The sequence below is a fragment of the Flavobacterium hibisci genome, assembly GCF_020026925.1.
GTDB classification, from domain to species: domain Bacteria; phylum Bacteroidota; class Bacteroidia; order Flavobacteriales; family Flavobacteriaceae; genus Flavobacterium; species Flavobacterium hibisci.
Window position 1 is genome coordinate 288,357 of record NZ_JAIQDW010000002.1, and the last position, 57,671, is coordinate 346,027.

At 34.2% G+C, this 57,671-nt stretch carries 53 protein-coding genes and 2 tRNA genes (2 of these 55 cut by a window edge); 22 read left to right on the top strand and 33 right to left on the bottom strand.

The window, feature by feature from the left end; all coding sequences use genetic code 11:
* The 8 genes from K8B81_RS03625 to mraZ form a co-directional block, all read right to left on the bottom strand.
* Nucleotides 1–1,048, bottom strand: partial view of an FtsW/RodA/SpoVE family cell cycle protein gene (locus K8B81_RS03625; RefSeq protein ID WP_223678907.1) — the 5' portion only. Its footprint begins 263 nt before the window's first position; 1,048 of the gene's 1,311 nt are visible here — the first part of the coding sequence; its start codon is at nucleotides 1,046–1,048; the stop codon falls past the left edge of the window.
* 76 nt (nucleotides 1,049–1,124) lie between these two features.
* Entirely contained in the window at nucleotides 1,125–2,456 is a 1,332-nt protein-coding gene (murD, locus tag K8B81_RS03630; RefSeq protein ID WP_223678909.1) for a UDP-N-acetylmuramoyl-L-alanine--D-glutamate ligase, read from the bottom strand.
* Nucleotides 2,457–3,689, bottom strand: a complete 1,233-nt coding sequence (mraY, locus tag K8B81_RS03635) for a phospho-N-acetylmuramoyl-pentapeptide-transferase (protein WP_223678911.1) — start codon at nucleotides 3,687–3,689, stop codon at nucleotides 2,457–2,459.
* 110 nt (nucleotides 3,690–3,799) lie between these two features.
* Nucleotides 3,800–5,263, bottom strand: coding sequence for a UDP-N-acetylmuramoyl-L-alanyl-D-glutamate--2,6-diaminopimelate ligase (locus K8B81_RS03640; protein ID WP_223678913.1), 1,464 nt, complete (start codon nucleotides 5,261–5,263; stop codon nucleotides 3,800–3,802).
* On the bottom strand, nucleotides 5,260–7,269 hold the full coding sequence (locus tag K8B81_RS03645) for a penicillin-binding protein (RefSeq protein WP_223678915.1): 2,010 nt from the start codon (nucleotides 7,267–7,269) through the stop codon (nucleotides 5,260–5,262). The genes K8B81_RS03640 and K8B81_RS03645 overlap by 4 nt, the downstream gene beginning before the upstream one ends.
* Entirely contained in the window at nucleotides 7,260–7,607 is a 348-nt protein-coding gene (locus tag K8B81_RS03650; protein WP_223678917.1) for an FtsL-like putative cell division protein, read from the bottom strand. Before K8B81_RS03650 ends, K8B81_RS03645 begins: the two co-directional genes overlap by 10 nt.
* Nucleotides 7,608–7,619: 12 nt before the next feature.
* Complete coding sequence (gene rsmH / locus K8B81_RS03655; RefSeq protein WP_223678925.1) at nucleotides 7,620–8,528, bottom strand: 16S rRNA (cytosine(1402)-N(4))-methyltransferase RsmH; 909 nt, start codon at nucleotides 8,526–8,528, stop codon at nucleotides 7,620–7,622.
* A complete protein-coding gene (gene mraZ, locus K8B81_RS03660; protein WP_223678928.1) occupies nucleotides 8,503–8,976 on the bottom strand; it encodes a division/cell wall cluster transcriptional repressor MraZ in 474 nt (157 codons plus the stop codon). Before mraZ ends, rsmH begins: the two co-directional genes overlap by 26 nt.
* Nucleotides 8,977–9,354: 378 nt before the next feature.
* Between mraZ and K8B81_RS03665 the strand changes: the two genes are divergently transcribed.
* The 3 genes from K8B81_RS03665 to K8B81_RS03675 all read left to right on the top strand — a co-directional run bounded on the left by K8B81_RS03665 (nucleotide 9,355) and on the right by K8B81_RS03675 (nucleotide 11,580).
* The gene (locus tag K8B81_RS03665; protein ID WP_223678930.1) at nucleotides 9,355–10,119 is read left to right on the top strand and encodes an alpha/beta fold hydrolase; all 765 of its coding nucleotides are present in this window, start codon (nucleotides 9,355–9,357) and stop codon (nucleotides 10,117–10,119) included.
* A 42-nt stretch (nucleotides 10,120–10,161) separates the two neighbouring features.
* On the top strand, nucleotides 10,162–10,782 hold the full coding sequence (yihA, locus tag K8B81_RS03670) for a ribosome biogenesis GTP-binding protein YihA/YsxC (RefSeq protein WP_223678939.1): 621 nt from the start codon (nucleotides 10,162–10,164) through the stop codon (nucleotides 10,780–10,782).
* A 171-nt stretch (nucleotides 10,783–10,953) separates the two neighbouring features.
* Nucleotides 10,954–11,580: a hypothetical protein gene (locus K8B81_RS03675; RefSeq protein WP_025572558.1), complete on the top strand. Its 627-nt coding sequence runs from the start codon at nucleotides 10,954–10,956 to the stop codon at nucleotides 11,578–11,580.
* A gap of 47 nt (nucleotides 11,581–11,627) precedes the next feature.
* Here K8B81_RS03675 and gldC read toward each other — a convergent pair whose 3' ends face one another.
* Nucleotides 11,628–11,963, bottom strand: coding sequence for a gliding motility protein GldC (gene gldC, locus K8B81_RS03680; RefSeq protein ID WP_025572557.1), 336 nt, complete (start codon nucleotides 11,961–11,963; stop codon nucleotides 11,628–11,630).
* Nucleotides 11,963–12,919 carry a gliding motility lipoprotein GldB gene (gene gldB / locus K8B81_RS03685; RefSeq protein WP_223678941.1) on the bottom strand — a complete coding sequence of 319 codons (957 nt, stop codon included), beginning with the start codon at nucleotides 12,917–12,919 and terminating at the stop codon, nucleotides 11,963–11,965. Before gldB ends, gldC begins: the two co-directional genes overlap by 1 nt.
* Nucleotides 12,920–13,017: 98 nt before the next feature.
* Here gldB and nadE point away from each other — a divergent pair, with 98 nt between their 5' ends.
* The gene (gene nadE, locus K8B81_RS03690) at nucleotides 13,018–13,824 is read left to right on the top strand and encodes an NAD(+) synthase (protein WP_223678943.1); all 807 of its coding nucleotides are present in this window, start codon (nucleotides 13,018–13,020) and stop codon (nucleotides 13,822–13,824) included.
* Between the two features lie 91 nt (nucleotides 13,825–13,915).
* On the top strand, nucleotides 13,916–14,545 hold the full coding sequence (locus K8B81_RS03695; RefSeq protein ID WP_007810686.1) for a response regulator transcription factor: 630 nt from the start codon (nucleotides 13,916–13,918) through the stop codon (nucleotides 14,543–14,545).
* On the opposite strand, the gene dnaG is transcribed toward K8B81_RS03695, so the two are convergent.
* The 6 genes from dnaG to rlmN all read right to left on the bottom strand — a co-directional run bounded on the left by dnaG (nucleotide 14,542) and on the right by rlmN (nucleotide 21,792).
* Nucleotides 14,542–16,605 carry a DNA primase gene (gene dnaG / locus K8B81_RS03700; protein WP_223678946.1) on the bottom strand — a complete coding sequence of 688 codons (2,064 nt, stop codon included), beginning with the start codon at nucleotides 16,603–16,605 and terminating at the stop codon, nucleotides 14,542–14,544. The genes K8B81_RS03695 and dnaG overlap by 4 nt on opposite strands.
* Nucleotides 16,606–16,734: 129 nt before the next feature.
* Nucleotides 16,735–17,790: a hypothetical protein gene (locus K8B81_RS03705; protein ID WP_223678948.1), complete on the bottom strand. Its 1,056-nt coding sequence runs from the start codon at nucleotides 17,788–17,790 to the stop codon at nucleotides 16,735–16,737.
* A gap of 106 nt (nucleotides 17,791–17,896) precedes the next feature.
* On the bottom strand, nucleotides 17,897–18,613 hold the full coding sequence (locus K8B81_RS03710) for a hypothetical protein (RefSeq protein WP_223678956.1): 717 nt from the start codon (nucleotides 18,611–18,613) through the stop codon (nucleotides 17,897–17,899).
* The gene (locus K8B81_RS03715; protein WP_025572547.1) at nucleotides 18,600–19,160 is read right to left on the bottom strand and encodes an RNA polymerase sigma factor; all 561 of its coding nucleotides are present in this window, start codon (nucleotides 19,158–19,160) and stop codon (nucleotides 18,600–18,602) included. The genes K8B81_RS03710 and K8B81_RS03715 overlap by 14 nt, the downstream gene beginning before the upstream one ends.
* Before the next feature lie 199 nt (nucleotides 19,161–19,359).
* Complete coding sequence (locus K8B81_RS03720; RefSeq protein WP_223678958.1) at nucleotides 19,360–20,340, bottom strand: polyprenyl synthetase family protein; 981 nt, start codon at nucleotides 20,338–20,340, stop codon at nucleotides 19,360–19,362.
* A gap of 408 nt (nucleotides 20,341–20,748) precedes the next feature.
* A complete protein-coding gene (rlmN, locus tag K8B81_RS03725) occupies nucleotides 20,749–21,792 on the bottom strand; it encodes a 23S rRNA (adenine(2503)-C(2))-methyltransferase RlmN (RefSeq protein WP_223678967.1) in 1,044 nt (347 codons plus the stop codon).
* Between the two features lie 405 nt (nucleotides 21,793–22,197).
* On the opposite strand from rlmN, the gene K8B81_RS03730 reads away from it, so the two are divergent.
* From K8B81_RS03730 to K8B81_RS03745, 4 genes are all read left to right on the top strand, one after another.
* Complete coding sequence (locus tag K8B81_RS03730; RefSeq protein ID WP_223678969.1) at nucleotides 22,198–22,794, top strand: YceI family protein; 597 nt, start codon at nucleotides 22,198–22,200, stop codon at nucleotides 22,792–22,794.
* Between the two features lie 302 nt (nucleotides 22,795–23,096).
* A complete protein-coding gene (locus tag K8B81_RS03735; protein ID WP_223678971.1) occupies nucleotides 23,097–23,450 on the top strand; it encodes a hypothetical protein in 354 nt (117 codons plus the stop codon).
* Between the two features lie 108 nt (nucleotides 23,451–23,558).
* A complete protein-coding gene (locus tag K8B81_RS03740; protein WP_223678973.1) occupies nucleotides 23,559–24,200 on the top strand; it encodes an O-methyltransferase in 642 nt (213 codons plus the stop codon).
* A 70-nt stretch (nucleotides 24,201–24,270) separates the two neighbouring features.
* Nucleotides 24,271–24,993 carry a phytanoyl-CoA dioxygenase family protein gene (locus K8B81_RS03745; protein ID WP_223678975.1) on the top strand — a complete coding sequence of 241 codons (723 nt, stop codon included), beginning with the start codon at nucleotides 24,271–24,273 and terminating at the stop codon, nucleotides 24,991–24,993.
* Nucleotides 24,994–25,097: 104 nt separating this feature from the next.
* Here K8B81_RS03745 and K8B81_RS03750 read toward each other — a convergent pair whose 3' ends face one another.
* The 7 genes from K8B81_RS03750 to K8B81_RS03780 form a co-directional block, all read right to left on the bottom strand.
* Nucleotides 25,098–25,661, bottom strand: a complete 564-nt coding sequence (locus tag K8B81_RS03750) for a phosphatase PAP2 family protein (RefSeq protein ID WP_025572872.1) — start codon at nucleotides 25,659–25,661, stop codon at nucleotides 25,098–25,100.
* A 1-nt stretch (nucleotide 25,662) separates the two neighbouring features.
* Nucleotides 25,663–26,010, bottom strand: coding sequence for a Sec-independent protein translocase subunit TatA/TatB (locus K8B81_RS03755; RefSeq protein ID WP_025572873.1), 348 nt, complete (start codon nucleotides 26,008–26,010; stop codon nucleotides 25,663–25,665).
* Nucleotides 26,011–26,113: 103 nt separating this feature from the next.
* Nucleotides 26,114–28,357, bottom strand: a complete 2,244-nt coding sequence (locus K8B81_RS03760; RefSeq protein WP_223678977.1) for a M1 family metallopeptidase — start codon at nucleotides 28,355–28,357, stop codon at nucleotides 26,114–26,116.
* A 154-nt stretch (nucleotides 28,358–28,511) separates the two neighbouring features.
* Nucleotides 28,512–29,018 carry a DUF6702 family protein gene (locus tag K8B81_RS03765; RefSeq protein WP_223678979.1) on the bottom strand — a complete coding sequence of 169 codons (507 nt, stop codon included), beginning with the start codon at nucleotides 29,016–29,018 and terminating at the stop codon, nucleotides 28,512–28,514.
* The gene (locus K8B81_RS03770) at nucleotides 29,015–29,770 is read right to left on the bottom strand and encodes a hypothetical protein (protein ID WP_223678981.1); all 756 of its coding nucleotides are present in this window, start codon (nucleotides 29,768–29,770) and stop codon (nucleotides 29,015–29,017) included. The genes K8B81_RS03765 and K8B81_RS03770 overlap by 4 nt, the downstream gene beginning before the upstream one ends.
* Nucleotides 29,760–30,485: a carboxypeptidase-like regulatory domain-containing protein gene (locus K8B81_RS03775; protein WP_223678984.1), complete on the bottom strand. Its 726-nt coding sequence runs from the start codon at nucleotides 30,483–30,485 to the stop codon at nucleotides 29,760–29,762. The genes K8B81_RS03770 and K8B81_RS03775 overlap by 11 nt, the downstream gene beginning before the upstream one ends.
* The gene (locus tag K8B81_RS03780; protein ID WP_223678986.1) at nucleotides 30,472–31,239 is read right to left on the bottom strand and encodes a peptidase associated/transthyretin-like domain-containing protein; all 768 of its coding nucleotides are present in this window, start codon (nucleotides 31,237–31,239) and stop codon (nucleotides 30,472–30,474) included. Before K8B81_RS03780 ends, K8B81_RS03775 begins: the two co-directional genes overlap by 14 nt.
* Nucleotides 31,240–31,398: 159 nt before the next feature.
* On the opposite strand from K8B81_RS03780, the gene pepE reads away from it, so the two are divergent.
* Nucleotides 31,399–32,106 carry a dipeptidase PepE gene (gene pepE, locus K8B81_RS03785; RefSeq protein WP_223678988.1) on the top strand — a complete coding sequence of 236 codons (708 nt, stop codon included), beginning with the start codon at nucleotides 31,399–31,401 and terminating at the stop codon, nucleotides 32,104–32,106.
* Nucleotides 32,107–32,154: 48 nt separating this feature from the next.
* Here pepE and K8B81_RS03790 read toward each other — a convergent pair.
* Together K8B81_RS03790 and K8B81_RS03795 are read right to left on the bottom strand one after the other, a co-directional pair.
* Nucleotides 32,155–32,227, bottom strand: a tRNA-Gly gene (locus tag K8B81_RS03790).
* A 93-nt stretch (nucleotides 32,228–32,320) separates the two neighbouring features.
* Nucleotides 32,321–32,393 (bottom strand) — tRNA-Gly (locus K8B81_RS03795).
* A 135-nt stretch (nucleotides 32,394–32,528) separates the two neighbouring features.
* Between K8B81_RS03795 and K8B81_RS03800 the strand changes: the two genes are divergently transcribed.
* Nucleotides 32,529–32,966 carry a GNAT family N-acetyltransferase gene (locus K8B81_RS03800; protein WP_223678990.1) on the top strand — a complete coding sequence of 146 codons (438 nt, stop codon included), beginning with the start codon at nucleotides 32,529–32,531 and terminating at the stop codon, nucleotides 32,964–32,966.
* Between the two features lies 1 nt (nucleotide 32,967).
* Nucleotides 32,968–34,548 carry a L,D-transpeptidase family protein gene (locus tag K8B81_RS03805; protein ID WP_223678992.1) on the top strand — a complete coding sequence of 527 codons (1,581 nt, stop codon included), beginning with the start codon at nucleotides 32,968–32,970 and terminating at the stop codon, nucleotides 34,546–34,548.
* On the opposite strand, the gene K8B81_RS03810 is transcribed toward K8B81_RS03805, so the two are convergent.
* The gene (locus K8B81_RS03810) at nucleotides 34,537–35,262 is read right to left on the bottom strand and encodes a murein L,D-transpeptidase catalytic domain family protein (protein WP_025571822.1); all 726 of its coding nucleotides are present in this window, start codon (nucleotides 35,260–35,262) and stop codon (nucleotides 34,537–34,539) included. The two genes, K8B81_RS03805 and K8B81_RS03810, sit on opposite strands and share 12 nt — an antisense overlap.
* A gap of 452 nt (nucleotides 35,263–35,714) precedes the next feature.
* Between K8B81_RS03810 and gpmI the strand changes: the two genes are divergently transcribed.
* Nucleotides 35,715–37,232 (top strand): 2,3-bisphosphoglycerate-independent phosphoglycerate mutase, encoded by a 1,518-nt coding sequence (gpmI, locus tag K8B81_RS03815; protein ID WP_025571821.1) that lies wholly within the window; start codon nucleotides 35,715–35,717, stop codon nucleotides 37,230–37,232.
* 66 nt (nucleotides 37,233–37,298) lie between these two features.
* Here gpmI and K8B81_RS03820 read toward each other — a convergent pair whose 3' ends face one another.
* Nucleotides 37,299–38,552 (bottom strand): DUF445 domain-containing protein, encoded by a 1,254-nt coding sequence (locus tag K8B81_RS03820; RefSeq protein WP_223678994.1) that lies wholly within the window; start codon nucleotides 38,550–38,552, stop codon nucleotides 37,299–37,301.
* Between the two features lie 189 nt (nucleotides 38,553–38,741).
* Between K8B81_RS03820 and map the strand changes: the two genes are divergently transcribed.
* From map to apaG, 7 genes are all read left to right on the top strand, one after another.
* Entirely contained in the window at nucleotides 38,742–39,560 is an 819-nt protein-coding gene (gene map / locus K8B81_RS03825; protein ID WP_031454550.1) for a type I methionyl aminopeptidase, read from the top strand.
* A gap of 121 nt (nucleotides 39,561–39,681) precedes the next feature.
* Complete coding sequence (locus K8B81_RS03830) at nucleotides 39,682–40,977, top strand: AAA family ATPase (protein WP_223678996.1); 1,296 nt, start codon at nucleotides 39,682–39,684, stop codon at nucleotides 40,975–40,977.
* Nucleotides 40,967–41,485: a hypothetical protein gene (locus tag K8B81_RS03835; protein WP_223678999.1), complete on the top strand. Its 519-nt coding sequence runs from the start codon at nucleotides 40,967–40,969 to the stop codon at nucleotides 41,483–41,485. The genes K8B81_RS03830 and K8B81_RS03835 overlap by 11 nt, the downstream gene beginning before the upstream one ends.
* Nucleotides 41,486–42,259 (top strand): class I SAM-dependent methyltransferase, encoded by a 774-nt coding sequence (locus K8B81_RS03840; protein ID WP_025571812.1) that lies wholly within the window; start codon nucleotides 41,486–41,488, stop codon nucleotides 42,257–42,259. It abuts the gene before it with no gap.
* Nucleotides 42,260–42,372: 113 nt separating this feature from the next.
* Nucleotides 42,373–45,273 (top strand): DEAD/DEAH box helicase, encoded by a 2,901-nt coding sequence (locus K8B81_RS03845; protein ID WP_223679000.1) that lies wholly within the window; start codon nucleotides 42,373–42,375, stop codon nucleotides 45,271–45,273.
* A 75-nt stretch (nucleotides 45,274–45,348) separates the two neighbouring features.
* On the top strand, nucleotides 45,349–46,602 hold the full coding sequence (locus tag K8B81_RS03850) for a type IX secretion system plug protein (RefSeq protein WP_223679003.1): 1,254 nt from the start codon (nucleotides 45,349–45,351) through the stop codon (nucleotides 46,600–46,602).
* 82 nt (nucleotides 46,603–46,684) lie between these two features.
* Nucleotides 46,685–47,071, top strand: a complete 387-nt coding sequence (gene apaG, locus K8B81_RS03855; protein WP_110348906.1) for a Co2+/Mg2+ efflux protein ApaG — start codon at nucleotides 46,685–46,687, stop codon at nucleotides 47,069–47,071.
* Here apaG and pdeM read toward each other — a convergent pair.
* The 4 genes from pdeM to K8B81_RS03875 all read right to left on the bottom strand — a co-directional run bounded on the left by pdeM (nucleotide 47,068) and on the right by K8B81_RS03875 (nucleotide 52,970).
* Nucleotides 47,068–47,706 carry a ligase-associated DNA damage response endonuclease PdeM gene (pdeM, locus tag K8B81_RS03860; protein ID WP_317196947.1) on the bottom strand — a complete coding sequence of 213 codons (639 nt, stop codon included), beginning with the start codon at nucleotides 47,704–47,706 and terminating at the stop codon, nucleotides 47,068–47,070. The two genes, apaG and pdeM, sit on opposite strands and share 4 nt — an antisense overlap.
* A 5-nt stretch (nucleotides 47,707–47,711) precedes the next feature.
* Nucleotides 47,712–50,171: a ligase-associated DNA damage response DEXH box helicase gene (locus K8B81_RS03865; RefSeq protein ID WP_223679007.1), complete on the bottom strand. Its 2,460-nt coding sequence runs from the start codon at nucleotides 50,169–50,171 to the stop codon at nucleotides 47,712–47,714.
* Nucleotides 50,172–50,306: 135 nt separating this feature from the next.
* Nucleotides 50,307–51,908, bottom strand: a complete 1,602-nt coding sequence (locus tag K8B81_RS03870) for an ATP-dependent DNA ligase (RefSeq protein ID WP_223679010.1) — start codon at nucleotides 51,906–51,908, stop codon at nucleotides 50,307–50,309.
* Nucleotides 51,909–52,970: a ligase-associated DNA damage response exonuclease gene (locus K8B81_RS03875; RefSeq protein ID WP_223679011.1), complete on the bottom strand. Its 1,062-nt coding sequence runs from the start codon at nucleotides 52,968–52,970 to the stop codon at nucleotides 51,909–51,911.
* Nucleotides 52,971–53,148: 178 nt separating this feature from the next.
* Here K8B81_RS03875 and pruA point away from each other — a divergent pair, with 178 nt between their 5' ends.
* On the top strand, nucleotides 53,149–54,777 hold the full coding sequence (pruA, locus tag K8B81_RS03880) for an L-glutamate gamma-semialdehyde dehydrogenase (protein ID WP_223679014.1): 1,629 nt from the start codon (nucleotides 53,149–53,151) through the stop codon (nucleotides 54,775–54,777).
* A 119-nt stretch (nucleotides 54,778–54,896) separates the two neighbouring features.
* Here the strand turns inward: pruA and K8B81_RS03885 are convergent, their stop codons facing one another.
* Nucleotides 54,897–56,312 (bottom strand): alkaline phosphatase, encoded by a 1,416-nt coding sequence (locus K8B81_RS03885; RefSeq protein WP_223679016.1) that lies wholly within the window; start codon nucleotides 56,310–56,312, stop codon nucleotides 54,897–54,899.
* Nucleotides 56,313–56,457: 145 nt separating this feature from the next.
* On the bottom strand, nucleotides 56,458–57,087 hold the full coding sequence (gene rsmG, locus K8B81_RS03890; RefSeq protein ID WP_223679018.1) for a 16S rRNA (guanine(527)-N(7))-methyltransferase RsmG: 630 nt from the start codon (nucleotides 57,085–57,087) through the stop codon (nucleotides 56,458–56,460).
* A gap of 107 nt (nucleotides 57,088–57,194) precedes the next feature.
* On the opposite strand from rsmG, the gene K8B81_RS03895 reads away from it, so the two are divergent.
* Nucleotides 57,195–57,671 carry the 5' portion of a fatty acid desaturase family protein gene (locus K8B81_RS03895; protein WP_223679019.1) on the top strand. Its footprint extends 621 nt past the window's final position, so only the first 477 of its 1,098 coding nucleotides appear in the window; its start codon is at nucleotides 57,195–57,197; its stop codon lies beyond the right edge, outside the window.

The window sequence follows — 57,671 nt, forward strand, 5'->3', positions numbered from 1 at the left end:
TCTGTCCTGTTACCGGCAATAATTCAACTGCAACAGCCATATTAATCATTGCCTGAAATATCATTGGAAAACCGAGTCCAACTACAACCAATTTCCCAAAAAGTGTATTTGCTTTATGTGATGCAATTACAAATCTAAACAGCAATAATAAATATAAAAGCAGGATAGAAACTCCTCCTACCAATCCATATTCTTCTACTACAATTGCATAAATAAAATCAGAAGATGATTGTGGCAAAAAGTTTTTCTGCACACTTTTACCTGGACCCAAACCACCCAATCTTCCTGATGCAATAGCTATTTTTGCCTTTTCAATCTGATAATCATCTTCGTCAGGTTTGTCTGTGGTGAAGTTTTCAATACGGCTTCCCCAAGTTCCAACTCTGCTAAAAAATCTTGAATCCGGAAATGCTTTTGCTACCAATAAAAAAAACATCAGCATTGCAATACCAGAACCAATAATAAAACCAATATATTTTAATGGATATTTCCCAATAAAAGTTAGCATTATTACCATACAAAAAATCAATGCTGTTGTAGAGAAGTTTGCTGGTAAAATAAGTGCCAGGGTAATAAACACCGGAATCCAAAGCTGTACTAATGAAACCTGAAAAGGTTCATTTTCTTCTTTAGTTTTAGATAAATAACGTGCTACAAAAATAAAAAGAACGATAGATGCCAAAGTTGATGTTTGAAATGTGATTCCAATAAAAGGAACCTGAATCCAACGACTTGCATTAGCTCCCGCAATTACAGTTCCCTTTAACAATGTATAAACGAGTAAAAACCAAACAACAGGTAGCGCTATTTTTGATATAGCCCTGAAATAATGATATGGCACTTTATGCACCCAGTAAATAATTAAAAATCCAATGCAAATATGAGCCAAATGTTTAATCAAATAACCCAGTGTATTTCCTGTACCGTGCCCGATATAAGCCAGATTACTACTTGCACTAAAAACAGGCATAAACGAAAACAGTGCTAATAAAGCCACGAATGACCATATTACCCTGTCTCCTTTTAATTTGTTAACTAACTCCTTCATTATTTTTAGTTTCAAGTTTTTTTGTTTCAAGTTTCAGGTTTCACACAACGTTAAACCTGAAACTTGAAACTTTTTTCTACAAGTTATGTACCGCTTGCTTAAATTGTTTTCCTCTGTCTTCGTAGTTTTCGAATAAATCGAAACTTGCGCAGGCTGGAGACAATAAAACTGCATCCCCTTTTTCTGTTAATCTTTGCGCTGTTTTTACAGCATCATTCATATTATTCACTTCCACCATTATGTCCACAACATTTCCAAAAGATTCTATAATTTTACGATTATCGATTCCCAGGCAGATAATTGCTTTTACTTTTTCGCGTACCAATGACATTAATTCGTTGTAATCATTCCCTTTATCAACTCCTCCTACAATCCAAACAGTTGGAACATTCATACTATCTAAAGCAAAAAAAGTGGCGTTTACATTTGTTGCTTTAGAATCATTGATATACTGTACATTCTGGATTTTTAATACTTTTTCTAAACGATGTTCAACACCTTGAAAATTTGATAAACTTTCGCGAATTGTTGCATTTCTAATTTGCATCAATTTTGCTACAGAGCTTGCTGCCATTGCATTTTTCATATTATGTTTTCCTTCTAACGCAATGTATTCTGTTTCCATTGTAAACTCTTCCTGGTTGATCTTTATTTCCATTTTGTTGTTATTTATAGAAGCCCCTTCATCGAATGATTTGGTCAATGAAAAAGGAATTAATTTTGCTTTTGTTTTATTATTCTTTAACCATTCTGTACTTGCTTCATCATCTGCATCGTAAATCAGATAATCAGTTTCGGTCTGGTTCATTGTTATCCGGAACTTTGAATTGATATAATTCTCATATTTATATTCGTACCTGTCTAAATGATCCGGACTAATATTGGTTATGATGGCGATATCAGGTCTGTAATCTATTATTCCGTCTAACTGAAAACTGCTTAATTCAAGAACGTACGCATCAAATTTATTTTCGGCTACCTGCCAGGCGAAACTCTTCCCGATGTTGCCTCCTAAACCTACATTCAAACCTGCTGATTTTAATAAATGATAGGTCAGCATTGTTGTTGTTGTTTTACCATTGCTACCGGTAATTCCAATAGTGAGAGCTTCAGTAAAAGGTTTCGCAAACTCAATTTCAGAAATCACCTTAACCCCTGCAGCAATAAGCTTTTTTACTATCGGGGATTTGTCCGGAATTCCGGGGCTTTTCATCACCACATCTGCATTCAGAATTAAATCTTCAGTATGCTGTTCTTCTTCCCAGGCAATTTTATTAATGATAAGAACTTCTTTATAACTCTCTTTAATCTTTCCAAAATCAGATACAAAAACCTCGTATCCTTTTTTCTTACCGAGGATAGCAGTTCCAACGCCGCTTTCTCCTCCTCCTAAAACAACCAATCTCATCTATCTTAGTTTTAAAGTAACGATTGATAATATGGCTAACATTACAGCAACAATCCAGAAACGGGTTACGATTTTACTTTCATGGTATCCCTTTTTCTGATAATGATGATGCAGCGGTGACATCAGGAATATTCTGCGGCCTTCTCCGAAACGCTTTTTGGTGTATTTAAAATAAGTTACCTGTATAATTACTGAAGCACTTTCGGCAAGGAAAATTCCGCAGAATAAAACAATTAATATTTCTTTACGGACTGCAATGGCTAAAACTGCAATGATCCCTCCAATTGTTAAACTTCCTGTATCTCCCATAAATACTGATGCAGGAAATGAATTATACCAGAGAAAACCAATTAAAGCCCCGACAAACGCAGATATAAAAACGGTCATTTCTCCTGAATTGGGTATGTACATTATATTCAGATAATTGGAAAAAATGATGTTTCCTGAAACGAATGTAAATATTCCGAGGGCGAGTACAGAAATTGCAGAGGTTCCGGCAGCGAGACCATCAATTCCATCCGTTAAATTGGCTCCGTTTGAAACTGCTGTAATAATGAAAATCACAACCGGAATAAACACTAACCAAGCCCATTTTTCGTATCCGTCTCCCATAAACGATAAAACTTCAGCATAATCAAATTCGTTGTTTTTTACGAAAGGGATTGTTGTTGCTGTAGATTTTTCTTCAACAGGCGCAGGAAGTACAACGGTTGTATTTGCTGCTGTTCTAAAAACATCTGTTTTTCCTGTATCTGTTCTTACTGTAACAGCAGGATTAAAATATAAAACCGCTCCTACAATAATACCAAGACCAACCTGACCAATAACTTTAAAAATTCCTTTTAGCCCTTGCTTATCTTTTTTGAATATTTTGATATAATCGTCAACAAAACCAATAGTTCCCATCCATAAGGTAGTTACAATAAGCAATACAATATAAATGTTATGCAGACGAGCAAACAGCAAAACCGGAATCAAGGTTGCAAAAATAATAATCAAACCTCCCATTGTAGGTGTACCTGCTTTTTCGTTTTGACCTGCAAGACCCAATTCACGCACTGTTTCCCCAACCTGCTGGCGGCGTAAAAAATTGATCACTCTTTTACCATAAATAGTTGACAAAAGCAGTGATAGCATAAATGCCAAAGCCGATCTGAAAGTAATGTACTGAAAAACCCCTGTTCCAGGCACATCAAGTGTTTTGTCAAAATATTCAAATAAATAGTATAGCATATTTTCTATTTTTTAAATTCCAATTCGAATTAAATTTCATTTTAAAATCCCAAATTCAAAAGTTACATTGGGCTTTGCCTCAAGGTTACGGGATTTGAATTTTAATTTTGTTATTTATTTAGCTGTTCTAAAATTTCTTTTACTGTTTCCATATCATCAAAATGATGACGTACACCATTTATTTCCTGATAGGTTTCATGTCCTTTCCCTGCAATTAGGATAATATCATTAGGCTGAGCCAATTGACAAGCTGTTTTTATGGCTTGTTTTCTATCCGTAATTCTCAATATCTTTTTGTAATTATGAGCCGCTACACCTTGTTCCATTTCATCTAAAATCATTTCAGGATCTTCGTTTCTTGGATTATCTGATGTTAAAATTGCTTTATCACTTAAATCTGAAGCAATTTTTGCCATAATAGGTCTTTTTGCCTTATCTCTGTTTCCGCCACAGCCCACAACTGTAATCAGTTGTTCATTTTTAGTCCTGATATCATCAATTGTTTTTAAAACATTTTCCAAAGCATCAGGTGTGTGGGCATAATCAACAATTGTCGTCACATTACCTTGTGAAACGACATATTGAAAACGACCTGAAACACTCTCTAAATCAGACAATAAACGTAACGCCTCGAGGCTATCCAGCCCCAACTCAATCGCAGTTCCATAAATAGCCAATATATTATAGGCATTAAAAGTACCTATCAACTTTACCCAAACTTCATTATCATTTATTTTCAACAATAATCCGGACAACTGGCTTTCTAAAATCTGTGCTTTAAAATCTGCATAGGTTTTTAAAGCATATGTAAGTTTTCTTGCCCCGGTATTCTGGAGCATCACAGTTCCGTTTTTATCATCAATATTTGATAAAGCGAAAGCTGTTTTAGGCAATGAATCAAAAAACGACTTTTTTACGTCTCTGTATTCAGCAAATGTTGGATGATAATCTAAATGATCGTGTGAAAGATTTGTAAAAATTCCACCAACAAAATGCAATGCCTCTGTTCTTTTTTGATGAATTCCATGCGAACTCACTTCCATAAAACAGTGTGTTACACCAGCTTCAATCATTTCATTTAAATAATAATTAATTGTAATTGAATCCGGAGTTGTATGCGTTGCCTTATATTCTGTTTCATCAACCATGATTTTAACTGTTGATAACAGACCGACTTTAAAGCCTGCTTTTTGAAACAATTGAAATAACAAAGACGCAATGGTTGTTTTTCCATTTGTACCGGTTACTCCAACCAGTTTTAATTTTCCGGAAGGATTATCAAAATAATTAGCTGCCATAAAAGCAAGAGCCGTATTGGTATCTTTTACCTGTATGTATGTAACTCCTTTTTCAATATTTCCCGGCAATGTATCACAGATAATTGCTGTCGCCCCTAGCTGAATTGCTTTTTCAATATAATCGTGACCATCAGAAAGTGTTCCGCGGATAGCTATAAAAACGTCATTTTCTTCAATTTTTCTTGAATCAAAATCTATTTTATGAATAGCTATGTCTGTTGAACCTGTTACAGATTCAATAGCTACTTTATATAATATGTCTTTTAGTATTTTCACGATAATTCTAATACTATAATTGTGTTTTTATTAATATTCTGACCAGCCTGGATCGATTGATTCTTTACTTTTCCTACTCCGTTTACTCTTACTTTTAAACCTAAGTTTTCAAGCAGAGCAACCGCATCCATACCCGGCATACCTTTTAAATTCGGAATCCGTTTTGATTTTTTATTAGATTCGACATTAAACTTGTCATAACTGTATTCCTGTTTTGCAATTTTAGAGTCTAAATACTTAATTTTATTTGTTGAGGGCGCATCAGTAAATATTTTTTGGGCAATTCGTTTAAAAACCGGCCCTGCAACATCTGCTCCGTAATAATTATTTTTAGATGTATTAGGCTTATGAACCACTACAATACAAGAATACTTGGGATGATCTGCCGGAAAATATCCAACAAAAGAAGACGCATAATACAATGCTGACTTGCCTTCTTTTCCTCCATAATTCATCTGTGCCGTTCCAGTTTTTCCAGCCATCGAAAAATCTTTTGAATACAACTTAGAACCTGTTCCTTTTTTAACCACATTAAGTAAAACTGCTTTTAGTTTTTTAATGGTCTCTGGCGAACACACTCTTGGATTTATTACTTCTACATCAAACTTTTTAATCGTTTTATTCCATTCTTTAATTTCTGATACAAATTGTGGCCTTACCATAATACCATTATTAGCAACAGAATTATAAAAAGCTAATGTCTGCATTGGTGTAACCGAAACTTCATATCCAAAAGCCATCCACGGAAGCGAAATTCCTGACCAGCTTTTATCTCCCGGATGTGGAATAATAGGTCTTCCTTCTCCTTTAAAATGCAGGCCTAAAGTTTTATCCAAACCAAAATTTTTAATATGATTTACAAACTTTGACGGATTGCTTTTGTAATTATCATAAACTGCCTGAACCATCACTGTATTTGAAGAAAGTTCAAATCCGCGTGCTAATGAAATTTTCCCGTATCCGCCTGTGTGCGAATCACGAACGCTACGTCCGTAATATTTCACCACTCCCCCATGACTATCATAAACTGTACTTGTATCTGCCACTTTATCTTCTAAAATAGCCATTAAATCAACCAATTTAAAAGTCGATCCCGGCTCGTGAGATTCTGCTACCGCATAATTAGTAGTTTCATAATAAGTTCCATCTTCCGATCTTCCTAAATTAGAAATAGCTTTTACATGTCCGGTTTGGGTTTCCATAACTACTACACAACCGTGATCAGCCTCGTAATCTTCTAATTGCTTCAAAAGTGCATGATGTGCAATATCCTGAATGAAAACATCAATTGTCGAAATCACATCATAACCATCAATTGGATCAACCTCGTTCACATCCCGAATTGGTTTCCACTGCCCTTTAGCAATTTTCTGCTTCAAAATCTTACCATCTTTGCCGTTCAGATAACTTTTGAATGCCCATTCAATTCCTTTTCCTACTTCAACACCAGTAGCCGGATCAATTCTGTCATAACCTATTGTTCTTTCTGCAATTTTACCAATCGGGTGCTTTCTGACAGTTTCCTGTTCAACGATTATACCTCCTTTAAAAGCCCCCAAATTAAACAATGGAAAACCTTTAATCCTAACATATTCAGTATAACTAAGGTTTCTGGCAATTAAATAATAACGATTTTTATTTGCCCTTGCTTTTCTTAATTCATTCTGATAATAACCGCTTGGTCTTCCAAGAATTGAAGACAAAGAATCTGAAAGAGGTTTAATATATTTCTCGAAATTTTCTTCTTTAGGTGCTCTTGAATCAAACCGTATTTCGTAATTAGGTATTGATGTAGCCAGTAAACTTCCATCTGCTGAATAAATATTTCCTTTATTCGCCGGAATTACGAAATTCCTAACTGTACGCTGTTTTGCCAATTTTCTGTAATAATCCCCCTCAACCCACTGAATATTAGTTAATTTAACAACAATAGCAATTGCCATCAAAAAGATGAAAACTGCTACAAGGTAAATTCTGTAGGATATATGTCTATCTTCTACTGCCATATTCTTTGAAAGAAACTTTTTTCTTCTTCTTTTTTAACTTCTATTTTTACAGGAGGAACAGTAGATGGATAAATTTGCTTTTCAAGCATTTTATTCGATATTGTTGACTCCATTTTTAGCTTCATCAATTCTGAACGCCGATCTACAAATTCAGATCTTAATTCTTTAACTTCATTACTTAGTTTTGCAATTTCAAATACTTTTTGCTCATATCGTTGTGTATTTGCTATCATTATTATAGCAAGCAGAATGATAAAAACAATGAATCGCCAGTTTTTTACAGCATCATCATGTATCAGAAACCTTGCTTTTAATAAATTAAACACACCACTTTTCATTCTACCTATATATTATATCTTTTCTGCTATTCTTAATTTTGCACTTCTTGCCCTGTTGTTCTGTTTAATTTCGGCCTCATCAGGAACAATTAATTTTCCAATGGTTTTAAATGGAACTGAAAAATTACCGTAAAAATCGCGTTCTGGCTCTCCTTCAAACATTCCGTTTTTAATAAATCTTTTTACAAGCCTGTCTTCTAATGAATGATACGAGATTACAGAAAACCTTCCTCCTGGTTTCAGGATTTCAAGCGACTGTTCAATAAATTCTTTCAAGACGTCCATTTCCTGATTTACTTCAATACGTATAGCCTGATAAATCTGAGCTAATATTTTATTCCGAAGTCTTTCAGGTAAATATTTCGCCAGAACATCTTTTAATTCGTCAGTCGTTCTAATTGGACTATCCTCTCTCGCCTCAATAATAGTTCTTGACAAGGCAGGAGCATTTTTCAACTCTCCATAATCAAGAAATACTCTTCTCAAATTTGCATCATCATATTCATTTACAACCCTGTAAGCATTTAAATCATTTTTCTGACTCATTCGCATATCGAGTCCGGCATCAAAACGTGTCGAAAAACCTCTTTCAGGAACATCAAACTGATGAGACGAAACGCCTAAATCTGCCAGAATTCCATCTACGCTTCTTACTCCGTGAAAACGTAAAAACCTTTTTATAAACCTGAAATTCTCATTAATCAAAGTAAATCTTTCGTCTGGCAAGGCATTAGCAAGAGCATCTTCATCCTGATCAAAAGCAAACAATTTTCCGTTCGGGCCTAATCTTCTTAAAATTTCTTTTGAATGACCGCCACCGCCAAACGTAACATCTACATATATTCCGTCAGGCTTAATATTTAAACCATCAACCGTAGGATGAAGCAAAACCGGATTATGATATTCCATTGTCGTCGTCATTAATATTTCCCATTACTTCTTCGGCTAAATCTGCAAAATCCATATCTTCGCCACTTATTGATTTTTCATATAAATCCTTATCCCAAATCTCTACAATATTAACTGCTGATGAAAAAACCACATCTTTTGAAATATTTGAAAAAGAAACCAAATCTTTTGGAACCAACAATCTGCCTAATGCATCAATCTCTACTATTTTAACTCCGGCAGTAAATCTTCGGATAAAATCATTGTTTTTTTTTACAAAACGATTCAGCTTATTAATTTTTTGCATCATCAAGTTCCACTCATCCATTGGATACAATTCTAAACACGGCTGAAAAACGGAGCGCTTCAGGACAAAACCATCCTGAAGGGAGGAAGCCAATTGCTTTTTTAAAGGTGAAGGTATCATTAACCTCCCTTTAGCATCGACTTTACACTCATATGTCCCTACAATTGTGTTCAAAAAAACTCCTTAACATGTTATACAGCAAAAATATAAAAAATTTTACCACATTTTACCACAATATCCCACTTTGTTAATAAGTTTACCCACTTCTTTCCTGATTACCTTAATCAATAGATTATCAATACTTTAATCAATTATTACTGAATTAATAATATCTCTAATTAATTCAAAAAAATAAGAGGCATTTTTCTTAAAAAAATGTTTTTTATCCCAATTCCTTAACATTCTACAATCTTCTTAAAAATCATTAAAAAAACTGACATTTAAGCACTTTATAAATTCGACAAAAATTATGTAGTTAAAAAACAGCAGCAAAAATTCATTTTAATTTATTAAACCCTATATTTGTCGAAATTGAAATTGGCATTAAATTAAATGGATAAACACTACAAAAAAGAAGGCAAATACAGCTATTTTGAAGCTGGAGAAGGAACCCCTATCGTAATTTTACACGGATTAATGGGAGGACTTAGTAACTTTGATGGTGTAGCACAATATTTCCCATCGAAAGGATACAAAGTTGTAATTCCTGATTTGCCAATATATACCCAAAGCATTTTAAAAACCAATGTAAAAAGCTTTGCTAAATACGTTAAAGATTTCATCACTTTTAAGGGTTTTGAGAAGGTCATTTTGCTAGGAAATTCATTAGGAGGACACATAGCCCTTTATCACACAAAATTATATCCTGAAAAAGTAGCAGGACTCGTAATAACAGGAAGTTCAGGACTTTATGAAAGCGCCATGGGAGACAGTTACCCAAGAAGAGGCGACTATGAATACATTAAAAAGAAAGCAGAAGATGTATTTTACGATCCAAAAATTGCAACTCCTGAACTTATTGATGAAGTATATGCAACCGCAAATGACCGCATTAAATTAATAAAGACGTTAACAATTGCAAAGAGTGCGATTCGTCATAATATGGCAAAAGATTTACCAAAAATGACAGTTGAAACCTGTATCATCTGGGGTAAAAACGATACTGTTACACCTCCAAATGTTGCTGAAGAATTTGATAAATTATTACCAAATTCATCCTTATACTGGATAGACAAATGCGGACATGCAGCAATGATGGAGCATCCTCAGGAGTTCAATGAAATTCTGGAAGAATGGCTCACTAAAAAGAATTTATAGCATCTAATAACTTTTTATTCATAAAAGGCTAAAATAAAAATCATGAAAATCAATAGTGCCGAATTCATTGTCAGCAATTCCGAAGTTGGAAAATGTCCTCAGGAATTTTTACCTGAATATGCATTTATAGGGAGATCGAACGTAGGCAAGTCATCTTTGATTAACATGCTTACCAATCATAAAAATCTGGCAAAGACTTCTGGACGACCGGGAAAAACGCAGCTAATAAATCATTTTAAAATTAACAATAATTGGTTTTTGGTCGATTTGCCAGGGTACGGATACGCTAAAGTTTCAAAAAAAACAAAATCTGTTTTTCAACAATTCATAACCGATTATTTTGAAACCAGAGAACAATTAGTTTGTGCTTTTGTATTAATCGACATACGTCACGAGGCTCAGAATATTGACATTGAATTTATGTCTTACATGGGTGAAAGCGAGATCCCATTTTGTATTATTTTTACAAAAGCCGATAAAATCAGTAAAGTAAAAATTGACTCTCATATTGCTGCATACAAAAAACAAATGTTCGCAAACAACTGGGCGGAAATGCCACAGTATTTTGTAACATCCTCTACAGAATCAATTGGAAAAGAGGAACTGCTTTCTTATATTGACGAAGTAAATCAGGAAGTTTTTAAAAACAAATCCGGGTTCTAAATCTCAAAAAAGAAGATGGCTAAATATAAAATCTCAAATTCCGTTTAAATTATAGGGTTTGAGATTTTTTATTTATTGCAATTATTTGAATCTGATTTTTTTATTTTAGACTCAACCGTAAAGCATTATCTTTTTTAAATTATATTTGATCCAAATTAACTCGATTCTTTTATGAAGAAAACCCTTTATTATTTACTTCTATTATTTTTATCTTCTTGCAATGTCACTCACTACTTTTTACACAGTACAGACAAGGTCAATACACTGGATTTTTCTAAAGGCACCTGGCTTATCGGCGATATAGAAGTCGATCAAAATACTAAAACAAAACTAACACGCGCTGTAATGGCCGATTTTTCTAAATATTTAGGAAGAAGAGTAAAATATTCAATGGACGAACGCAAGTACTTCGCTACAAAACAAGTACCATTGAAATTAGATAAAGCAGCAATTTTGGATCTCAAAAAAGCAGCTGATACCGATTATTATGTTAATATTAAATGTAAAAATGCGAAAAACGACTTTAGTAATTTTGAATTTCAAAATCATTTTTACTATAAAAAACAAATGACTTACGCAGAAGTTATTGTAGAAGTATACGATCTTAACCGAGGCGAAATAATTTATTCACGAGCTTCGGGAGGATGTTTAGAAGAAGAACTTAGTATTACAAACTATCCGACATCAGTAGTAATAATGGGATGTTACAGGAAAATCATAAATGACATTAAAAAGATTTCTATCAAACCTGTAAATCGTCTACCAACCTACCAGGAGAAAAAAAATCTCAAATCATGACTTATAATATGATTTGAGATTTTTTTTATTTCCTGAAATTTGACTGCCTATCTGGTTAGCTCTAATTTTTCTGCAAAATAATCACAGAAATCTTTCATTGTGTCTGCCATTTTTTCGTCGTTTGTAGCTCGCTTAAAAGTATCTGACATAGCAACTAATGTCTGATGAAAGAAAATTTTCATTTCATCTACCGGCATATCTTTCGTCCATAAGTCAATTCGCATGCTTTCTTTGGCTTTGCTGTCCCAGATAGAAAGCATAATTGCTTTTGCTTCTTCATCCTCTACACCTCCATCGTTAGCGGTCCAAGATAATTTTTCCGGCACACGGTTTTCATCTAATTCTATATTGAATTTAATTTCTGATTTTATTGTATCTGACATTATTTCTTAGGTTTGTATTTTGAGTTCTCGAAAATTTCTTTTGCATTTATTTTTAATAATTCAGGCAAAGTTACAGTATTATTTTTCATATACGAACGAACTATTTGCCAGCCAATCCAGGCACCCACTCTTCCTGGGGAATCGTTATCAATTTCGAGATAAAATTTAGAAAAAGGAGCCGGAGCAATAAAGCGTGTTGTAAGCTTAGGATCTACACTGTACAACATTTCTTTTTCTATAAAGTAGCGCCACATGTAGGCCTGGTTTTCTTCGCACCATTTTATCTGTTCGGGGGTATAACCTATTTTTTCAGCATCAGTATAATCAGGCAAAAGCAAATCCTTCGCATACAACTGCTTGCCTTCAAAAATCATTTGGGAAACCAGATTTTTATCTTCATATGGCGGAATATTCCTGTAAGTAAAACTTGAAACTACATCCGGCATAATTTGCTTTTCTTCAAAGTTTTGCTTCAGATAGTTTGGAAACTGATAAAATTTATGATTCTTACCCAAATACAATTCTAAAGCAACAATAACCAGACTATCTGCATAAATAGCTTTAGCATTATAATCCATCTCGCCTATTACTGTAATAACTTTAGGTGTTTTAGTTTTTGGGAAATAATACTTCAAATGTTGAAAAAGCGCATTAAACTCCTGACGGACAGGTTCAAAATTTGAGTATTTTTTTTGAACTTCTGTATAAACCTCCCTCCAGATTGGTTCCTGCATTTTACTCAACCAAACATTATCATCGTTACCCGGAGGAAAAAAGAAAGGAAACTGCTTTTTTACTTTTGGTAAATCTTCAGGTTTACTTTCAAAAAAAATTTTATCAAAACGTTCTACCTTAATATCAACCGGAATTTCTTCAACAGCTTTTTCTACTTTATTTTTTTGATCGCACGACAAAAAAAACAATGACAGAACCACTACAAAGTGATATATTTTCATTTTATTTTAATTAGATTTGTGTTACTTATCTTAAGTAAAAATATACTTAAAAATATTTGTGCAAATATACATCCCTACATTTTAAAACCTGAATTATTATGGCTAAAAAAAGCACTATTCAAACAGAAAAAGTAAATACCCACATTGTAGAGTGGCTGAAAAATTATGCTAATAACGCAAAAGTTAATGGTTTTGTAATTGGAATTTCCGGCGGAGTTGACTCTGCTGTTACCTCTACTTTATGTGCTCAGACCGGCTTAAAGGTTTTATGTGTTGAAATGCCTATTCATCAGGCAGAAAGTCAGGTTTCAAGAGGAAGAGAACATATTGAACAATTAAAGAAGCGTTTTCCAAATGTCTCCAGTACCACTACTGATTTAACAGCTACATTTGAAGCATTTAAAACAGCCGTTCCAAAATCTGACGATGAAGCAAAACTAAATCTCTCTCTTGCGAATACCCGCGCCCGTTTGCGTATGACTTCTTTATATTACCTGGCAGGGATTCACGGACTCTTAGTTGCCGGAACAGGGAACAAAGTAGAAGATTTTGGTGTTGGTTTTTATACAAAATACGGAGATGGAGGAGTCGATTTGAGTCCGATTGCAGATTTAATGAAATCAGATGTATATGCTTTAGGGGAATTTTTAAGAATTCCAAGTTCAATTTTAACAGCTGCACCTACAGATGGGTTGTTTGGTGACAACAGAACTGATGAAGATCAGTTAGGCGCCAGTTATGATGAACTCGAATGGGCCATGCTTGCCGAAGAAGCAGGAAATACAGGAGCTGAGTTTAGTGGACGTGAAAAAATTGTATTTGAAATTTATAAACGTTTAAACACCAGCAACAAACATAAAACGGAAGCAATACCAGTTTGTGAGATACCAAAAACGTTAAAATAATATTTTTAACATTTGCCTGTTATAAACTACAGAATTTATTTATTAATTTTACAGCTCCAAAAACAATGAACAATTCTAAAAAGGTAAAATTATGATTAAAGTATGTCTAGCAGACAACCACCCTGTGACTCACTTTGGCGTTAAGTCGTATTTTAAAGACCATGACCAAATTTCAATTGTCGCCAACGTAGGTAATTTTTCAATGGTAAGAGACATTCTTCAAACGAAGGAGATTGACATCCTAATTCTCGATCTGGAATTAGAAGGTCTTTCAAGCATCTTTGAAGTAAAGTCAATTCTGAAAAATTTCCCAAAAACGAAAATTGTTATTTTCAGTGATCTGGCTGAGCAAATGTATGCTCCTAATGCAATTAAAGCAGGTGTTTCCGGGTACGTGCACAAAACAGAAAAACTTGAAACATTAGGTGTTTCAATTATTAAGGTACACGAAGGAAAAGTTATTATTAATGAGACTGTACGTAAAAACATGGCGCTTATTGCTAAACAAAGCAAAAGTGAACGTTTGTACAGAAAACTTTCTAACCGTGAAATCGAAGTTTTACGTTACTTAAGTGACGGTAAGAAAAACAATGAAATTTCTAAAATTTTAAACCTGAACGAAAAAACAATTAGTACTTATAAACTAAGACTATTGACTAAATTGAATGTAACTAATTTAGTTGACTTAGTTAATAAAGCTAAAACTTTAGAAATTATTTAATGATATCTGGACATTACCCTTCCTAGTTTTTTTGAAAACGAATTAACTAAACCGGAGTAATCCATTACCATTGACAAAAGCTCTGTATTATCTGAATTATCAGGTTTTATAGAGCTTTTTAATTCTTCAATAATTTTTCCAACTAAAAACCAGCGCATAGACATCACTGTTTCTGTAACGTATTGCGCTATCGTTTCGTGTTTCGCTTTGGTGAAAATATTCTGTCCTTCCCAATTGTGCAGCGTTAACCTTTCATCTTCCATTAAAATATCTGTAACTTCCTGAGCGAATTCTGGCTGCAAACGCATTAAATATTGTTCCAGGCTAAATTTCTCATTTTGAAGATAAAAATCAATTAAATCTTTAAAAATATCACGGAATAAAGTATTAGAAAGCTCAACTTCATCTTCCTGCAGACTCAAATAAATCCGTTGAAAAACTTTGTATTCCTTCTTTTCTGTAACCATTACAACCTCTCCCTCTTCATTATTTTTCAGAAGAACATCTTCAAATTCTTCTGTTTTATCGCCATAAAGCAATAGAATTTCAATTACCTTTCGTTCTAAACGGTATAAAATATCAACCTTATCAGCTTGTTGCTGGGCAGGATATCCTGACTCTCCTGGATAATAATCCTCGGGTGGACCATTTCTTGGATCTTCCGGATCTCCGCCGGAGTATCCCGTATTTGGATTTTGATTTTTATAAACCTGAAAAGGTTTTTGTTCCTGTTTTTGTTTTTTATTAGCCTCTGTAATATCTTTTTGAATCAGCTGCGCCAATGTACTTACCAAAACCTGCTCAGAAATATCCATTATTCGGGCACATTCCTGAATATATACCTCACGCTGAATACGGTCTGGTATTTTAGAAATACTTGTTACCATGTCCCGAATCAAATCTGCTTTTTTTATCGGATCATTCTTGGCTTCGTTCATCAAAATTGAAGCTTTGAACTGTATAAAATCTTTGCTATTATTTTCTAAATAAGCAACCAGGTCATCATAAGAATTTTTTCTGGCAAAACTATCTGGATCTTCGCCGTCAGGAAAAGCACAAACCCTTACATTCATACCTTCTTCAAGTATTAAATCGATTCCACGGATCGAAGCGCGAAGGCCTGCAGCGTCGCCATCAAAAAGTACAGTAATGTTTCGTGTCAGACGATTGACCAATCGAATCTGATCCGGAGTTAAGGCCGTTCCTGAAGAAGCAACCACATTCTCTATTCCTGCCTGGTTAAACTGAATCACATCTGTATAACCTTCAACCAGATAACAATTATTTTGTTTGGCAATTGACTGTTTGGCCTGAAAAATTCCGTAAAGTACTTTACTCTTATGGTAAATATCGCTTTCCGGCGAGTTTAAATACTTTGCCGCTTTTTTATCATTCGTTAAAATACGCCCTCCAAAACCTAAAACACGCCCCGACATGCTTTGAATGGGAAACATTACACGACCTTTAAAACGGTCAAACGGCCGATCTTCTCTTGCAATTGTTAAACCGGTACTTTCCAAAAATTCTAATTTGTAACCTTTTCCCAATGCTTCTTTGGTTAAAGCATCCCAGGTTTCAGGCGAATATCCTAAATTAAACTTTTTGATGGTTTCATTGGTAAACCCCCTTTCTTTAAAGTAAGACAAACCAATTGCTTTTCCTTCTTCAGAATTTAAAAGCGTATCATGAAAATATTTTGCTGCGAATTCAGAAACCAGATACATACTTTCGCGAACGTCCGTTATGGCTTTTTCTGCTTCAGATTGTTCTGTTTCCTCAATTTCAATATTGTATTTCCTGGCTAAATAGCGAATGGCTTCGGGATACGTAAAATGAGAGTGCTCCATTAAAAAAGCAACAGAATTACCGCCTTTGCCTGAACTAAAATCCTTCCAGATTCCTTTTGCAGGCGAAACCATGAATGAAGGAGAGCGTTCATCTGAGAAAGGGCTCAATCCTTTGAAATTACTTCCTGCACGCTTTAAATTGACAAAATCGCCAATAACCTCCTCTACGCGAGCAGTTTCGAAAACAGCATCAATTGTACTTTGTGATATCAAAACGTGAACTATTTTTTAAATTTTTAAAGCCTGTAAAAATACACAAATCAATCTTGAAATTTGATGGTTTAAAATAAAAAAAGTACCTCATTCGAAGTACTTTCAATTAACTAAATTTAAAACTTATTCTTAATTCAAATCAAATCTAATTCCTAAAGAAATATTGTTTTCTTTTATTAGATTATCCTGAAAAAGAGGATTCAGATCATATTTTAAATACAAACTTGTTTCTTTATAACCTATGTAAGTACTCAGTCCGTAAATGAAATTATTGACATTAAAATCGCCTTTTGTTTTTTGTGTTGTTTTATAGTCATTATCTTCAAACTTTAAAATCTGTTTCGATTTTACATTTATCCCTGCATAACCTCCAAATCCCATTCTGAATCCTTTGTGTGTTCTAAAATACTTTTTGTCACCATTCTGCCCTTCTTTCGAAAAGTCAAATTCTAAATGAACTGGTGCTACTAAATACACATTTCTAAAACGAGATTCTTTTAAGTGTATTGGATTTGTCACTAAATCTGTCTGGTCACCATTTACAACAAAACTGCGATTATCTGCTGGCCTAATATTATTATACATTACAGAAAATCCGTATTTCGCATGCAATAAGTTGTTATTTTTAAGTAATCTGCTGTTGTAAGTCAAACCCCACTCATAAAAATGAGAGCCTGTAAATTTATATTCTGAATCCTGAAGATCTCCATCTATCATTGTATTATTTAATCCTAAAGCAAATATGAATTGTGAAGTGGTTCTTTTTTCACCACGAATAGAATCTTTATCCGCCTTATGCTTCTGACTCCAGTCTTTATCATTCCAATGAATAACTAATTTATGTTTTTTGATCGAATCCCCTTCTTTGATTTTTCCGTCTACTTTCTGCTGAACCAAATCATTCAGTTCATTTTGAGCAAGACTTACTTTTTCTTCAATAATTACGGCTCTGGCTTCTGCAAGTTCTTTTTTGCGCTTATCGGCTTGCTCTCTTGTAATTTTTCCCTCTGACAACTGTACATTTACAGCTTCAACTTCTACTTTTAAAGTCTCTTTTTCTTCTTTAGTTATTTTTTCAATTTTATTGGCAATTTTTTTCGCTCTGGATTCAAAAGTTTCTTGTCCCAGCACTTTACTGACAAATAAAAAAACTAAAATAACGAGATAAATGGTAAAATTTTTCATGATTGATTTTTTTTAAAATTTGATTGATGATTGATGATTTTTTATTCTAATTATTAATATGTTAACGCTGCATATACTATTTAATAAAATTAAAAAAATGCTGTTTTTATTCCTGTTGATTTCTATTCGATACAGCTACTTTTACCGTTTGGTAATTTTTATTTACTGCTGTGATTACTCTTTCTCTAAACGAAAGTTCGAGTTCGCCATCTACCTGATTTAGTAAATCATCCGCATTGATTTTTACTTTTGATTTTTTCTTCGATGAATTCTCTGCAACAATTGTTTTTTCAGCTGAGTTTAATAATTGATCTACTGTTTCTTTTTTTGAATTCTCGACAACTGAAACCTGATTGTTTATTGATTGTTTTTCGTGATTATTTTTGATGATGACTGAAGACTCCGCTATTTGATTGTTTTCATTTTTAAGGTTTTTATTAGTTTCTGGATTAAGTTTATGCTGTTTTTTATTTGAGTTTTGAATTGATTCTTTTTGTGAAATTGCAACTTCTGTTTTAACTGTATTTGTTACTTTAAAAACCGGTTTTGCTACGGTATCTTTCTTTGTACTTTCCTCAATTACAACAGTATTTTTTAAATTTTCGGCTGGATTTTTCTGGTTATTAAAAAAGAACGTACCAACAAATAAAAAGCCTGCAACACTCGCTGCTATATACAGCCATTTATTTTTCTTTTGAGGCTGTTTTTTTTCTTCAGCAATACTCAGCATCGCATCTAATCGATCCCATGCTTTTTCACTCGGTTCGATTTTGCGCTGATTGAGTTTATCACGGAAATCCTTTTCAAAATTATTCGGTTCCATTTTCTTGTTTTTTTAAAATAGTAATTTGTGTTTGCAGCATTTTCCTTGCATGCGATAATTGCGATTTTGATGTTCCTTCATTAATTCCTAACATCTTTGCAATTTCATTGTGCTTATAACCTTCAATCGCATATAAATTGAAAACCATTTTGTATCCGTCTGGCAAAGCATCTATTAAAAACTGAATCTGTTCTACTGTAAACTGACTGTCGATTTCATTAAAACTCTCCTCAGTAAAAAATTCATCTTCGGCAAATTTTACTTTTTTCTGAACTCTTAAATATGAAATGCATTCGTTAACCATAATTCGGCGAATCCAGCCTTCAAAACTTCCTTTATGCTCAAAATTTTTCAGATTCGTAAACACTTTCATAAAAGCCGTTATCATTACATCTTCTGCCAGCTGAATGTCTTTTATATATTGACGGCACACGCTTAACATTTTTGAAGAATACTTACTATAAATTTGCTGCTGTGCCTGTCGGTTGTTTTCGACAGCCAGCTTTATGATTTTAGCTTCTTCCTGATGTAACTGAATAATTTTCATTAATAAGCGTTCAGATTTTGTTTTACTAACAGACTTCTATTAGCATAGACGAGATAAGTTTTAAAATGGTTGCATGTAGTAGAAAAAAATTCAAAAAATAAATTCAAAATCCCTTCAATCAAAACACTATACACTGATTTACAACGAAATAAAATTAATTATCTAATTGAAAAATTTTCTAATTATTTAATTACGGAAACTATTTCTTTCTTTCAATAACGTAATTCACCATCAAGATAAGTGCATCTTTGAATTCAGAATCCGGGTAATTTTCTAAAAGAGAAAGTGCTTCTTGTTGGAACTGCACCATTTTGTTTTCGGCGTAAGCCAGACCATTGTTGTTTTTTACAAAGGCAATCACTTCTTTGACGCGTTTCTTGTCTTTGTTATGGTTTTTAATGGAGTTGATCAGCCACTTTTTTTCCTGCGGGGAGCAGGTATTTAAAACATGAATTAAAGGCAAAGTCATTTTTTGCTCTTTAATATCGATTCCGGTTGGTTTTCCAATAGCTTCTTCGCTGTAATCAAATAAATCGTCTTTGATTTGAAAAGCCATACCGATAAGCTCTCCGAATTTACGCATATTTTCGACCTGTATATCATCCTCTTCGATTACTGATCTGGCACCAAGCGCACAACATGCAGCTATAAGAGTAGCCGTTTTTTTTCGGATAATTTCGTAGTAAACCTCTTCTGTAATATCAAGTCGGCGTGCTTTTTCGATTTGAAGCAATTCTCCTTCGCTCATTTCGCGGACAGCGACAGAAATAATTTTCAAAAGATCAAAATCGCCATTATCAATCGATAACAACAGTCCTTTTGAAAGTAAATAGTCTCCCACCAAAACCGCAATCTTATTTTTCCAGAGTGCATTGATAGAGAAAAATCCGCGTCGACGATTGCTGTCGTCAACCACATCGTCGTGTACTAAAGTTGCGGTATGAATCAGCTCAATTACTGAAGCACCACGATAGGTTCTCTCATTTACAGTACCTCCTGAAACCATTTTTGCAGTGAGAAAAACAAACATCGGACGCATTTGCTTTCCTTTTCGGTTTACAATATAATACGTAATACGATTTAACAATGCAACCTTTGAAGTCATGGATTCGTGGAACTTTTTTTCGAAAAGTTCCATTTCGCTAAAAATAGGCTGTTTTATTTGAGAAGTAATATTCATTTCGCTTTCAAATATACTATTTTAAATAAAAAAACGTTGTTTATTTAGGTTAGTATAACATTTTTTTATGCGCTAATTCTAAAAGATCACCAAAAAACATCTGATTCTAATACCTAATTTGAAGCTTACTATTAAAAAGAACTTAAATTATTTATTATGGATACAAAATTTATACTGCAGAACATATACAAATACAACCATTTCGTTTAAGAAACATTTTCTATTAGAAAAAATGCCGTAAATCTCATTTGCTGATTACAGCAACCTCATACTCATATAAATATCATCAAAGACGATGTAATTTTAGAAATAGATAAAAAAACAACCTTTTTTGCCCAAAATAAAAGCATTAAAAACAAGTACAATCTTGTCTTTAATGCTTTTATATTTTTAGGATTATTACCTTATCTATGCTTCTTTATTGGCCAATTGTCCACAAGCAGCATCAATATCTTTTCCGCGGCTTCGACGTACTTTTACTACTACTCCAATATTTTCCAACGCTTTTATATACGCCATAATAGATTCTTCTGAAGCCTGCTGGAACTCGCCATCATCAATTGGATTGTATTCTATCAAATTTACTTTGCAGGGAACATATTTGCAAAACTTAACCAAAGCATCGACTGAGGCTTTGTCGTCATTGATTCCTTTCCAGACTACATATTCGTATGAGATTTTGCTTTTGGTTTTCCTGTACCAGTATTCTAAAGCTTCGCGCAAATCTTTTAATGGAAAATTTTGACTGAAAGGCATAATTCGTGCACGAACTTCATCAATTGCAGAGTGAAGGGAAACTGCTAATTTGAATTTAACATCATCGTCGGCCATTTTTTTGATCATTTTAGGGATTCCGGAAGTGGAAACCATGATCCTTTTTGGCGACATTCCTAAACCTTCCGGAGAAGTAATCATGTCGATTGCTTTGATGACATTGTTATAATTCATCAAAGGCTCTCCCATACCCATGAAAACGATATTCGAAAGTGGATGATTATGATACAAACGGCTTTCTTTATCAATTGCCAGTACCTGATCGTAAATTTCACCCGGTTCCAGATTTCGCATACGCTTTAATCGGGCAGTGGCACAAAAATTACAATCCAGGCTACAACCGACCTGGCTGGAAACACAAGCTGTTGTTCTGGTTTCGGTAGGAATTAAAACAGACTCCACCACCAGACCATCGTGCAGACGAACAGCATTTTTTACAGTTCCGTCACTGCTACGCTGCATGGTATCAACCTTAATGTGATTGATTACAAAGTTATTTTCAAGCATCGCCCTGGTAGGTTTTGCCAGATTTGTCATGTCATCAAAGCTATGTGCTCCTTTACTCCACAACCATTCGTAAACCTGATTTCCACGAAACGCCTTGTCATTATTTGCTACAAAAAACTCCCGTAACTGATCTTTTGATAAGGCTCTTATGTCTTTTTTATCGATTTGCATGGTGCAAATTTAATCACTTTTGTTGTTTTTTGATGTTTTTTAGAGCCATACTTCCTTAAAAGCTCCATTTTTTAAGGTTATTTTAGGACAATCTCACTTTTTTAACCAAATAAAGGTCCTAAAAAACGCAAGAGAAATTCTAATACCATAATCACAATACGCACAAGCATTTAAATGCAAAACACAAATAGTTTCGTCATTCTGATTTGATTTATAAACATTCCGGCGTCATATTATATCGTTCTTTAAAACAATTCTGACTATGATTTTTATCATTTAATCTGCTGTGTATTCACAATACATTTGAATAAGAATTAAGGGGGATTATTTTTGATACAGGATTTCATCAAAGTATCAGAAAAAATCAATTCTTAATTAAATGATTAACGAATAAATCGATAAAAAATGAAAACTCTCAAATCTATTTTTTTAACAGTTCTCTGTTTAGGAATTACTTTTTACACCAATGCTCAAAAAAATTATACAGTTAATACAAAATCTAAATTTGAAGTTGCCGGAACTTCTACTATTCACGATTGGGTAATGAAATCAACAGACGGAACTGGCACAGCTAATTTAACAGTTAAAGATTCTAAACTGACTGACATAAACAGCCTGACAGTTATCTTACCTGCAGAGAGCCTTAAAAGCGGCAAATCAAGTATGGACGATGTGGCTTACGAAGCTTTAGATACAAAAACATACAAAAACATTAAATATGTTTTAAAATCTGCCGATAAAATAAATGAAACCGTATGGAACCTAAGCGGCGTATATACGATTTCTGGTGTCAGCAAAGAGTTCAAAACGCAGGTTAGCGTAACAGGCGTTAATGGAAACTTTGTTTTGAGAGGCTCTAACCAAATCACTTTTGCTGATTTTGGAATATCTCCTCCAACAGCAGCACTTGGAGTGGTAAGAACCGGAAAAGACCTGACTATTCTTTTCAACATTACTTTAAATGACTACACCCAAAGCGAAAATATTTTAGTAATTAAATAACCTTTAATCTTAAGTAAACTTAATCTACTACTTTCAAATGAACGGAGTCGAAAGCTTTTTATTCAAAAGAGCTTCGGCTCCGTTCTGATTTTCTGCACTTTAAAAACTGAATCTAATTCATCCCTTTTTTTTCTGAAAAAAAATTCAGCATCATTCCAAAAAAAATAAATTTTGGCACAAGAATTGTCTTGCACTCAAACGGAAAATAATCTTACAAAGAGCGCTTAATTTAAAAATTTGTACTTTTATTTTTTCAGCTTTATAACCTTTATATTTTATCAATTTTAAAAAATTAATTAATCATGAAAAAACAAATTTTAAGTTTAGCAGTTATCGCTTTATTGTCATTCGGTGTTCAGTCTTGTGAAGACAAAAAAGCAGATAAACCTGAAGATGAATTAACACTTGGAAACAAAGTAGATTCATTGACAACAGATATTGAAGAAGTAAAAGACAGTGCTGTTGTGAAAGCAGAAAACGCTGCAGAAAAAGCAAAAGCGGCTACCGAAGAGGCAAAAGAAAAAACTAAAGAGACGATGGAAGATGTAAAAGATGCTACTAAAAAAGGGGCTGAAAAGGTAGAGGCTGCGGCAAAAGCTGCAAAAGACGGAACAGTGAAAACTGCAAAAGATGTAAATGAAGCCCTGAAAAAATAATTTTATCAAAATTTCAAATAGAAGCCATCCATTTTCGGATGGTTTTTTTATGCCCGATAGTGAGCCTATATTTTGTATTTTTACAGCCAAATCTGAATATACTACAAGATGCATTTTATTTCACAAGACTTAGAAGATTATATTGAACAGCATTCTGAAAACGAACCGGAATTATTAGCAAAACTTAATAAAGAAACCTACCAGAAAATCCTCTTGCCAAGAATGTTAAGCGGACATTTTCAGGGGCGTGTTTTAAGTATGCTCTCTAAATTGATCCGGCCACTAAATATTTTGGAAATCGGGACTTATACCGGCTATGCCGCTTTGTGTTTGTGTGAAGGAATGCAGGAAAACGGACAGCTTCACACCATTGACATCAAAGAAGAGCTCGTTGATTTTCAGCGTAAATATTTTGATGCATCGCCATGGGGAGCACAAATTTTTCAGCATTTAGGTGAAGCCGTTGCTATTATTCCGACGCTGGATGTAAAATTTGATTTGGTTTTTATTGATGCTGATAAAGAAAACTATATAAATTACTGGGAAATGATTGTTCCGAAAATGAATAAAGGCGGAATCATTTTGTCTGATAATGTTTTATGGAGCGGGAAAGTTTTGGAGCCGGTTCACCCAAATGATGTAAGCACCAAAATACTTTTAGAATACAATTTACTTTTGAAAAATGATCCAAGAGTAGAAACGGTTTTATTGCCAATTCGCGATGGATTGACAGTGAGCAGGGTTTTATAAACTGAAGCTACTAAGATTCTGAGATGCTAAGCTTCTAAGTTTTTTAATAGCCTTTACTACAAAATTTAAAATGAAGAATTTAAGTCAGTTAGATACTGAAGGTTTTACAATTATTGATGCTGTTTATGATGAAGACGAAATTCAAAAATTAGTATCTATAATCGAATATAAAACGGAAAATAATCCAGAAGGTGCTACTTTCAGAAAATCTGGCGATTTATTTGCGATAAGACAATTTCATAACGAAATTCCCGAAACTTTGCCTTTAATATTCAACCAAAAATTACGGGATATTATAAAAAGCAATTTTGGAGAAAACTATTTTATAACCAAATCTATTTATTTTGACAAACCTGAAAAGTCGAATTGGTTTGTGGCGTATCATCAGGATCTGACTATTTCTGTCAATAAAAAAATTGAGGTTGAGAATTTTGAAAACTGGACTGTAAAACAAAACCAATTTGCGGTTCAGCCTCCTGCTGCAATTCTGGAAAATAATTTTACCATCAGGATTCATATTGATAAAACCACGAAAGATAATGGCGCTTTGAAAGTGATCAATAATTCGCATTCAAAAGGAATTCTAAGAATTGAGAAACTTGATTTCGAAAAAGAAAAAGAAACTATCTGCGAAGTTCAAAAAGGCGGCATTATGATCATGAAACCTTTGCTTTTTCATGCATCAAATAAAACTACCAACAACGAACGAAGAAGAGTTATTCATATCGAATTCAGTAAGCAGGAACTTCCGGAAGGATTAGAATGGAGTGAAAAAATGGTTTTACAGAATTAACGCCTTTTGAAAACAACTTCACTAGCCCGGATAGAAGCGACATCCTTTTGTGCCGGGGTTTGGCGCAAAAGATATAGCGTAGAGCCGGAAAAAGCTCCTGAAAATTATCCCGGAAAATATTTTGGCTTTAAATTTTGATATACTTTGAACATCAAAAATCCGAAAAGGGCTCCGAAGAAATAACCTGTAAGAATATCTCCCGGATAATGCAAACCTAAATAAATACGACTATAAGCGAAGATTAACGGCCATAAAAACAAAAATCCAAGGTATTTGAAATGGCGTTTTAAAACTAAAAACAAAAATGTAGCCACAGCCATAGTATTAGCAGCGTGCCCAGAGAAAAAACTATATGAACTACGGGATTGCACTACCCTGATGATGGTATTGATTTCAGGATTGTTACAAGGACGTAAACGTTGAAAAGTGTTTTTGAAAAGATTCGTTGTCTGATCTGTAAAGGCAATTAAAACAGCTATAAAAAGCAAGACATACAAAGTTTGCTTGATGCCTATTTTTTTATAAATAAGAAAAAATAAAAAGAGAAAAAAAGGCGTCCAGTATACTTGTTTGGTAATAATCAGCCAAAGTGGATCGAATGTTTCAGAACCTAAACTGTTAAGATACACAAGTAACGTAGTATCTATTTCCTGTATTTTTTCAAGCATATTACATTTGGCGTTTTATAGGTCCTGAGATGGAGTCGATATCTTCTTTTACTTTATTAATTTCTGTTGCAGTATCTCCCAGAAAGCTTCCGGAATCGCCTAGCAAATTAGCTTTCGCATCATTGATATGAGCGTTGATATCGCCTGTTATACCGGTCAGGGATTTTGTATCAAGACCATTTTCCTCGGCTCCTTTTTGAATCTCGTTTTTAATATCGTTCGTTGCATTTTTTAACTGCGCCATGGCTTTACCCATTGTACGGGCAATTTCAGGCACTTTGTCTGAACCAAAAAGCATTAGTACTATAAACATTATAAAAACTAATTCTCCTCCTCCTATACCAAACATAACTTTTATTTTTTTGTGTCACAAAGATATTAAATTTTGCAGGCACGTGTTTTAAAATTTACTTAAAAAAAAGACTCTTTACAGAGCCTTCTTAATTTTACATTTAGTCAAACTTTGATTTTTCCTCTACTTTTGGCCATGAATTGTTAGTTACATCTATGTCTGCCGTTAGTAATTTTGGATCTATCTGAATGCTCTTAATTCGTTTTTCAGTTGCATACACTTTTTTGGCTGACTCATTTCCTTTTCGCCAGATTTGTGCCGGATATTTATAATTATCTTTTGTTCCGTCTTCATAGGTGATTTCAACCAGAATAGGCATAATCATTCCGCCTGGTTTATTGAATTCTACTTCGTAGAAATATTTTGGTGATTTGATATTTGCTTTTTCCTCTGCTGTAAAAGTCTCATTTACATAATCAGCTAAAGACTTAAAATCTTCTACTTTTAAAGGTTTTTTCTTCGAAGCATCTACTTCTGCATTATCTCCAGAAACTAAATAAACAAAAGGTCCTTTTTCGTACCCGAAACGTCCTTTTCTAACTTTGACCTCTTTGAGATCTGCAGTTGGGGTATCAGAAACATAATATTGTTTTACATCTTTAATCCCAATATCTACAAAATCTGTTGAATAAAACCATCCTCTCCAAAACCAGTCTAAATCTACTGCAGATGCATCTTCCATTGTTCTGAAGAAATCTTCAGGGGTTGGATGTTTGAACTTCCATCTGTTGGCATAGGTTTTAAAAGCGTAATCAAACAATTCTCTCCCCATCACCACTTCTCTCAGGATATTAAGTCCTGTAGCCGGTTTTCCGTAAGCATTATTCCCAAATTGATGAATGGTTTCAGAGTTTGACATGATTGGTTCCAAAAATTTCTGGTCCCCGCTCATGTACGGAACAATATTCCGGGCCGGGCCGCGTCTAGAAGGGAATTTTGGATCCAGTTCCTGTTCTGCCATATATTGTAAAAATGAGTTCAAACCTTCATCCATCCAGGTCCATTGACGCTCATCAGAGTTTACAATCATCGGAAAAAAAGTGTGTCCTACTTCGTGAATTATTACACCAATCATTCCGTTTTTAACTTCCCTGCTTGTTTTACCATTTTCGTCAGGACGTCCGTAATTCCAGCAAATCATTGGATATTCCATACCCTGGTCTTCAGCTGAAACCGAAACTGCTTTTGGATACGGGTAATCAAACGTATGCGAAGAATAACTTTTTAAAGTATGCGCCACAGTCATTGTGGAAGTTTCTCCCCAAAGTGGATTTGCTTCTTTTGGATAAACTGATTCAGCCATTACAGTTCTGTTTCCAATTTTTACCGCCATGGCATCATAAATGAATTTTCTTGAAGAAGCAATTCCAAAGTCCCTTACGTTTTTCGCACTGAATTTCCATATTTTTTTCTTTTCAGAAAATCCTTTTTCAGCTGCTTCGGCTTCGGCCTGAGTAACAATTACAACCGGTTTATCAAATGATTTTTGAGCCTGCTCGTAACGTTTTACCTGTTCTGCTGTAAATACTTCTGACCTGTTTGTCAGTTCTCCGGTAGCGTTAATTACGTGATCTGCAGGAACTGTAATATTCACATCAAAATTTCCAAATGGCAATGCGAATTCTCCGCTTCCCCAAAACTGCATATTCTGCCATCCTTCAACATCATTATAAACTGCCATTCTTGGATAGAATTGAGCGATCACATATAATTTATTGCCGTCTTTCTCAAAGAATTCGTAACCAGAACGTCCTCCTTCTTTTTGATAATTATTAATGTTGTACCACCATTTTATAGCAAACGAAATCTTTTCTCCTGGTTTTAAAGGTTTATCAAGGTCGATTCGCATCATGGTTTCATTGATTGTATAAGACATCGGATTTCCTTTCAAATCCTTCACATATTCAATATTAAAACCACGTTCCAGGTTTTTTTTCAGATACTTGTCAGAAAAACTTCCTAATGGAAATACCTGATTAATTTTTTCTCCTTCTGCCAAAGTTGACTGTGTATTCGCTTTAGCCTGATTCTGATCCAGCTGGATCCATAAATATTCAAGACTGTCTGGTGAATTATTAGAATACGTAATCGTTTCAGATCCGCTTAATTTTGAATTTTTATCATCTAATTCGATATCAATCTTGTAATCTGCCTGTTGTTGATAATAAGCAGGGCCTGGGGCACCAGATGCCGTTCGGAACATATTGGGTGTAGCCATCAAATCATACATTTGGCTAAACTTGTTCGTATCATACTTTCCCTGTTGTTTTGGAGCAACAGTCGTATTTTTTTCCTGAGCAAATAGCATAGCAGGAAAAAGCAATAGTAATGAAAGTCTTTTCATGTGCAGAATTTATTATTTTTATTGGTCATATGTAATTTGCATATCATGGTTAGTAATTGAAACCCACTCCTGAATGTTGCTCATTTCATAACTATTTTTGGAATTTTGTGAAGCCGTGAAAATAATAATTAAAACAACAATCTTACTAAGTTCATTAATACTTTAACACTTCTTTCCTTGAAGATTCTGTAAAAAGAACACTTCTTTTAGTACCAAATGCTGAAATATGTGTAATATTTTGCTGTTCAGCATTCCAGTCTGTTAAAATAGTGTTTGTAATTTCTAATGTCTTGAGTTTTTCAACTCCGGTAATTTTCGAAAAGCAAACTAAAACATCATCTGCTTCCAGCTCTTTAGATAAAAAAATAATGGTTTTTGGCTGACCGCTTATTTTAATACTGAAATTTTCTGAGAGGTATCTTTTTAGCAAATCAAGATCTGCCTGGGTTTCTTTTTCAGTTCCAATATATGTTTTTTTATGGTACTTTTTTTCGATTCCGTTATTCAGGTCATCCACAAATATCCTTGACGTAATCTGGATCATTTTTTTTTCAGCTACATAATTCACCTGAAAAATGCCCATGTAAAATTTATGAAACACAAAAGATGATAGTGATAAAAATAGTATTCCGATTAAGAAATAAGTGGCATTTTTTTTCATTTCTTATGTACCTCTGCTTTTTTGAAGTCTTTGTTTTTATTGATCATAAAATCCATTAATTCAAATTTTTGATCTTCTTTTAAATGCCTTTTAGATTCAGAGTCATTAGAGCAATACATTAAAAACAAATCAATCTCATCTTCTTTTAAGCCTAATGTTTTGGTATAAAAATCCTTAGTAAAATTATCTTTTGCATATGCAACAAAAGCTATATCAGTTATAACTTCCTCCTGAACCTCTTTATCTTTACTAAGCAGCTTTTTCAAATCTTTAAAAATTCGGACAAAATCAGTTCCGTATTTAATGGTCTGATCAGAATACATTGCTTTATTTTCAGGGGTTGACTGGCTATCATCTTCAAACTGCGTATCAACAATGCCCTGAGAACCGCCCTGTAGTGATTTTACTTTTAATTCTTTATGGACCAAAACTTCTTTTAATTCAACATTTACTAAATCCAAAGAGACTGAAAAAAGCTCTTCTGCACAGTCTTTTTCTGTTAGCACTATTTTTTTAGACTGAAAAGACATGCCTGTGAACAATAAGGTATCTTTAGGTCTTGCCATAATATCAAACAATCCTTGTGGGCCTATAAATGTTCTTTTATTCGCATTTATATTCATTACATTGCCTGTTTCGATGGGGATAGCGCTGTTAATTACCTGACCATGTAAAGGTTTCCTTGAATTCGTCTGACCTGTTATAAATTGACAAAATAAACAGACTACAAATATTCCTAATTTATTTTTCATTTTCTATGATTTTTAGATATTCCTGAGCAAGACCTGTTATTAAAAACATACTCATTGTTTTGTTCTTAGTATTCAAAGATACAGCAAATTCAGGACTTTCCACGCAATAAAGCTGAAATCCTTTAATATGTTCTAACGGAATTTTAAGTCGATCTGTATAATAATTTTCCTCAAAGAGATATTCTAATTTTCTAAAAAGAACCTCTTTCTTCTCAATTTTAGCCTCTTTTTTCAGCATGGCAGTTCTTCCCGAAATAGAATTTAGTATTTTATCCACTGAGGTTGATGTTGCGGTATAAATTTTTCTTTCAGCCGGAGTATATTTTTTTTGCCCATACGGAATAATTCCGAGGTTTTCTGCTGTAATATTGGCATTCTCATTTACAATCACTTCTTTCAACTCAATTTCTTTTGCTGACATTTTTATACGAAGTATTTTTTCTTGTAAATCTTCAGCACCAATCCGACGTTTTAACGGTTCTAAATTTACTGAAGAAAAAACCAAAACATCTCCTTCTTTTGCTACGATAGAAAACAATCCGTTTACATCTGAAACCGCCGTAACCTGTGTATTATTATTAATAATGTTTACACCATCAACAGGAGTAGACTGCTCAAGAATCTGACCCTGGATTTCTTTAGCACCAGAAGTTTGCCCAAAAGAAACCTGAACAATAAAAATTAGAATGATATATAGTATATTATTTAGCTTCACCTGCAATTATTTCTTTGTATTTAACTGCTAATTCTCCCAGTAAAAACTCTGTAGAGGTTTTATTTTTTGAATTCAGGATTTTAGTAAAGCTTTCGTTTTCGACAACATAATATTCAAATCCTTTTACATACTCGACAGGTATTTTTAACCTGTCAACAAAATGATCGAGTGTAAACATATTCTCCAGGAGCCGCATAAAAAATTCTTTTTTCTCAACAGCCACTTCTTTTTTTAACATTGCCGTACGTCCTGATAAAAAATTAAACAACGGATCTGCAGAAATTGAACCTCCAGCCATTGTTCCCGCATTAGCAGTAGGATTTAAAGCAGTAGCGGTTTGTAATTTTCTCTCTGCCGGCGTGTAGCTTTTCTGCCCCGACGGCACAATACCTAATGCCACAGAATTAATATTATCAAAGCGTTTAATGATCACTTCCTGCAACTGATGCATCAGAAGGTTTAATTTCACTGTAAAATCAAGTGCTGAAAAATTTTCCGGCGTTAATAAAACTCTGTTTTCTTTAAACTGAATCGATGAAAAAACAAGTGTATCCCCACTTTTAGCCATTATAGAAAAATATCCATCAGCAGTAGTATTTACCATTGCCTCAGTCTGCGCATTAATAACATACACCCCTTCCAGATCATTTGTATTTGAAATAATTCTTCCTTTTAAAACAGTACGTTCTCCATGCTGAGACCAGCCAGTCTGAAACAAAAACAATACTAAAAAACAAATAATCTTGCCTATCAAAATAAAAAAATTAGAATTATTCTTAAAAATGTAAAAATATCCTAATATGTTCCAAATTACTATTAATGGCTTTATAAAAATATGTTAATTAAAATCAGCTTTTTAACAGTGGCAATTTCCATTTTTAATATCTTTAAACCTAAAATCATTTAGAATTTTATGAAAAATGTTATTATTGCAAGTACTTCTACTTTACACGGAAGTAGTTATTTAGAATATTTGCTACCCACCCTGCAATCCCATTTTACAAACTGCAAAACTATTTTATTCATTCCTTATGCACGCCCGGGCGGAATTTCTCATAAAGAATACACGCAAAAAGTGGCTGCTGTATTTCAAACCATCAATATTTCAGTAAAAGGAATTCATGAATTTGAAAACCCAGAAACAGCTATAAAAAATGCCGAAGGAATATTTACTGGCGGAGGAAACACCTTTTTATTGGTTACGCAATTATACAAAAACAATATCATGCAGCTTCTTTCTGAAACAGTGAAAAACGGAACACCATATCTGGGAACGAGTGCCGGAAGTAATATTTGCGGACTTTCGATGCAGACAACCAATGACATGCCTATCGTCTACCCTCCAAGTTTTCAAACTTTAGGATTAATTTCTTTTAATCTCAATCCACATTATCTTGATGCTGATTCTCAGTCAACCCATATGGGAGAAACACGCGAGCAACGCATACAGGAATTCCACGCGTTTAATACGATTCCGGTTTTAGGACTGAGAGAAGGAAGCTGGCTTGAAGTAAAAGGAGAAAAAATTACTTTGAAAGGAAGTTTGTCAGCCCGGTTATTTCGACAAAATCAGCTTCCAACAGAATTAGAGCCGGAAAGTGATCTGACTGGTTTAAAATAAGTATATAAAACAAAAAATCCTCAAACAGCTTGTTTGAGGATTTTTAAGAGCGAAAGACGAGGCTCGAACTCGCGACAACCAGCTTGGAAGGCTGGAGCTCTACCAACTGAGCTACTTTCGCATTAACAGGGTGCAAATATAAATAATTAAATTATTTAAAAAAATAAAAAACTAAATTATTTAAATTTAAAATCTAAACCTAAGTTTCGATTAGAGCGAAAGACGAGGCTCGAACTCGCGACAACCAGCTTGGAAGGCTGGAGCTCTACCAACTGAGCTACTTTCGCATTACTGTGGTGCAAATATAAAAAATAAGTAAGCTTTAAAACAAGCTTTTTTTGAAAAAAAATAAATTAAAAATCACTATTTTTAGTAATCTATTTAAAATTAAAATGTTATAGCTTTGTTTTTTTATTCCAAACATGACATTAATTAAAGAAATATCCTCTCAGGAAACTTTTATTTTACGACATCCTGTCCTTAGAAAAGGAAAACCCATCGAAACCTGCATTTTTGAAGGCGATGATTTACAAACAACACATCACTTCGGATTATTTGATAATTCAGATTTAATAGGAATAATTTCGTTATTCCTTAAAACCAATACTATATTTGCAGAAAATTTACAAGCACAGATTCGCGGCATGGCTATTGCAGAAGCACATCAGAAAAAAGGCCATGGAGAAGCTCTTGTTAAACATTGTGAAGCATACTGTATTTCAAACGGATTCACTTTAATATGGTTTAATGCCAGAGCGACCGCTGTTGGTTTCTATAAAAAAATGGGATACGAAGTCAAGGGAAACTCTTTTGACATCCCTGACGTTGGAGAACATTATTTAATGTACAAAAAAATATAAAATGAATAAATTTTACTTATTGTTTCTATTGTTTGCTTTTATAAGTTGTAAAAAAGAACAAAAAGATACCCCTAAAATAAAAAAAGCGTTACCTGCCATTGTGATTACAGATGCAAGGACAGTTGACATAGATACTGCTCTTATAAATGCATATAAAAGTGAAACATTAAAACAATTTTATCTTTCATCTGATAATAAAACCATTTGGGGGAATCTTAAAAAAAGAACCTACGTCTTGTCACAACTGAAAAAATCAGATGAATTAGGCCTGAATCCAAATGATTATCGGGTAAAAAAGATGGATGTTTATGAAAAACAAATTGACAAATTAAATAATAAACAGCTCGCTGAATATGATCTGTTGCTTACACATAATTTTGAAAAATATGTGACCCATTTATATGAAGGAAAATTAAATCCTAAGTATTTATATCGTGACTGGGCACTTGAAGACAAGGATTTAGATATCAATGCTGTGTTAGTAAAAAGTTTCAATCGTAATACTTTAGATAGTTTGGTTGAAAATATTCAGCCAAAAACTGAAACTTACAAACAATTACTGAAAGCCTTGAAACTTGTCAATGATTTTCCTTCTGATAATGTCAAATTAATTGAATCAGCAGAAAAAATAAAACTAAATGATACTAATATTGCTTTAATAAACATTAAAAAGAGGCTTTTTTACTGGAATGACATGTCAGGAAAAGACAGTTTGACAAAAATCTATGACAACAAAACATTTGAAGCTGTAAAAAAATTCCAGACTCGACACGGATTAGTTGCTGACGGGGTTATTGGAGCCAGCACTATTCATCACCTAAATTTTTCTAAAGAAAAAAGAAGACATCAAATTATTGCAAACTTAGAACGCTGGAGATGGTATCCGAACGAACTAGCAGAAAATTACTTTATAGTAAATATTCCTGATTTTAAATTACATGTTGTAGAAAATAATGATACGACAGCTGTGAGAAATGTTGTTGTTGGAACCAGTAAAAGAAGAACACCGGTTTTAACATCTACGCTTAAAAGTATTGTTTTCAACCCAACGTGGACAGTCCCGCCTACTATTTTAAAAGAAGACGTTGTTCCTGCAATGAAGCGTAATCGAAATTATTTAAAAAACAAAAATATCACGATTTATGACAGAGCCGGACACGAAGTCGACCCTGCAAACTGGAACATCAACAAGCCCAGAAGCTATCGATATATCCAAAAACCGGGTTATTACAACTCACTTGGGTTAATAAAAATTATGTTCCCTAATAATTATAGCGTGTATTTGCACGACACCAATCACAGAAATTACTTTGAAAGAAGCAACCGTTCTTTAAGTTCCGGCTGTGTGCGTGTTGAAAATCCTTTAGAATTAGCACAGCATATTTTAGACGATTCTAAAAACTGGTCTAAAGAAAAAATAGATACTATTATTGCACGTAAAAAGACAACCAGTATTAGAATTACCAAGAAATACAAATTATACCAATGGTACTGGACTGCCTGGAGTCAAAAAAATCAGTTAATTTTTAGATACGATGTCTATGATCTTGATGAAGACTTATATTCTAAATTAAGAAATTAGTTCTTGTCCCATCACAAAACTTCTTGACGGATGATAGATATACAGACATGACTTACCTTTTATGGTCTGAATAATATCGTCTGTCAATTCAACAGGAACTGCAGGGCAACCCTGGCTTCTGCCTAATCTTTTATGGGCTCTGATAAAAGATTCAGAAACATAATCGGCACCATGCATTACAACACCTCTTTTACGGGCCTGATCATTTATGCCTCTTTCTAAACCATCTAATCGCAATGAAGCGCCATGTTTACCCTGATAAATTTCACCCGTAGCATAAAAGCCGAGACTGCTTTTAAATGAAGAATTTACATTTGAAAATGCAGAAGCAAACTCTTCGCCTGTATTCCTGCCGTGAGCAACAAGAGACTGGAACAGAATTGTATTAGAAGACAAATCGATTACCCAAAGACGTTTTAGATTTGATGACAAACTAAAATCAATTAAAGTCAATATATCTTTTTGGATAACCCCTTTTTCTTTCAATAAGTAAAACCCTTTTAAGGCTTCAGTAAATGTTTTTAGTTCCGGAAGAACAAAACTATTTGTATTTAATGTGTTATAAATACTCTCAATTTTAGTATCAATTACAGAACGTTTTTCAACTTTTGCGATACTCATTGCTGTTACATTTTTAGTTTCAGCAGTATTTTTAGAATCTGTACCAAATGACAAAAACAAAAACAGAATTGCGGGATAAATCTTATAAATCATTGATTTCGTTTAGGTTATACATAATTTGAGGTAGGACAAATGTAAAACTTATTTATAATTATGTAACACTATATCACTAAATTAGGTGATATTTATTCAAACTTTAACAATTAATCGCAATAGAAGTTAATGAAACTTAAACATTTGATTATTTTTTTGCAGGAATTTACCTTGATTTTAAAATATCTTCAATTATATCAATATCAATCTGCATAAAAAGCTTTTCAAACACAGTTCTAATCAATGAAGAGGTTTAAAAACAACTTTGACATAATATTATTTGTCTATTGATAGTTTAAAACCAAATTGGGTTATGCATTAATTTTAAAAAATAAAGGCTTCTTCAATTAAATTATTATTTTTTTATCCTGTTCATTTTATAAAGCATAATTGTAGCAATCACTACTTGCGTGTTTTATAAATGGTTTATCTTTGCCAAAAACTAAAAACCAATGAACAAAAAAGTAATACTTATGATTTTAGATGGTTGGGGAAAATCTCCTGACCCTAAAGTATCTGCAATAGACAATGCAAATGTTCCTTTCATAAACAGCCTGTACCAACATTACCCTAGCGCTCAGCTTCGTACCGACGGATTAAACGTAGGTTTACCGGAAGGCCAAATGGGAAACAGCGAAGTAGGTCACATGAATCTTGGCGCCGGAAGAATTGTTTACCAGGATCTGGCTAAAATAAATTTAGCAGTAGCACATCAGACGCTTGCAAAAGAACAAGTTTTGGTTGATGCTTTTACTTATGCTAAAGAAAACAATAAAAAAGTACACTTTTTAGGATTAGTATCTGATGGAGGCGTACATTCTCATACCTCACATTTACGCGGACTTATTGATGCTTCTCAGGAATATGGTTTAGAAAATGTATTTGTTCACGCCTTTACTGACGGACGTGATGTTGATCCAAAATCAGGAGCTAAATACATTCAGGATTTAGAAAACCATATTAAAGATACTCCTGTAAAAATCGCCTCAATTGTGGGTCGTTATTACGCAATGGACCGTGACAAACGCTGGGAGCGTGTAAAACTGGCTTATGATCTGGTTGTAAATGCAGTAGGAACTCCTTCAAGAAACGCTGTTGCAAGTATTCTTGAAAGCTATTCAAAAGATATTACTGATGAATTTATTGAACCAATCGTAATGGTTGATGAAAACGAAAAACCATTAGCTACAATTGTGGAAGGTGATGTCGTAATATTCTTCAATTTCAGAACCGACAGAGGCCGTGAACTTACCGAAGCACTTTCGCAGCAGGATTTCCATGAGCAAAACATGCACAAATTAAACTTATATTATGTAACGCTTACCAACTACGATGAAACGTATTTAAACGTAAAAGTTGTTTACAATAAAGATAACATTACTGAAACGCTTGGTGAAGTTTTAGAAAAAGCCGGCAAAAAACAAATTCGTATCGCCGAAACGGAGAAGTATCCACACGTAACCTTTTTCTTCTCAGGAGGAAGAGAAGTGCCTTTTGAAGGAGAATCACGTATTTTAAGAAACTCACCAAAAGTAGCCACTTACGATTTACAGCCAGAGATGAGTGCTTATGAATTAACTGATGCCCTTGTTCCGGAATTAAATAAAGGAGAAGTAGATTTTGTTTGTTTAAATTTTGCCAACGGTGATATGGTTGGACACACGGGAATCATGGAAGCAGCAATTAAAGCTTGTGAGGCTGTTGATGCCTGTGCAAAACAAGTAATTGAAGCTGCTCTTGCAAACAATTATACAACCATTGTAATTGCCGATCACGGTAACTGCGAAACCATGATTAATCCTGATGGAAGCCCAAATACAGCACACACAACAAATCCAGTGCCGATTATTCTGGTTGACAAAGAATTAAAAAATATTCAAAATGGCGTTTTGGGCGATATTGCACCTACTATTTTAGAATTAATGGGCGTTCCACAACCTGAAGCAATGACTTGTCATTCATTATTATAGAAAACCACTTATTTTATTTTAATAGTAGAGAGACAAGTTTTAGGATTTGTCTCTCTTCGCTTTTATTTACATTACAAAATAATGGTAAATCCATTCTACACCATAAATTATAAGACCGATAAATCCGCCCACTAAAGTTCCGTTGATACGGATGTACTGAAGATCTTTTCCAATTTCAAGTTCTAATTTTTCAGAAACTTCTTTTCCGTCCCAGCTTTTTACGGTAGAGGAAATTAAATCACCTATCACCTTTTTATTATTCAGAAGAACAGAAAGCAAATCATTTTTGATGAAATTATTGATTTTATCAACCATTACAGCATCTTCTTTCAGTCCGTTTCCGAAGTTCTGAATCATACCCGCAATATTTTCTCTGATGGAAGACTCCTCGCCTTTCTCCAAATCATTTGTAATAGATAATTTTATTTCATCCCAGATTCCGTTAATGTAATCCTGAACTTCTTTTTTACCGGCAAAACCAACAATCAGATTATTGATTTTGATTCGCATCTCTTCCGAGTTTTTTACTTTATGGAGAAAATCAGAAATGTATTCATCTATTTTAATTCTAACAGCACTTTCCGGATTTTTGGCTTCATCAAGAAATTCCTGCAACCCATTAAAAATACCTTCTGTAATGCTTTTATCGGCAAGCCCAAAACTTAAAAAAGGTGTAGATTGCTTTACTTTCTTTCTAATTAAATCTTTATTATCACTTAGTTCATCACTCATCACTTCAAGGAGATTGGTCAATAATTGATCTTTCACACTCCCCTTCTGCAGCGGTTCCAATGCCAGTGCCACCCAGTCTCCAAAATTAATTGCTTCTAGTTTTTCCTTAAACTGAACCTGAATGAATCGCTTTACATCTTCATCTTTTATTGTTTTCAGAACACCCGGAATAAGGTTTAATGCTATAGCATCTGCAACTTTATTGGCATTTTCTTCCTGCGAAAGCCAGTCAGAAGCTTTTGTCGCAAAATTGAATTCGTCTAACTTCATTTCCAGCTTTTCACGATTCAGAAATTCTTCAGAAACAAAACTTCCTAAATTTTCACCAATCTCATTTTTTTTAGTTGGAATAATTGCCGTATGCCAGATTGGGATTCCCATAGGATGACGAAATAAAGCCACAACTGCAAACCAGTCGGCAATTCCGCCCACCATCGCCGCTTCGCTGAAAGCCTGCAGCATCGGAATTTTAAAATAAATGGCAATGATAAATAACAGAACAGCTACACCCAAAAGTGCCAAAGCGTTTCGCTTCATTTTTCGAAGGGCTTGCACTTTATCAATATCCTGATCTACAATGGTTTTCATAATAAACAAGGTTTTATTACTAATTTATGCTTTTTTTCTGAAATGTTCTTTTAAAAAAATGTTAGAATTCAATAGCTGGTTTGATTTTCAAATTAAGTGATTGGAAATTTTAGCGGTAATTAATTTCAAAATCAACTTTAAAAAAATAAGATTAAAATCGTACTTTTGCGAACTGAAAATCTGAAAAATATGATTATCCAAAAAACCCGTGAGGAAATAGAATTAATGCGCGAAAGTGCCTTGATCGTATCGAAAACATTAGGAATGATTGCTTCTGAAATTAAAGAAGGAGTTACTACATTATATCTGGACAAATTAGCCGAAGAATTTATTCGTGATCACGGTGCAGTTCCAAGTTTTCTTGGTTTGTATGATTTCCCGAATTCACTTTGTATGAGTCCGAATGCTCAGGTTGTACATGGAATTCCGAATAATACGCCTTTACAGAATGGTGATGTTATTTCTGTAGATTGCGGTGCTTTCAAAAATGGTTATCATGGAGATCATGCTTATAGTTTTGAAATTGGAGAAGTTGCTCCGGAAACCAAAAAACTATTGCAGGTAACCAAAGAATCCCTGTACGTAGGAATCCGGGAATTTAAAGCCGGAAACCGCGTTGAAGATGTTGGAAACGCCATTCAGAAATATACGGAATCTCATGGATATGGTGTTGTTCGTGAATTGGTTGGGCACGGATTAGGCCAAAAAATGCACGAAGCTCCTGAAATGCCAAATTATGGTAAAAAAGGTCGTGGAAAACTTTTTGTTGAAGGAATGGTGGTTGCCATTGAACCGATGATCAACATGGGTACAAAAAACATCAAACAGCTTAAAGACGGCTGGACCATCCTGACTGCTGACGGAAAACCAAGCGCACATTTCGAACATGATGTTGCCTTAATTGACGGAAAACCGGAAATTTTATCGACTTTCTATTATATCTATAAAGCATTAGGAATAGAAAGTAACGAAGAAGATGAATTTAGAAAAGTGCCTTTAGTATTATAGTTATTACGCCGAGATTCACAGAGACCATTTACTAATACATAAAACTAATATTTTAGTAGAGAATAATATTTTTAATTTATTAAATTTAAAAATAACTACTTTTATAAAAATATAGTATCTAATGAAAATTAAACTCCAAAATATTGGAATTATTGAAGAAGCTGACATTAATATTGAGGGAATTACTCTAATTGCTGGTCAAAATGATTCTGGAAAAAGTACTGTTGGAAAAGTTTTGTATGCATTAATTAGAGGAGTAAATGGCGATGAAATCTCTCACAATGCAAATAAAATTCGATTTGTTTACGAAAAGACAAGGGATATTCGAAATCTTTTATCAAGAACTACAGCAACTAATGAAAGCGACCAAAATATTCAAAATAAATTTATTTCAGAATTTCTAGAAAAATTAGAAATAAGACCTTCTTCATTACATTCAAAAAAAGATACTGACATTATTGATTCTATAAATAATGAATTAGAATCTGTACTTATCCTATACAATAATTATTCTAATCCACAGATTAAAGAAAAACTTTCTGAATTTATAGTTGATTTTGGTCGTAGAACTTCAATTTCTTTTGATTCTACAGAAGCATTGTACTACAGATTAGAATCTTTTTTGAAAAATGAATTTGGAAATCAAATATCAAATTCATTTAACAAAAGTGACTCCTTTATTAAACTTGGAGGAATTGAAGAAAAAAGTATTTATTTTAAAGATAAAATAGAATTCGTTGGACTTGAAAATAGTTCTTCTTTCTATTATGATGAAGTTATTTTTATTGAATCCCCATTAAGACTAATGCAAACTTACTTTGTTCGTTTTAATGAAATTATTGATAAGAATGACCATTTAAATAAATTAATATTTTTAAGAGAAAATGAATTAAATATTTTCTCTGATGATAGCAAAAAGAATAATAACCTCTTATCTTTAATTTCAAAAGTCATAAATGGAAATTTTAGTATCGACCCTTTAGATGAAATAGTTTTTACAAAAAATGCGACAGAATTCGAATTTGGAAATATTGCTACTGGAATAAAAAGTTTTGGAATATTACAATTACTTTTACAAAAAGGGAAATTAAATTCAAACACTTTATTAATTATTGATGAACCTGAAGTTCATTTACATCCAACTTGGCAAGTTAAATTTGCTGAGATTTTAGTTTTATTATCTAAAGAATTAGCCATTCCGATCTTATTGACTTCACACAGTCCATATTTTATTGAAGCTTTAGATGCTTATACTAAAAAATATCAATATGAAAAGTCAACAAATTTTTACTTTGCTGAGAAAAATGAAGATGGATTATCTTCTAAAATTATTGATGTAACAGAAGATATAACGCCTATTTTAAGCTCAATTTCTGAAGCATTTTATAAAATCCAAGACATAAACGATGAGGTTTAATGATATTCAAGAACATTTTGAGAACAATGTCCCTAAGAAAACATTAAAAGAAATCTCATGGTACGAAATAAAAGAAAAAACCATAATAAACAACATAGAAGAAGAAATTACAATCACTAAATCTCTTATAAACTCAACAAAACTTAGTTTTGATTTTGATGAAATTAATAAAACGATAAAAACGTCAGATACTGTTTATTTTAAAGACGAAAAAGTAATTTTTGTTGAATTTAAAAGTGGTGGTATCAAGAAAATTGATTTTAGACTAAAAGCAACAGAAAGTATAATATCATTTTACAATTATATCTATAACAAGGGTTTTACCGAAAACATGTGTTTCCCTAATAGTATTTTTCAAATATATTTTGTTTACAACACAAATTCTAGTCCAGCAGCTAAAGTTACTTTTTCAGCAGTAGAGAGAGAATTAACATCTGAATATAGACACTTATTTTCAAAACTAAAAGTGATTGACAACGATCGATTTCAAAGAATATTTAAAATATAAATGAAAAAACTTTTTAAATTAGTACTCAATACAATACCCCGCCCCTTATTAATTCGTTTGAGTTATGTGGTACGCCCAATTTTAGCTTTATCGTTAAGAGGAAGCAAATTTACCGATCCTATTGACGGAAAAAGCTTTAAGTCATTTTTGCCTTACGGATACGGAAAACAGCGTAATAATGTGCTTTCGCCAAGTACACTTTCATTAGAAAGACACCGTTTACTTTGGCTGTATTTAAACGATCAGACTGATTTTTTTACAGCTCCTAAAAAAGTACTTCATTTTGCCCCTGAGCAGGCGTTTTACAAAAGATTCCGCAAGCAGAAAAACCTGGATTACACTACAACCGACTTACATTCGCCTTTGGCAGATGTAAAAGCAGATATCTGTAATTTACCATTCAAAGACAACGAATATGATGTTATTTTGTGTAATCACGTTTTAGAACATATTCCGGACGATACCAAAGCGATGCAGGAATTATACAGGGTTTTAAAACCAGGCGGAATGGCAGTTTTGCAAATTCCACAGGATTTATCCCGCGAAGTTACTTTTGCAGATGATTCTATCACCGATCAAAAAGAGCGTGCTAAAATCTTCGGGCAATACGATCACGTTCGTGTATATGGTCGCGATTATTTTGATAAATTGAGAAGTATCGGTTTTATTGTTATCGAAGAAGATTACACCAATAAAATTGCACCCGAATTGGTTGAAAAATATTGTCTGGCAAAAGGCGAAATTATTCCGCTTTGCTTTAAACAGGAAAATTAATTTTTTACTTATAAGTTATAAAAGTTCTTTTAAAAGCGTTTTCAAAATAGAAATAATTTGAAAACGCTTTTTTAGCTCAAATCCCAAATCAGCCTAAACCAAATCTGTAAACCTTGGAACCTAATAAATCATTTCAGTTTTGTTTTGACATCAGTTTTGAAAAAAATCTGAATGCTTATATTCCAACTTCATATATTGTCGGGAACACAAGCGATATTAAATACTTAGACAAAAAGGCAACTAAAGAAATCATTGAAAGTTTCGGAATTGATTTTGACAATTTAGATTCCAATACCAAAAAAATACTGACAGCCTGTGAATCTTTAAAACCTGAATTTATTTTCAAAAAATTCAGTGCCAAAATTAAATCAGCTAAAACAATTGCTGATTTGCAAAAAGATTCAAAAATTGAGTTTGCAATCCGTCAGTATTTAAATTTCAATTTAAGTTCCTTTTATGATTTAATCGTAAAAGAACAATTTCCTTTATCACTCAACATGAGTGCTGAAAAAGATTTTTACCGCTCGCGGGTTACAGTCGAGCCACTCGAATTTGAGCCTCAGATAAAATTTGAAAAACATTCAGAAGGTATCACCTATACTCTTTCTTTAAAACAAGGCAAAACTACTTTTTCACCAATGAATAGCAGTATTGATATTCTTTTGGATGAACAGGGCTGGTTGATTGTTGATAAAAAATTAGGGCAGTTAAAAGAATTAAATGCAAAAAAACTTACTCCATTTTTAAAGAAAAAATCAATTGAAATTCCATCAAAATTAGTGGATGATTATTTTAAAGGGTTTATACCCGAAATAGCAAAAAAAATCGATATTGAAGCTACGGGTTTTGAAATGGAGGTTCGCGATCAGATCATTTCGAGTACGATTCAGCCTGTTTATGACTTCTTTAAAAACTGTTATTACCTCAATCTTTATTTTGATTACAACGGCTATGTTTTTGATGCCGGCAAAACCAAAAAAACACATTCTTTCGTTGATTTCAGTATTGCTAACGAACCCAAAATAATTCAGTTTAAAAGGAGTGCCGTAGAAATTTTATACACCAAAAAATTACTTGAAATTGGCTTGGTAAAAGTCAAAAACGAACTATTTGGACTTGAAACAGAAGTGAATGATCCTTATATCAATATTCAGTTGATTATTGACAACAAAGAAAAACTTGAAAGTTTAGGTTTTACGATTCAAAACCTAAAACTCGAAAGCAAAGAAATTATTACAGAAAACAACACGGTTTCGATTGCAAAAGAAACAAAAGCCGATTGGTTTGATATCAAAATTATCATTACGATTGGTAAGTATAAAATCAATTTCAGCGAAATAATACCGAATATAAAAAGCAAGGAAAGGCTTTTCCAACTACCTGATGGAAACTATTTTTTAATTCCGTTAGAATGGTTCAGTAAATATGGCTCTTTGGCAAAATTAGCCAAAACAGAAAATGGAGAACTGCTTTTACGCAAAAGCAATTTTACAGCTTTAGACGGAATTTCAGAAATCGACAATGATTTAGATCAGATTCATCAGGCTGAATTCACGGCTTCAGATTTATTAAAAGCAACTTTAAGACCTTATCAGATTGATGGTGTAAAATGGCTCTTAGGTCATTTCAATTCTAATCTTGGAGCTTGTCTCGCCGATGATATGGGACTTGGGAAAACATTACAAACTTTGGCAGTTCTGGTTTCCGTTCAGGAACAATTAGGCTTTACAACCAAAACTACCAATTTTGATTTGTTTGCTAATGAAACAACTGTCGAAAGAGAACCGCTTAAAGCTTTGATTGTTCTGCCTTCTTCTTTAGTTTTTAACTGGTTTAATGAGGCTGGAAAGTTTACACCACACTTTTCTAAAATGCAATATGTGGGGAATGACCGAAAATTTTTAGTAAGCAGATTAGATTCTACCGATTTAATTTTTACAAGTTACAGCATCGTTCATCGTGATATTTCAATTTTAGAAAAATACAATTTTCGTTATCTGATTTTGGACGAAAGTCAATACATCAAAAACAAAAATTCTAAGATTTTCAAAGCCATCAATAAAATCAGTACAAGTCATAAAATAGCGCTGAGCGGTACACCAATCGAAAATTCGCTTGACGATTTATGGTCGCAGATGCAGTTCATAAATCCGGATATTCTGGGAACTTATAATTTTTTCGCAGAAAATTTTAAAATTCCGATTGAGAAAAAACACAATGAAGAAGTTTTAACCGAATTAAAAAACCTCATCCAGCCTTATATTTTGCGCCGAACCAAAGAACAGGTTTTAAAAGATCTGCCAGAATTGACAGAGCAGATTTATTATTGCGATATGGATCCGGAACAGGAAAAATTATACGAAAAAGAAAAATCTAAAGCGCGTAATTTCCTGCTTAAAACCGACGGTTCAAGTCCTGATAAAATCAGCATCATTAACACTTTGATGAAATTGCGACAATTGAGCAACCATCCGAAAATGGTTGATGCCGATTCAGAAATTGACTCCGGAAAATTTATTGCTGTGACGAATTATCTTGAAAATCTAGTCAAAGCAAAACAAAAAGCCATTATTTTCAGTTCGTTTGTTACGAACCTGAATTTCTATACCGACTGGTGCAAACAAAATAAAATAGAGTTTTGTGAAATTACAGGAGAAACCCCAGCCAGTAAAAGAGAACAGCAAGTTAAATTGTTCCAGGAGAATGAAAATCGATTATTATTCTTTATTTCGCTAAAAGCCGGAGGTGTCGGATTGAATATTACTAAAGCTTCTTATGTTTTATTTTTAGATCCATGGTGGAATCCTTTTGCAGAAAAGCAAGGAGTTGCGCGGGCACATCGAATTGGTCAGTTAAATAAAGTAAATGTGATTCGTTTTATTTCGAAAAACACAGTCGAAGAAAAAATTATTACCCTTCAGGAAAACAAAAAACTATTAGCTGATTCTCTTTTAGAAGAAAGCTACATTAATGATGAACTTGAAGGCAACTTAGCTTATATTTTAGGTACTTAATAGTTAAATCCAATACAAGGGCATCTTTTTCATTATATAAAATTGTTATATTTACAATCTTACAATCTATATAAGATGCCGAAATTTTTATATACAAGCTTTGTTTTTCTTTTTATTTTTACTTTAGCGAAAGCTCAGGAAAAAGAAATAGATCCTCCTTACAATATCAAAACTGTTTCTTTTGTACAGAACGGCAGTAATGTGGTTCCTATATTCGAATTAGGCTCTACATTTCAATTTCAGTTTGATGATTTATTTGGCAACGAAGCCAATTATTATTTTGAAATTGTACATTGCGATTACAACTGGAAACCTTCTGAAATCCCAAAAACAGATTACATTCTTGGTTTTGACAATCAAAGAATTATGGATTATACCAACTCTTTTAATACGCTTCAGATTTATTCACATTACCGCCTTAGCTTTCCTAATCAATTTGCTACACAGTTGAAAATTTCAGGAAATTATATGCTGAAAATCCTCAACGAAGACAGGGAAGTTGTTTTCTCCAGAAAATTTATTTTATATGAAAACCACTGTACAGTAGCTGCTCAGATAAAACGTAGCCGAAACTTAACCAATATTAATGAAAAGCAGAATATTGATTTTTCGATTTCTTCAAATGATATTGTTTTTCAGACACCTTTACAAAACGTAAAAGTACTTTTACTGCAAAACGGAGATTTTAACACTAGTATAAAAAATATTCGGCCACAATATACAATTAGCAATCAATTGGTTTATAAATATGATGCTGAAACACAGTTCTGGGGCGGAAATGAATTTTTATATTTTGAAAACAAGGATATAAGAGCGGCCAATAATAATGTTGCAAAAGTGAGTTCAGCCAGTGACATTTACAGTTCGTTTTTATATACAAGTCCGGCAAGGGCCAATCAAATTTATACCGTTTATCAGGATATAAACGGAAATTTTGTCGTCAAAAACATCAATGGTTCTAATCAGGAAATTGAAGCCGATTATGCCTGGGTATACTTTTCATTGTCTGCTCCAGCCTTTCGATTAAATAAAGACATTTATATTACAGGTATGTTCAATAATTATAGCTTGTCTCCAGAATACAAAATGGATTATAATGCTGACAAAGGGATTTATGAAAAAGCAGTAATGATCAAACAGGGTTTTACCAATTTTCAGTACAGGGTTGCTGACAAAAAAGGTGTAATTGATTTTGAAAATGCTGTTGACGGAAATTTTTACCAGACTGAAAACGAATACACTATTTTGGTTTATTACCGTGAAAGTACGGACCGCTACGAAAGAGTTATCGGCAAGGGTAATGCTAATTCATTGAATATTATTAATTAAACATTCTAAAAAAGGATTTCAATCCAATCATTTTTTTTTGTAAGTTTGCACATATAACACACACATATATACTACGTTAGTTATGGTTTCTCAAATAACAAGAGGCATAAAAATATCTGTTTTGACTAGTTTTGAAGGTACTTACTTCAAGAACTACAAGATTCATTTTGCCTTTAGCTATGTTGTTACCATCGAAAATCATAGTAAAGATTCAGTACAGTTAACCTCACGCCACTGGGAAATTTTCGATTCTCTTAACGACCTTGAAGTTGTTGATGGAGAAGGCGTTATAGGAAAAAAACCAGTTTTAAAACCAGGTGAAAATCATACTTACAGTTCAGGCTGTTTATTATCATCTCCTTATGGTGCAATGAAAGGTCATTTTAATATGATTAATTTTACTACAACCAAAATATTTAAGGTTATAGTTCCTACATTCAGAATGTGTGCCCCATTTGCTTTAAATTAAACCCTGTTTTTTATTTCTATTACTTGTCCGCTTGCAAGGGCGTATACCCTATCGTTTTCATCAGGAACTAAATAAAAATTACCTGTAAATTCCCCAAAAGAAGGGAAAATTAATTGATTCGGTTTTCTGAAAAAACAAGGCAAACTCAAAAATTGTTTTCCTAAACCTGTTAGTTTTATTCCGGGATGAATATGTCCGCAAAAATTGAATAAATTTTCTCTGTCTGTTGGATGATGTGTCAAAAGAAAATGATCAATTATGAGTTCTGAATAAATTTTGATATTTAAATCTGTATAATTTTTTTTTGAAATGATATCATGGTTGCCTTCCACCAAAATAAGCTGCTGTGTTATCGTTTTGGTCCAGTCTGAAAACAAATCCCATTCGTTATTTATTTTGCTGTGAAATAAATCACCAAGAAAAATTATAGTTTCAGCATCAAATAATTCCAGAATATTATTTAACCGGTTAAAATTTTCCTGCACCGCTTTCTCCGGAATCGCCATTCCGTGTTTTCTAAAATGTGATACTTTGCCCAAATGCAAATCTGATATTAAAAGTATTTTTTTTTCTTCCCAGAAAGCCGCACCACACGGATGCAGAACAAAATTTTGATTGTTAATTGTAATTTTCATGTTCATTATTTCATGTAACTTGCTGTCATTTTTTTGATTCTTTCCGCTAATGTTTCGCTTGATAACTTTTCTCTCAATCGATCTGTAATTATAGGAAAACTAAAAGGTGTTGGCTTTTTGCATTGTTTCCAGACAATTGTTTGCTGATTCACTCTTTCGAGAGCCTGAATCAAACGTCCTTCTTCCAGCTGATGTTCAAACGTTTCTGTATATGCCTGCTGCAGTAATAAATTATCCGGTTCATAATCCCTGAAAACTTCAAACAACAATTGTGATCCGCTCTGTAAATGTTTTGTTTTAACAGGTCTTCCAGGCATACCGGTAAAAACCAGACCGGCAATTACGGCAATATCCCTGAATTTTCTGCGGGCCATTTCTGTCAAATTAAGGCTTTTTTGCAAATCATGGTGCACATATTCGGTAGAGAACAAATTGTTATCAAAAACCGACTGCATATCAATTTCCTGGTCCGAAAGCAATTCAAACCCGTAATCATTATACGCCAGAGAAAAAGTAATCGGAGACAACAAACTAATTCGGTAAGACAAAATACTCGCCAGGGCTTCATGTACAAACCGACCTTCAAAAAGATAAAAGACGGCATGATACCCTTCCCTGGTTTTAAAAGTTTCTATGAGAAATTCATCAGCATCCGGAACAATACTTTCTTTTCGCTGTCTTGCAAAAATAGGCTGTAACGCTTTTAATTCCGGAGTCAGATTTTCGCTATTGGCAGCGTATAATTCTTCACGAAGCAATTCACTCATCTGTACAGATAATGCCATACGCCCTCCCATCCAGCTTACTGTTCGGGATTCTTTTTTGGGATCAGCCTTTCTAACCAGTACCTGCATATTTTTCACACGAAATAGTTCCAAACGTTTGCCGGCAAAGGTAAAAACATCTCCCGGCTGTAGTTTTGAGGCAAACCATTCTTCAATATTTCCAATATAACCTCCGCTTAAAAATTTTACGTTTAATGAAGCATCTCCAACAATAGTTCCTATCTGCATACGGTGGTGCATCGCAATCAAACGGCTATTGATTTTATAACGTCCGTCTTCTTCAATTTCTACTTTTTTGAATTCATCATAGGCTTGTAAGCTCTGACTTCCGTTGGTAATGAAGTTCAGAATCCAGTTCCAGTTTTCTTTTGTAATGTTTTGATAACAGAAAGATTGTCTGACTTCCTCAAAAATAATATCCGGAAAAAAACCGTCTGAAACCGCCAATGTATTCAGGTATTGCACCAAAACATCCCAACTGTTCAGGTACGGAATACGATCTTCAACAATCGTTTTGGCAACCGCTTTTTTTAGTGCAGAAGCTTCAATTAATTCGATAGCGTGAGTGGCAAGAAAATAAATCACACTTTCTCTCCCAGGCTGATGACCGCTTCGTCCTGCTCTTTGCAGAAAACGCGCAACACCTTTTGGCCCTCCCACCTGAATAATGGTTTCAACCGGAGCAAAATCGACTCCTAAATCCAGACTCGAGGTACAAACTACTACTTTTAATTCTTCATTTCTGATGGCATTTTCAACCCATAAACGTGTTTCCCTGCTGATGCTTCCGTGATGCATTGCCATATCTCCGGCGAATTCAGGGTATTTTTCGAGTATGGCCTGAAACCACATTTCGCATGCGGAGCGAACGTTTGTAAAAATTAAAGTCGTCTTACTTTTCCGTACTATTTTCGCTACTTCATCAATTAGGTGCAATCCCATGTGACCACGCCATGGGTAACTGTCCATTTTATCAGGCAATATAGAAAGTACTTTAATTTTTTTATTGATGTGGGCTTTTATCAAAACTGAATTTTGATAAGCCTCTGAATTTACACCCAACAATACCTGTTGTGCCAATTCGAGATTTCCAATGGTTGCTGAAATTCCCCAAATACGCATTTTAGGCGCAACCGTTTTTAGTCGGGATAAAGCCAATTCCATCTGAACGCCACGTTTTGTTCCTAATAATTCGTGCCATTCATCGACCACAATTGCAGAACAACTGGCAAAAGTCTTGGCAAATTCTTTGGATGCCAAAAGCAATTGCAGACTTTCCGGTGTGGTAATCAGCAGATCCGGCATTTTTTTGCTTTGCTTTGTTCTTTCACTTTGCGATGTATCTCCGGAACGAATTCCGACCGTCATTTGTGTATCTAAATCATGGACAATTCTGTCTGCAGCTTGTTTAATTTCAACAGAAAGCGCCCTCAAAGGCGTAATCCAGATGGCTTTTAGTCCTGGCTTATGCTTCGTTTTATAATCCGGATTTTTTTTCATGTAGTCGAGAACTATCGGAAACCATAAGGCATAGGTTTTCCCGCTTCCGGTTGGTGCGTTTAGTAAACCGTTTTTCCCCTGTAGAAAAGCAGTCCACGTCTGGGTTTGGAATGGAAAAGCTTTCCAACCCTGATCGTGAAACCAGTTCTCTGCAATTGTGTATAGTTCTTCTCTGTTCATTCTAACTTACGTATTAACCTGACTTTTATTTCTAATTAGGAATCTATCTGCACTTTATAAGTATCTGCTTTTCCTGCAAGGTTTTGGAAACCTTGCAGGAGCACAAATATCTTCATAATAATTGAACTCGGTTTGTTACGAAATCATGCTTTTAAGATCTTCAATTGAATTCGCATCTTCAATTTTTTTATCGTGCCGCCATCTCAAAATTCTCGGAAATCGGGTTGCCACACCGCTTTTGTGTCTTTTGGACAATGCAATTCCTTCAAAGCCAATTTCGAAAACCAATTGAGGGGTTACACTTCGTACGGGACCAAAACGTTCCAAAGTATTTTTCTTTATAAAATCATCTACCCTTCTAAATTCGGCATCGGTCAAACCCGAATAAGCTTTGGCAAAAGTGACTAATTCTTTTTCGCCATTATCATTGGTCTGCCAAAGTGCAAAGGTATAATCCGTAAAAAGATTAGATCTTCTTCCATGTCCGCGCATTGCGTAAGTCAGAACAGCATCAATTACCAAGGGTTCAATTTTCCATTTCCACCAGTCGCCTTTTTTTCTTCCGACCAAATAAGGAGAATTATTTCGCTTTAACATCAGACCTTCACTTTTCATTTCGCGTGCACGCATTCTTTCGTTTGTTACATCTTCCCAGGAATTAAGCAACACCCTTTCTGATAACTGAAAATTGGGTGTTTTATCTTTAATGGAATCGTATAATTGTTCCAACAATAATCTTCTTTCTGAATACGGTAAATTTCGAATATCCTGACCTTCCCACTCTAAAATATCGTAGGCTTTTAATATTACAGGAACTTTTTCGAGTAACGATGCCGAAATCGTTTTACGCCCAATTCTGGCTTGCAGATCATTAAAAGTGCCAATTTCTTTTTCGGGAAAAGCTAAAATTTCAGCGTCAATAACGGTTCCGTTTGGAATAATTCCGACGAAAGATTGAAACTCGGGATATTTATCTGTTACTAACTCCTCGCCTCTTGACCAGACATAAATTTCATCATCACGAATAATCGTCTGAGACCGGATTCCGTCCCATTTATGTTCAATAGACCAGTCTTCCGGATTTCCTAAATTATCGACTTCGCCTTCAATTGGATAAGCCAGATAAAACGGATAAGGTTTTGATAAATAATCTGAGCTTTTTTCATCTAAAATCAGTTCCTGAAACGTAATTGTGTTTGGATCCCAATTTCCCATTAATTTGTAAGCCAATGCATCTTCATCAACATCTTCTGCTTTTGATAATGCCCGTGTCATTAATTTTTGGCTTACGCCGATTCGCAAACTACCGGTAATTAGTTTGGTAAAAACGAATCGTTCATAATAATTCAGCGCCAGCCAGTTCTTGTGTAAATATTCCTTTTTCTCAGTATCTGATTTCTTTTTTAAGGCAATAATTTCCTGAAGATATTCAGTTAAACTTTTGTCCGAATGTTCTTTGGTTGTCGGAATGATCAGAGCTATGGTTTCGGCTAAATCACCCACAATATGATAACTTTCCTCAAAAAGCCATAGCGGAATATTCGCCAATTCATTTGCCCAAATACGCAACAAAGTCGTGTTAACTGGTCTCGGAGGACGACGATGTGATAAAATTGCAATCGTCCACACCTTATCTTCCGGAGACGCATTTTTAAAATACGTTGTCAGGGCATCTACTTTTACGTTCGTTTTATTCGAACTGTCAAGTGTTTTTATAAGTTGAGCGAAATTTTTCATCTACAATTTCTTATTTTCAGAAATATCCAAAGTTTCATTTTCAAAAATAACTTCTTTTTCATCTTTTTCCATTTCTGCTGCTTCTCCTTCGTATTGTGTTTTTTCAGTTCTAGCATCGTAACCTAATTCCCTTAAATATTTAGAGAAAATATCAGTGTAACCGTGTGTACAGATTACTTTTTCTGCTCCGGTCGCTTTGATGCTATCCAAAAGTGAATACCAATCGCAATGATCGCTTAATACAAAACCTTTGTCAATGGCACGTCTTCTTCTGGCTCCGCGAAAAGCCATCCAGCCGCTTGCTGCACCTGTTACAAAAGGCGTCATTTTTCTGATCCAGATACTTCCGTGAGCACTTGGCGGAGCGAGAACAATATTTCCTGCGAATTCTTCTTTTTTGGTTTCGCGCGTTACTAAAGTTGTTGGCGGAAAATCCACCATCGGACGTAAAACATTGGTCATGTTCTCGATGGCGCCATGTGTATATATTTTTCCAATATCGGTGTCTAAATATTTTAAAAGCCGTTGTGCTTTTCCTAAAGAATAGCCAAAGAGAATAGATGTTTTTCCTTCAGCCCTATTTTCAGCCCACCAATTGTTGATATCGGTAATTACTTCATCTTGCGGCGTCCAGTTGAACGCAGGCAAACCGAAAGTACATTCGGTGATGAAAGTGTGGCATTTCACGACTTCATACGGAACTGAAATTCCATCATCTTCGGTTTTATAATCTCCTGTAAAAACCCAGACTTCGCCTTTGTGTTCAACACGAATTTGTGAGCTTCCGATAATATGTCCGGCAGGATGCAGAGAAAATTTCACATTGTTGATTACGAAGGTTTCTCCCCACTCTTTTCCGCTCACATTTATTTCACCCAAACGATGCTGAATGATTGGCACATTAGTATGATGCGTGATATAATTTTGATGTCCCCAACGAGAGTGATCGGCGTGACCGTGTGTAATAATGGCATTCTTTACCGGCCGCCAGGGATCAAGATATACATCAGCCTGTTGGCAGTAAATTCCTTTATCGTTAAAAGCCAGAAGCGGAATTTTCATAGTCATAATAAATTGAAGTACCTCAAATTTAAACTTTTATAGAAACATATGTTTTACAGTCTGACATCATTAGTTTATTAAATTACAACATTTTAATATTGTATTGTGATATAATCAAAATAACCTTTGTACTTTTGCCTAAAATTAAACAATTCGTAATTTTAAAATATTTTATCCCATGTTAAAAGGATTTTTTAATGTACCTAAGGCGGTAAACGAGCCGGTAAAAGGATACGCCCCAGGCTCACCTGAAAGAGTAGCTGTTCAGGCAGCTTACACTACAATGTGGAACTCTCAAATTGACGTTCCTTTGCACATAGGAAGCGAAGAAATCAGAACCGGAAACACAAGAAACATTACAGCTCCACATGATCACCAGCATATTGTTGGAAAATATCATTTAGCTGAAAAACAACATATTGAAAAAGCAATCGTCAATGCACTTGAATCAAGAAAAGCATGGGCTAATATGGCATGGGAACAACGTGCCGCTATTTTCTTAAAAGCGGCTGAATTAATTGCAGGTCCATACAGAGCTCGTATTAACGCTGCGACTATGATTGGTCAGTCTAAAAACATCCATCAGGCAGAAATTGACGCTTCTTGTGAGTTGATTGACTTTTTACGTTACAACGTAGAATTCATGACTCAGATTTACACAGATCAGCCAAAATCAGATTCAACAACATGGAATCGTTTAGAATACAGACCTCTTGAAGGTTTTGTTTACGCTATTACTCCGTTTAACTTTACAGCTATTGCTGCCAACCTTCCGGCTAGTGCTGCGATGATGGGTAACGTTGTAGTCTGGAAACCAAGCGACAGTCAGGTATTCTCAACAAAAATCATCCTTGATGTTTTCAAAGAAGCTGGAGTTCCTGATGGTGTGATCAACGTAGTTTTTGGAGACGCTTTGATGATTACGGATACTGTTTTGGCAAGCCGTGATTTTGCCGGAATTCACTTTACAGGATCAACGCATGTATTTAAAGATATCTGGGCTAAAATCGGTGCAAACATTCACAATTATAAAACCTATCCAAGAATTGTTGGAGAAACGGGTGGTAAAGATTTTATTATTGCTCATCCAAGCGCTAACGTAAAACAAGTTGTTACAGGAATTACGCGTGGTGCTTTTGAGTTTCAGGGACAAAAATGTTCTGCAGCTTCAAGAGTTTATATTCCGCAAAGTTTGTGGCCAGCTGTAAAAGAGCAATTAATCACGGATGTAAAATCAATGAAAATGGGTTCTCCGGAAGATTTCGGAAACTTTATTACAGCGGTTATCCATGAAGGTTCTTTCGATAAATTAGCGAGTTACATTGATCAGGCTAAAAAAGATGCTGATGCTGAAATTATTGTGGGTGGAAATTACGATAAATCAGTTGGATACTTTGTAGAACCAACAGTTATCGTAACTACAAATCCAAAATACACAACCATGGAAACCGAATTATTCGGACCGGTTGTGACAATTTATATCTACGAAGATGCAAAATGGGAAGAAACTTTAGAATTGGTTGACACTACTTCTGAATACGCTTTGACCGGAGCTGTTTTCAGCCAGGATCGTTACGCTATTGAAGTGGCTACCGTGAAATTGCAAAATTCAGCAGGTAACTTCTACATCAACGATAAACCAACAGGAGCGGTTGTAGGAATGCAGCCTTTTGGTGGAGCAAGAGCTTCAGGAACTAACGACAAAGCAGGTTCTGCATTGAATTTATTGCGTTGGGCTTCTCCAAGAACGATTAAAGAAACTTTTGTAACTCCTGAAGATTACAGATATCCGTTTTTAGGAGAATAGTCATAAAGTCGAAGGTCGAAAGTCTTAAAGGACTTTGTCTATATAAAAAAGCCGAATCTTTTCATTAAGATTCGGCTTTACTTTTTTTACTAATGTGAATTTTAAAATCTCAAATACATTTAGAATTTATTTTCCACTTCTGCAGCCTGCAACATTAAGTAATGCAGGTCGGTGTTTTTTACGAAAGGTTTTAAAAGTTCACTTCCCGGGCCAAACATCGCCAGCTCTACATAATCTGCAGAGTGATCCATGCTGATCCAGCCTACCGAATTTATTTTTCCCTGCATTTCTGCGAAAGCTTTATACGGCAGTTTTTTGTAATTGTATAAACCATCTTCTTTATGCAATCCATCGTAGTAGCCCAATACATATTTGGCGTCTTCATCTGAAACCGAGTGACCGTTTGCTTTTTCAATAATTTCTTTTACCTGCGCAACAGAAGATTGCGGTTTTATCTGATTCAGAATCCATTCGTTGGTCTGGGTGTATTTTTGGATACTGTCAAAATTATCATTGGCATTTTTTCCGTAAATAATTCCGGGATTTGCATTTCCGTGATCTGTTGTGATGATCACTAATGTTTCTTTGTCTTTTTCAGCAAAATCAACAGCCACTTTTACCGCTTCATCAAATTCAATCTGATCATTAATCAGACCGGCGATATCGTTTCCATGTGCGGCCCAATCTACTTTTCCGCTTTCAATCTGCAATACAAAACCATTTTTATGGCTCTTCATTCTGTCAATTGCTTTTTGCGACATTTCAGCAAGACTCGGAACAGTTGCTTTTAACTTTTCATCACTGTTTCTGTCCACGTAATACGGAAGTGCATCATCTGCAAACACACCTAAAACGGGTTTAGAATTTGATGCAGCCTCCATTTCAGATTTAGTTTTTACAACCTGATATCCTTTCGAAGTATAAGCAGCATACATATCTTTCTTGTCTTTTCTTAATTCCGGGCTGAAATAATTGGCTCCGCCTCCCATCATAATATCAAAACCCAATTCCAGATATTGTTCCGCAATATCTTCCTGGGCATTTCTGCTTTTGCTGTTCACACAAAAACCGGCCGGAGTGGCATGTGTAATAGGAACTGTCGTTACACAACCCGCCATTTTGCCGGATTTTTTAAATTTTTGCGAGATTGGTAAATGTGGTTCTCCTTGCGGACTCACATTCAAGGCACCATTATTTACCCGGAAACCGCCTCCCCATGAAGAACTTGCAGCAGAAGAATCGGTTACTATTGAACTTGCTGAAGCCGTATCCATTAAAGCTCTTGAAACGCTATTATCTTTATACAATTGTATCCAGTTAGAACCTTTGCCATTTTTTCTGTTCAGAAACAAATCGGTCATATTAAGCGTGCCGGTACTCATTCCGTCACTAACCAGTAAAATGATATTTTTTGCCTTTTTATTTTTATTCGCAGACTCTAAATCCAAAACATTTGCAGCACCCTGAAACGGATTGATAACTGCGGCTCCTATCGTAAACAATGAGCCATTTTTAAAGAACTTCCTTCTATTCATTATAACTTTATTTAAGCGTTTTCAAAGGTAAGCAAATTGGTTCAGTTACAAATTATCATTCAGTTATGATTGCTTTCAAGGTATAAAAAAAGCCGACAACACTTTAATAAAGAATGTTACCGGCTTATAATATCATAGAAATAAATTAAGGCTGAAATTTCAATGGCAAATGAACCACTTTTTTGGTTTCAAAAAATTCATCTTCAAAAATTATCGATAAGTCATATAAAGTAGCTTTCGGAAAGTCTTTTAATTCTTCAGTTAAATCCCCGCCTTTTAAATACAAGATTCCATTTTTTAAGGTATGCTTGTGCTGTTTTTTGATCTTATCATGAATCCATGACACGAAATCAGGCATATTGGTTACGGCCCGGCTTACTATGAAATCGAAATCACCTTTTACGAGTTCGGCACGTTTTTGTTCTGCTTTTACATTCTTTAGTTCCAAAGCATCCACAACGCCCTGAACCACCTTTATTTTTTTAGCAATAACATCAATTAAATAAAAACGTGTTTCCGGAAAAAGAATTGCTAACGGAATTCCGGGAAATCCTCCGCCTGTTCCAACGTCCAAAACAGTTGCTCCGGGTTCGAATTTCATGATTTTTGCAATTCCAAGAGAATGGAGGATGTGTTTCGTATATAATGAATCAATGTCTTTTCTTGAGATAACATTAATTTTTTCGTTCCAGTCGTGATATAAAAAGTCTAATTTTTGAAATTGTTCGATTTGAATGTCCGTCAAACCAGGAAAATATTTCAGAATCTCATCCATTGTTGTAAATTTTTAACAAAAGTACTACTTTAGGATTGAAATATTTAACTCAATTTTGCAAATTGAAAATTTATAATAATTACCTTTGGAAACTATTTAAAATTAATATGAATAATACCGCTCCGACTTTTGCAAGACAAGACAATCTGAAATTCTTCAGAACACTTAACTCTCGGGTAAACAATTATTTCAAAGAAAATAATATCCAAAAAACGGGAAACTGGAAGCTGCATTTAAAAGCTGTTATTCTATTCGCTGTTTTTTTAACGCCTTACTTTTTAATTCTTACACTTAACATGCCTTTTTGGGTCATGTTGCTTTTATCTATAGTAATGGGCATCGGAATGGCCGGTGTTGGAATGAACGTAATGCATGACGGAAATCACGGCTCTTACTCTGATAAAGGCTGGATCAACAAACTAATGGGCGGCACCATTTATGTTTTAGCCGGAAATGTTTACAACTGGCAGGTTCAGCACAATGTATTGCACCACACTTATACCAATATTCCGGGACATGATGAAGATCTGGATGCCGGAAGAATCATACGTTTTACAGAACATGCTGAGTGGCATAGTTTTCAC

What these genes read in the sequence shown, in the direction of transcription:
- map (WP_031454550.1), top strand. Translation starts at nt 38,742, where the DNA reads ATGATTATCCAAAAAACCCGTGAGGAAATAGAATTAATGCGCGAAAGT.
- yihA (WP_223678939.1), top strand. Translation starts at nt 10,162, where the DNA reads ATGAAAATCAATAGTGCCGAATTCATTGTCAGCAATTCCGAAGTTGGA.
- K8B81_RS03740 (WP_223678973.1), top strand. Translation starts at nt 23,559, where the DNA reads ATGCATTTTATTTCACAAGACTTAGAAGATTATATTGAACAGCATTCT.
- rsmH (WP_223678925.1), bottom strand. Translation starts at nt 8,528, where the DNA reads ATGACGACGACAATGGAATATCATAATCCGGTTTTGCTTCATCCTACG.
- K8B81_RS03745 (WP_223678975.1), top strand. Translation starts at nt 24,271, where the DNA reads ATGAAGAATTTAAGTCAGTTAGATACTGAAGGTTTTACAATTATTGAT.
- gpmI (WP_025571821.1), top strand. Translation starts at nt 35,715, where the DNA reads ATGAACAAAAAAGTAATACTTATGATTTTAGATGGTTGGGGAAAATCT.
- pdeM (WP_317196947.1), bottom strand. Translation starts at nt 47,706, where the DNA reads ATGAAAATTACAATTAACAATCAAAATTTTGTTCTGCATCCGTGTGGT.
- K8B81_RS03870 (WP_223679010.1), bottom strand. Translation starts at nt 51,908, where the DNA reads ATGAAAAATTTCGCTCAACTTATAAAAACACTTGACAGTTCGAATAAA.
- K8B81_RS03850 (WP_223679003.1), top strand. Translation starts at nt 45,349, where the DNA reads ATGCCGAAATTTTTATATACAAGCTTTGTTTTTCTTTTTATTTTTACT.
- gldB (WP_223678941.1), bottom strand. Translation starts at nt 12,919, where the DNA reads ATGAAAATATATCACTTTGTAGTGGTTCTGTCATTGTTTTTTTTGTCG.
- K8B81_RS03705 (WP_223678948.1), bottom strand. Translation starts at nt 17,790, where the DNA reads ATGAAAAATTTTACCATTTATCTCGTTATTTTAGTTTTTTTATTTGTC.
- K8B81_RS03810 (WP_025571822.1), bottom strand. Translation starts at nt 35,262, where the DNA reads ATGATTTATAAGATTTATCCCGCAATTCTGTTTTTGTTTTTGTCATTT.
- K8B81_RS03645 (WP_223678915.1), bottom strand. Translation starts at nt 7,269, where the DNA reads ATGGCAGTAGAAGATAGACATATATCCTACAGAATTTACCTTGTAGCA.
- K8B81_RS03675 (WP_025572558.1), top strand. Translation starts at nt 10,954, where the DNA reads ATGAAGAAAACCCTTTATTATTTACTTCTATTATTTTTATCTTCTTGC.
- K8B81_RS03710 (WP_223678956.1), bottom strand. Translation starts at nt 18,613, where the DNA reads ATGGAACCGAATAATTTTGAAAAGGATTTCCGTGATAAACTCAATCAG.
- K8B81_RS03805 (WP_223678992.1), top strand. Translation starts at nt 32,968, where the DNA reads ATGAATAAATTTTACTTATTGTTTCTATTGTTTGCTTTTATAAGTTGT.
- K8B81_RS03665 (WP_223678930.1), top strand. Translation starts at nt 9,355, where the DNA reads ATGGATAAACACTACAAAAAAGAAGGCAAATACAGCTATTTTGAAGCT.
- murD (WP_223678909.1), bottom strand. Translation starts at nt 2,456, where the DNA reads ATGAGATTGGTTGTTTTAGGAGGAGGAGAAAGCGGCGTTGGAACTGCT.
- K8B81_RS03695 (WP_007810686.1), top strand. Translation starts at nt 13,916, where the DNA reads ATGATTAAAGTATGTCTAGCAGACAACCACCCTGTGACTCACTTTGGC.
- K8B81_RS03840 (WP_025571812.1), top strand. Translation starts at nt 41,486, where the DNA reads ATGAAAAAACTTTTTAAATTAGTACTCAATACAATACCCCGCCCCTTA.
- K8B81_RS03765 (WP_223678979.1), bottom strand. Translation starts at nt 29,018, where the DNA reads ATGAAAAAAAATGCCACTTATTTCTTAATCGGAATACTATTTTTATCA.
- rlmN (WP_223678967.1), bottom strand. Translation starts at nt 21,792, where the DNA reads ATGCAAATCGATAAAAAAGACATAAGAGCCTTATCAAAAGATCAGTTA.
- K8B81_RS03720 (WP_223678958.1), bottom strand. Translation starts at nt 20,340, where the DNA reads ATGAATATTACTTCTCAAATAAAACAGCCTATTTTTAGCGAAATGGAA.
- K8B81_RS03760 (WP_223678977.1), bottom strand. Translation starts at nt 28,357, where the DNA reads ATGAAAAGACTTTCATTACTATTGCTTTTTCCTGCTATGCTATTTGCT.
- K8B81_RS03830 (WP_223678996.1), top strand. Translation starts at nt 39,682, where the DNA reads ATGAAAATTAAACTCCAAAATATTGGAATTATTGAAGAAGCTGACATT.
- K8B81_RS03730 (WP_223678969.1), top strand. Translation starts at nt 22,198, where the DNA reads ATGAAAACTCTCAAATCTATTTTTTTAACAGTTCTCTGTTTAGGAATT.
- K8B81_RS03750 (WP_025572872.1), bottom strand. Translation starts at nt 25,661, where the DNA reads ATGCTTGAAAAAATACAGGAAATAGATACTACGTTACTTGTGTATCTT.
- apaG (WP_110348906.1), top strand. Translation starts at nt 46,685, where the DNA reads ATGGTTTCTCAAATAACAAGAGGCATAAAAATATCTGTTTTGACTAGT.
- nadE (WP_223678943.1), top strand. Translation starts at nt 13,018, where the DNA reads ATGGCTAAAAAAAGCACTATTCAAACAGAAAAAGTAAATACCCACATT.
- gldC (WP_025572557.1), bottom strand. Translation starts at nt 11,963, where the DNA reads ATGTCAGATACAATAAAATCAGAAATTAAATTCAATATAGAATTAGAT.
- K8B81_RS03755 (WP_025572873.1), bottom strand. Translation starts at nt 26,010, where the DNA reads ATGTTTGGTATAGGAGGAGGAGAATTAGTTTTTATAATGTTTATAGTA.
- mraY (WP_223678911.1), bottom strand. Translation starts at nt 3,689, where the DNA reads ATGCTATACTATTTATTTGAATATTTTGACAAAACACTTGATGTGCCT.
- pepE (WP_223678988.1), top strand. Translation starts at nt 31,399, where the DNA reads ATGAAAAATGTTATTATTGCAAGTACTTCTACTTTACACGGAAGTAGT.
- K8B81_RS03820 (WP_223678994.1), bottom strand. Translation starts at nt 38,552, where the DNA reads ATGAAAACCATTGTAGATCAGGATATTGATAAAGTGCAAGCCCTTCGA.
- K8B81_RS03770 (WP_223678981.1), bottom strand. Translation starts at nt 29,770, where the DNA reads ATGAAAAATAAATTAGGAATATTTGTAGTCTGTTTATTTTGTCAATTT.
- K8B81_RS03735 (WP_223678971.1), top strand. Translation starts at nt 23,097, where the DNA reads ATGAAAAAACAAATTTTAAGTTTAGCAGTTATCGCTTTATTGTCATTC.
- K8B81_RS03800 (WP_223678990.1), top strand. Translation starts at nt 32,529, where the DNA reads ATGACATTAATTAAAGAAATATCCTCTCAGGAAACTTTTATTTTACGA.
- K8B81_RS03835 (WP_223678999.1), top strand. Translation starts at nt 40,967, where the DNA reads ATGAGGTTTAATGATATTCAAGAACATTTTGAGAACAATGTCCCTAAG.
- rsmG (WP_223679018.1), bottom strand. Translation starts at nt 57,087, where the DNA reads ATGGATGAGATTCTGAAATATTTTCCTGGTTTGACGGACATTCAAATC.
- K8B81_RS03875 (WP_223679011.1), bottom strand. Translation starts at nt 52,970, where the DNA reads ATGAAAATTCCGCTTCTGGCTTTTAACGATAAAGGAATTTACTGCCAA.
- K8B81_RS03715 (WP_025572547.1), bottom strand. Translation starts at nt 19,160, where the DNA reads ATGAAAATTATTCAGTTACATCAGGAAGAAGCTAAAATCATAAAGCTG.
- pruA (WP_223679014.1), top strand. Translation starts at nt 53,149, where the DNA reads ATGTTAAAAGGATTTTTTAATGTACCTAAGGCGGTAAACGAGCCGGTA.
- K8B81_RS03650 (WP_223678917.1), bottom strand. Translation starts at nt 7,607, where the DNA reads ATGAAAAGTGGTGTGTTTAATTTATTAAAAGCAAGGTTTCTGATACAT.
- K8B81_RS03885 (WP_223679016.1), bottom strand. Translation starts at nt 56,312, where the DNA reads ATGAATAGAAGGAAGTTCTTTAAAAATGGCTCATTGTTTACGATAGGA.
- K8B81_RS03865 (WP_223679007.1), bottom strand. Translation starts at nt 50,171, where the DNA reads ATGAACAGAGAAGAACTATACACAATTGCAGAGAACTGGTTTCACGAT.